The sequence below is a fragment of the Microbulbifer maximicatervae (SeqCode) genome (genome assembly GCF_052467505.1).
This window is the reverse complement of the sequence record NZ_CP174313.1, coordinates 2,341,236-2,398,906: the sequence shown is the minus strand read 5'-3', so window position 1 is coordinate 2,398,906 and position 57,671 is coordinate 2,341,236. Positions and strand designations below refer to the sequence as shown.

Here is a 57,671-nt window from a genome sequence, read left to right as displayed (position 1 = left end):
GGGTGAAAACTGTGAGCGGCCATTTATCGACCCGTGAGCGAAGGTGGTTTTGGCACCCTGATGGCGCAGATCGTCGCGAATTCCAGTTTGTAAATGAGCTGGTGTTGTGGTCTTGGTTGGTGGTGATTAATGGTCGGGATAGGGCTGGGCGCCGGCTCCGTTTGGTGTTGGCCAAGGATATGCTGGCGCCGCAGGATTGGCGCAGGCTACAAGTGGCACTGCGCTATTCCCGCTAGTTAGCTGGGTTGCCGTGGCGGGCCCAGCTGGCTAAAAATTGGTCGGTTAAATAAATTGGCGTTGGCCGGCAAAGTTCTCTGGCACCAAAATCGTGTCCATAGCAAGTTCACGCAGTTGGGGGTAGTCGAGGGAGTAGTGCAGCCCCCGGCTCTCGCGGCGATCCAGGGCCGAACGAATAATCAATTCCGATACCAGGGAGAGATTGCGCAGTTCAACCAGATCGCTGCTGATGCGGTAATTGGCGTAGAACTCGCGAATTTCTTTCTGCAGCAACGTTACTCGGTGCTGCGCGCGCAAGAGTCGCTTGCGGGTGCGCACAATGCCCACGTAGTCCCACATAAACCGGCGCAGCTCATCCCAGTTATGGGAAATCACTACATCTTCATCGGAATCAGTGACGCGCGATGCATCCCAGTCAGGAGATGGGCGGGGCGCCTGTACCATACCCAGGTGCTCATCGATATGCAGGGCTGCTGAGCGAGCGTAAACCAGACACTCTAACAGCGAGTTGCTAGCAAGGCGGTTGGCGCCGTGTAAGCCGGTAAATGTCGTTTCGCCAATGGCGTAGAGCTGGTCCAGATCTGTGCGCCCATGGCGATCGACCATAATGCCTCCACAGGTATAGTGAGCTGCAGGTACCACTGGAATAGGCTCTCGGGTGATATCAATGCCATATCGAAGGCAATTGTTATAAACCGTTGGGAAGTGATCGCGTACAAACTGAGGATCTTTATGGGAAATGTCCAGATAGAGGCAATCTGCCCCCAGCCGCTTCATCTCGTGGTCGATAGCGCGGGCGACGATATCCCGTGGCGCCAACTCTCCTCGCTTGTCGAAGCGGTCCATAAACCGGCTGCCGTCGGGAAGCTTGAGTACAGCGCCTTCACCGCGTAAAGCCTCTGTCACCAGCAGGGCTTTGGCCTTGGGATGATAAAGGCAAGTGGGGTGAAATTGATTGAACTCCATATTGGCCACGCGGCACCCGGCGCGCCAAGCCATTGCGATTCCATCGCCGCTGGCACCGTCCGGGTTACTGGTATAAAGGTAGGCCTTGCTGGCCCCCCCGGTGGCCAGGACGACGGCTTTAGCCTGGATCAGCTCGACCTCATCGTTGCTCTTGTTGAGTACGTAGGCGCCGGCACAGCGAAATCGGCCTTTATCTGGATCCGGCTGGCGAATTAGATCGATGGCAACGTGGTGTTCGAAACAATCGATATTGGGGCTGTTTAGCACCTTGGTGATCAGGGTGCTGTGTACCGCTTGGCCGGTGGCATCAGCGCTATGAATAATGCGCCTGTGACTGTGCCCCCCCTCTTTGGTGAGGTGGTAGCCCTGTTCCTCGCGGGTGAAGTCCACACCTTGATCGATTAACCAGCTGATCGCAGCAGTGCTCTCCTCTACGGTAAAGCGCACTGAAGCGGGGTGGCAGAGTCCTGCACCCGCGTCTAATGTGTCTGCAATATGCGACTCAACCGAATCCATCTCATCCAGCACTGCAGCGATGCCTCCCTGGGCGAACCAGGTAGAGCCATCTTGCAATCTCTGTTTGGAGAGCAGGGCCACGCGATACTGGGAGGCGAGATGCAGGGCCAGTGTAAGGCCTGCTGCACCGCTTCCAATTACGAGAACGTCGTAGTTTGCCTGGGCATTCATAGATTTCAATTATGTTTAAGGGTCGCGTAGTATAGCGCCTCCTGATTATTCGTCGATTTGACGTGGAACTTATGTCCTATTGTCATTGTCATCAACACAGTAAAAGAAACGCCTGCGCCGGTGGCCCCGCAGTTAAATTTTGTGGCGCCCGCAGTGTGGCTGGATATGGGAGTTGGGGATGACAGCGCATCAGGCGTCAACGAGTGACCGTGAGCTGGTAGAACGAGTACAAAAAGGGGACAAACGCGCTTTTGATCTTCTTGTACTCAAGTACCAGCACAAAATTGTTGCTGTAGTGAGTCGGTTCATTAAGGACCACAGTGAAGTACAGGATGTAACCCAAGAAGCTTTTATTAAGGCTTATCGTGCTCTTGCCAATTTTCGTGGCGAGAGCGCTTTTTACACCTGGATGTATCGGATTGCGATCAATACCGCCAAGAATCACCTGGTTTCCCGCAGTCGTCGGCCGCCATCTTCCGATGTTGAACTGGAAGATGCTGAGTTTTACTCGGGCGCTGACCTGCTGCGTGACAACGAGACACCTGAAAGTCAGATGTTTCGCGACCAGCTGGAAGCGGCGGTGCATCGCGCTATTCGCGCACTGCCAGAGGATCTGCGCTCAGCGGTAACGCTGAGAGAGCTTGAGGGACTGAGCTACGAGGAAATCGCCGAGGTTATGGGATGCCCGGTGGGAACTGTGCGCTCTAGAATATTTCGCGCACGGGAGGCGATAGACCGGACAGTCCAGGCCGTGATGGCCGGCGAGCCGGAAACACTGGGTGACAGGGGTTAAAATTGCGGAAAATTTTCCCAGTCGGGGAAACCAACCGCTCAGACTCCGGTCATAACATGTAACCAAATATGGTGCTTGTGGGCACCGAATAAATGATTGCACAAGAGGGTTAACCCCTATGTCCCACGGGAATCATCAGGAACGTCTTAACGAGTCGCTCTCGGCGCTCATGGATGGCGAAGTCAGCGAACTGGAGCTGCAACGGCTTCTGAAGGCCAGCGCGGCCTCTGAAGAGTTCGGTGAGCGCTGGTCGCGTTACCAACTTGCGGCGAGTGTTATGCGCCGCGAACAGGTCGCGCCGGTCGACATCGGCCTTGCAGCGAGTATTTCTGCCGCCATCGATGAGGAAGAGCCTCTGTCGCAAAACGGCAATGGGGGATCTGCGGTTGCTGGCAATTTGGTCAACAATCGCTGGTGGCGTCCGCTGTCCCGTGGTGCTGTTGCTGCGACGGTGGCCTTTGCTGCCATTTTGGGTGTGCAGCAAATGACAGATTCTCCACAGAGCGCTATTCAGGGGGCAAACCAGCCGGTAGCTTCGGTAGAACGGGAGGCTCAGCCGGTCGTTCAGTCTGCACCGCAGCCTTCCGGTTTCTATGTGCCCGCCCCTTCCACGCGCTCAGTGAGCACTGCGGCTCCCCGCTTTGTGCCGGAACAACGCACCGGTGTTGTGGGGCAGGCCGTAATTCAGCAGGCCCCGACTCCCGAGTTGATGCGCCACCTGAATCGCGTAATGATTCAGCACTCAGAACAAGCCGCTCATGTGGGCAGCCAGGGGATGGTTCCCTTTGCTCGCGCCACTTACGGCGAACAGGTTGGAATGTAGTGTGACGAAAGTCGAAACCAGGGGGCGCCGAATTTTCAGCGGGATTCTCAAGGCCAACGGTCTACTGTTGGCCTCCTCGTTGTTGGCACCCATGTCATTTGCCCAGGTTGACACTGGGGTCGAACCCAGTGCCCCCACCACCATCAATCTCGATATGAGTACTGCTCCCGCAGCAGCCCCAGCTGTAGTGGAGGTTGCTATGACAGACGGGGGCTCGGGAGAGGTGGAAAGTCCCGCTGCGGTACCGGCCGTTCCAGCAACTGCAACTCCAGAAAGTGCTGTTGGCGGCATGCCGGCGCAAGAGGCGGTGACATCTGGCGTAGTTAACCTCAACCCTGCAGCGCAGAACGGCATGGTAAGCCCGGGTGTGGTGAGTAATAACGAGGTTGAGCATTGGCTAGCCAAGTTGGCAAAGGCAGTAACTGAGCTTGAATACAGTGGTCTGGTGACCTTTGAGCATGCGGGCCTCCTGGAGACCTTGCAGGTAGTTCACGCGGTTCGAGAAGGTGAGCAGGTAGAGCGCGTGCGCTACCTCAGTGGTGAGCCTAGAGAGTTGATCAGCCACGGCAGTGCCGGAAATTGCGATGTCAGTGCTTCGCCAAGAAATCGTGCTACAGCATGGAACTCGGCGGGCCAACAACAGGCTCAGCGTGCCTACCAATTTATCTTGCGGGGTGAGGAGCGAATCGCGGATCGCGATGCTGTTGTGATTGAGGCGCGACCGAGGGATCGCTATCGCCTGGGCTTGGTAGTGAGTCTCGATAAACAGACTGGGCTGCCGTTGAAGACCATGCTGGTTAGCACCCAGGGCCGCGTACTGGAGCGTTACCAGTTTGTACAACTGGATCTCTCCCCTGTAGAGGATGCCGCACTACAGGCGGTCTCGAATAATGCCCGGCGCATCGACAATCGGAATGAGTGTACGGCTTCACAGAGCCGCTGGCAGGTGGGCTGGTTGCCCGACGGTTTCAGGGTAGTGTCCGTCAAGCCGTTATCTGATGGCGACATGATGGTGTTTAGCGATGGGCTGGGAGTGTTCTCTGTATTTGTCCAACGCCTCGGTCCAGAACTTGAGGGCTTTAAAGGTCGCGCAATCCGCGGAGCTACAACAGCCTATATGGACCGTCTGGAAATTGAAGGCGTTGCTTACACTGTAACAGTGGTGGGTGAAATCCCCGAAACTACAGCGCGCCGTGTCGCCAGCTCAATTACCGCAAAGAGCTAAGTGAGCATATAGGTGCTTCAAGAGCGTGGCCGGGTGGTGGCCATAGAGTCCGATGCTATCTGGGTGGAGACCACCCAGAGTAGCGCCTGTAATGGCTGTTCTACCAAGTCCAGCTGTGGGACTGGATTGCTGGGCGATCTGTTTTCTTCTTCGACCCGCGTTAAAGTAGCTCTCAACGGTTTTTCTGCTGATAAAATCCACCTCGATGATGTGGCAGTAATTGGTATTACCGAGAATGCCCTGACCAGTAGTGCCTTGCTGGTTTACCTCGTCCCCTTGATGTCCCTGGTGCTAGTTGCACTGATTGGGGATTCGCTCTTCGCTGAGCCCGGTGCTGTAATCGGGGCCTTGATCGGTCTGGTCTTCGGTGCTTTGGGCGTTCGCTGGTACAGTAGGTCCCAGTCGCAAAACCCCACCTACACCCCTGTACTTCTGCAGATTGAGCCCTCCCAAAAGAAATAGTCCGCCGCCTCCGCCTTCGCCAGCTAGCCCTCGTCTCCCTGACCTAAACTGAGAGTTCCTTTTATCGCCTGGAGGCTCTGTCAATGAGGGCTCGCTGTTTTGATGAGCGCTGGCCTCTACGCACTGCATTTGTCATCTCTCGTGGCGCGCGCACTGAGGCTCAGGTTGTGGTGGTGGAGCTTAGTGATGGTGAAGTCTCTGGCGTCGGTGAGTGCACGCCTTATGCTCGCTATGGAGAAAGTGCTGCCTCTGTTTTGCACCAGCTGCAGCCAATGCTCAAAGAGGTGAGCGATGGGTTGACCCGAGAGCAGTTACAGCTGCGTATGCCTGCCGGAGCGGCGCGAAATGCATTGGATTGTGCGCTGGCAGATTGGGAGGCTAAAAAAGCGGGGCGTCTACACCCGGCTCCGGATTTTCTCCCTACCGTACAGACATTAGTTGTAGATAGTCCCGAGGCAATGGCAAGTGCTGCGAAAATTGCTGTGACGGCGGGAGCTGATATTCTCAAGTTGAAACTTGATGACCAGCATGTGCAAGAAAGGGTGTCGGCAGTTCGCTCAGCAGCACCAGATACCAGGTTGGTGATTGATGCCAATGAGGCATGGCGAAAAGAGACCTTGTTGCAGAGATGTCATGATTTAAGCAAGCTGGGGGTAGCGATGCTTGAGCAGCCACTTCCAGCGAGTGAAGATGAATTTTTGGAGAGCTTTGAACACCCGCTGACGATTTGTGCGGACGAGAGTTGCCATACTCGGGAGGATCTACCGAAGTTGCTCAAACGCTATGAGATGGTCAATATCAAGTTGGACAAAACTGGCGGGATTACCGAGGCCCTGGCACTGGCAGATGAAGCGACTGATCTCGGCCTGGAAATTATGCTGGGATGTATGCTGTGTACCTCTCGGGCTATCCGCGCAGCCTGGCCCTTGGGAAGTCGAGCTAGCTTTCTGGACCTGGATGGGCCCACCTGGCTGGCCAGCGATGTGGAGCCCCCTCTGCGTTTCGAGGCAGGAAGAGTTTATTGGTCGTAAGTCAGCAGATCGATTAGCGCTTGCAGATAGTCTTCACTTGCCGCATCTGCTGATATTGGGGGGAATTCGAGAGTAATACAGGGCAGTGTTTGTTCTGCGCACCAAGTGCCGAATGATCCTGGGGTCTGGTAACCCACATCCCCAACCAGAGGCAGCTTGAAATCACTGGCAAGCTGCATGCCCAGAGGGCTGTTGCTGGGATCCTCGACACAGGCAAGGGGCTCGTGAATGGAAACGGTCCAGGTCGGTCCCAGCTTTGCAAACAACTGGCAAAGTGCAGAGGTCTCGGGTTCAGAGGCGGCGCTATCACCTGTACTTAACCGAACATCGCGTTTTTCCGCAGCACTGTTCCACCGGTAGACATTGCCACTGCCATCCCAATTTGCAGTGGCAAAGTTGCGGTTAAGATCTACGCCGCGTGCGTTGGCCCTGGTGCCCAGCTGGCAGCCATCCGGATTGACAGCGAGGATTACGTGATGTCTCAATGAATTGGTGGCGAGGGCCCGCAACGCGCAGGATAGAGCGACGACTGCGGCGACTTCATCTCCGTGGGTGCCGGCCATTATGAGGCCGTGGTGGGTGCCGGTTTGTGCGGGAAAATAGAGTAGAGGGGCACCCAAAACACTTTGGCCGTAGAGCTCAGTGGGCAGGTGAAACTGACCGCGTTCTGGGCGCGGGCGCATTTCGGACATCGTTAACTCTTTACACAGTTTTACAGTCTGTTGTAGAACTTTGGTGACTAGATCGCCACTAAGTCGTTACTGAGAGTCCCTAAGGGGCTGGACAAGCCAAGGCTCGCCCTTGAAAGGACTCGAAAATCCAATGGTTTCATATTAGAAGGGATCACTAGGGGTAACAAACCTATGGTTAAACGTTGTACACAATATCTACTGGTTCTGTGTCTGTTGGTTTCCGGGGCTGCCAGTGCCCGCGGACTACCCGAACTTACGGAGTTAATCGAAGATAACTCTCCGGCAGTCGTCAAAATCAACACGGTTGATCGCAACCGCACTAGTCGCAGCAGCCAGCCGCAGCTTCAGCAGGAAATTCCCGATATCTTCCGCCACCTTTTCGAGCCGCGCCAGCGCCAGCAGCGTCCGGTAGCGAGTATGGGTTCCGGCTTTATCATCTCTGAAGACGGTTATATCGTAACCAATAATCACGTGGTCGATGGTGCAGACCAGGTAACCGTTACATTGACTGATCGTCGCGAATACGAGGCGCAGGTTATTGGCAAGGATGTGCGCTCCGACCTGGCCCTGTTAAAGATCGACGCGGAGGACCTGTCGTCAGTACGCTGGGGGGATTCCGAAGAACTGCAGGTGGGAGAATGGGTTGTCGCTATTGGCTCTCCCTTCGGCTTGGACTACTCCGCAAGCGCCGGGATCGTCAGTGCGATGGGGCGCAGTATCCCCAATGAGAGCCGCGAGAATTACGTTCCTTTTATCCAGACAGATGTTGCAATTAACCCCGGAAATTCCGGAGGCCCGCTGTTTAACCTGGATGGCGAAGTAGTGGGTATCAACTCTCAGATCTATACCCGCAGTGGCGGTTCTATCGGGCTCTCCTTCGCTATTCCCGCAAGCCTTGCCCAGGATGTGGTTGCCCAGTTAAAAGAAAAAGGGCGGGTGGATCGCGGATGGCTCGGAGTGGGAATCAGTAATGTCGACCGCAATATGGCGGAAGCCATGGGCCTTGGTAAGCCCGCCGGCGCCCTGATCGATCAGGTGAGCCCTGGGTCGCCTGCAGCTCAAGCGGGAATTATGCCCGGTGATATCATTTTGCGCTTCCATGGTCAGAAGATAGGAGTTTTTGGTGACCTGCCGCACGTTGTAGGCCAGATTCGACCGGGTACACAGGCCCAGGTGGAGTTGATCCGCAATCGTAAACCCGAGCGCCTGAGTGTCACTGTCGGCACCCTGCCGGGTTCTGAAGATGAAGCGAGGCAAGTGGCAGCCAATCCCAGCTCTGGAGTGGGTGGGCGACTGGGTGTCGTGGTTGAGGAAATTCCCGATATCCTGAAGCAGCGCTGGAATGTGGAAACTGGGGTGCTGGTGAAGCAGGTGATTCCAGGCAAGCCCGGTGCCAAAGCAGGTTTGCGCAGTGGTGATATCATCGCGCAACTTGGTTTTGAAGAAGTTGGCGACATTAGTGACTACAAAACTGTCGTCAAGGATCTGCCGGAGGATGAGCTATTGCCGATTCGCTTCTTCCGGGCTGGGCAGTCCACTTTCCGTACAATTAAGATCGAAAGCTAGCCGCTTTCCAGCGATTGGTGGCCCGTTGGGCCACCTAGCTCTCACCTCTGTCCATGAGTTCTGTTAGACTTGCGCCACACAGTTGGCACTATAGCCAGCTAATCATTTGATTTTGCAAGGGTTTTTATTCCGCAGTGGCCACAGATCTCTCTCATATCCGCAATTTCTCCATTATTGCCCATATCGACCACGGGAAATCTACCCTGGCTGACCGCTTTATCCAGGACTGTGGTGGCCTCTCCGATCGGGAGATGGCTGAACAGGTGCTGGACAGCATGGAGCTCGAGCGCGAGCGTGGGATTACCATCAAGGCGCAGAGTGTGACGCTCGACTATGAAGCGCGCGATGGTAAGACCTATCAACTGAACTTTATTGATACCCCCGGACACGTGGATTTCTCCTATGAGGTGTCCCGTTCTCTGGCAGCTTGTGAAGGCGCGCTACTGGTGGTAGATGCCGCCCAGGGCGTTGAGGCCCAATCGGTTGCCAACTGCTATACAGCCATTGAACAGGGGTTGGAAGTTATCCCTGTCTTGAACAAGATGGACTTGCCCCAGGCAGACCCTGAAAAGGTTGCCGAAGAAATTGAAGATATTATCGGTATCGATGCCGCCGAAGCGACTCGTTGCAGTGCTAAGTCTGGCCTCGGTGTTGAGGATGTACTGGAAGATCTGGTGCGTTTGGTACCACCGCCGGAAGGCGATGTCGATGCTCCTCTACAGGCGCTGATTATCGACTCATGGTTTGACAGCTACCTGGGCGTTGTTTCCTTGGTGCGTGTTGTCCAGGGCACCCTGAAAACCAAAGAAAAGATTGTCACCAAATCTATCGGTCGTGCCCATGTTGTGGACAGCGTGGGAATCTTTACACCCAAGCGCCACGAAACCGGTGTACTTCGCGCAGGTGAAGTGGGCTTTGTGGTGGCAGGGATCAAGGATATTCATGGCGCTCCTGTGGGCGATACACTGACCCATGCTAAGGGCGCCGATGATATTGATATGCTGCCGGGCTTCCAGAAGGTTAAGCCCCAGGTTTATGCAGGCTTGTTCCCGGTTAGTTCAGATGATTATGAGGCTTTCCGGGATGCGCTGGAGAAGCTGTCGCTAAACGATGCCTCCCTGTTCTACGAGCCAGAAACATCCGATGCGCTGGGCTTTGGTTTCCGTTGTGGCTTCCTCGGCATGCTGCATATGGAAATTATCCAGGAGCGTCTGGAGCGGGAATACGACCTGGATCTGATTACCACAGCGCCGACCGTGGTTTATGAAGTTGAGCAGTCAGACGGTGAGATAGTGATGGTAGATAATCCATCGCGCTTACCCGATGTAGGCTCCATCGAAGAGATGAGGGAGCCGATTGCCGAGGTAAATATTCTTGTACCACAGGAGTATTTGGGCAACGTCATCACTTTGTGTGTGGAAAAACGCGGTATTCAAAAGGACATGCAATACGTAGGTTCACAAGTGTCCCTGCGCTATGAACTGCCGATGAGCGAAGTGGTTATGGACTTCTTCGACCGTCTCAAATCCGTAAGCCGCGGCTTTGCCTCTTTGGATTACAGCTTTGTCCGTTTTGAAGCGGCCAAGTTGGTGCGACTGGATATCCTGATTAATGGTGACCGAGTGGATGCCTTGGCGCTGATTGTCCACCGCGATAATGCGCAGCAGAAAGGCCGCGCAATGGCGGAAAAGATGAAAGAGCTGATTCCTCGTCAGATGTTTGATGTGGCGATCCAGGCGGCTATTGGTGGTCAGGTAGTTTCGAGAACCACGGTGAAGGCGCTGCGCAAAAACGTGACGGCCAAATGTTACGGTGGTGACGTTACTCGTAAGAAGAAGCTGCTGGAGAAGCAGAAAGCGGGTAAGCGCAGAATGAAGCAGTTGGGCCGTGTTGAAGTGCCGCAGGAGGCATTCCTGGCGGTACTGAAGGTGGATCAGTAGGGCTTCGGCCCTACGCCACGACGAAAAATGAAGGGATAGTAGAGAAAAGTAATGGATATAAATTTACCTCTGATTCTGCTTTGGTTGGTTGTGATTAGTGGCGGAATCTGGTTAGTTGACAGTCTATTTTTCGCCCGTCAACGCAAGAAGAATGTCGGGGACCAGCAAGAAGATCCGATCGTTGTCGAGTACGCGAAGTCTTTCTTCCCGATTCTGGCGATCGTATTTGTTCTGCGCTCTTTTATTGTCGAGCCCTTCCAGATTCCTTCAGGTTCAATGATTCCAACATTGGAAGTCGGGGATTTTATTCTGGTCAACAAGTATGCCTACGGTGTGCGCTTGCCAGTGTCCCGAACCAAGGTAATGGATGTGGGTGAGCCCAAGCGCGGCGATGTCATGGTGTTCTTTCCACCCCACAATAACGATACTTACTACATCAAACGGGTGATTGGGTTACCCGGTGACAAGATAGAGCTGAAGAACAATGTGCTCTATGTCAACGGTGAGATGGCTCGCCAAGAATTGATCCGGGCCATCCCGCCGAGTAACCCGCAAACAGAAGTCATGTGGGAAGATCTCGATGGCTATCGCCACGAGATGCAGAAAAGTGTCCGCCCCCGGCAGTACAGTAACTTTAGTGGTGTAGTGCCGGAAGGGCATTATTTTATGATGGGCGATAACCGCGATAACAGCCTCGATAGCCGGGAGTGGGGCTTTGTCCCAGAGAAGGATATCGTCGGCAAAGCTTTCGCCATTTGGATGCACTGGGACAAGTTGCTCAGTTTGCCCAGCTTTAAGCGTGTAGGCTCAATCCAATAAAGAAACCAGCCGGGCGTTAGCCCGGTTATTTATAAAGGATAGAGGGCATAGTTATGGGTAGTAAACTCAACCTTTCACTGCAGCAGCAGCGCGGTATGAGCTACTGGGGTTGGCTGCTGATTATCGCGATGTTGGGATTTGCTTTGACCTGTGTGTCCAAGATGGCACCGGCCTACGTAGATGCTCGTTACGTTAACGAAGGGCTAAAAACCCTCGGTCAAAACCCAAACCTGGAAGATATGACCACGGGTCAGATTAAAAAAGAGCTGAACCGTTTTTTCCTGGTAAACAATGTGCGCGGAGAGCCTACTAAATCTGTGCAGGTAGTTCGTGGTGCAAAGGGTTCTGTTGTGAGCATCAATTACGAACTGCGCCAGCCGCTGATATACAACGTAGATGTTGTGATGAAGTTTAATAAACAGCTCGACACTGCGAAGCCGGAGCTTTGCTGTGATGCGCTGATCGATCTGGAGCAATTCCGCAAACGTGACTGATCTTTTATTGGAACGCCTTTGCAAGCGCCTCGGCCATGATTTTGATCAGGCCGAGCTGCTTGAGTTGGCTCTTACTCACCGATCCCATGGGAGTCGTAATAATGAGCGCCTGGAGTTTCTCGGCGACTCGATACTCGGGTTCACTATCGGCGCGGCACTTTACGAGCAGTTCCCCAACGGGCGCGAGGGGCAGTTGAGCCGCTTGAGGGCACAATTGGTTAGCGGTGAAACCCTGGCAAAACTTGCGCGGGAGTTGGAAATTGGCGATTGCCTGCGCCTCGGTGAAGGTGAAATGAAAAGTGGCGGCTTTCGTCGGGCATCGATTCTGGCCGATGCCGTAGAGGCTCTTATTGGGGCCATCTATCTGGATGCCGGTTTGGAGGCTGCGCGCGCCCGGGTACTTGAGTGGTTTGCATTGCGCTTGCAGGGCCTATCATTAGAGACCGTGAAGGATCCCAAAACTCGCTTGCAGGAGTGGCTACAGGCTCGAAAAAAACCTCTGCCGGAATATAAAGTCGTAGATGTTTCTGGCGCTGAACACGCACAGCATTTTGTAGTGGAGTGCCGTGTCAGTGGCCTTACGCAGCCTGCAAAAGGCGAAGCCAGCAGTCGCCGTAATGCTGAAAAGACTGCGGCGGTGAAAGCTTATAAGCTCCTCACCGGGCAGGACTAACCTTACAATAGAAACGACGCGCCGGATCCATTTCCCGCATCGTAATGACAGCCCCTTGTATCATTGGGGGCGCTTCTGGCTCCGGGGCTTCCCGGAGACCTCCAACTCTTTCGGAGAAATTTCTTGAGCGAACAACCTTCTCGCTGTGGCTATGTCGCGATTGTCGGCCGCCCCAATGTGGGAAAATCCACACTGTTGAACCACCTGCTGGGGCAGAAACTCGCGATTACTTCGCGCAAGCCGCAGACGACCCGCCACAATATGCTCGGTATTAAAACCGAAGGTCCAAACCAGATCATTTTTGTCGATACTCCGGGTCTGCACTCCGATCAAGAAAAAGCGATTAACCGCTATATGAACCGAGCTGCCGCCAGTGCTGCGCGGGACGTGGATGTAGTGGTGTTTGTTGTAGAGCGCACTCGTTGGAGTGAGGCAGACCAGTTGGTGGCAGATAAGCTGCGTGGTATTAAATGCCCATTAATCATCGCCGTGAACAAGGTGGATCAGCTCGAGGATAAAGCTGATCTACTGCCCCAGCTACAAGCCCTGGCTGAGGAGCATCCAAAAGCTGAAATTGTTCCCATATCAGCCTTGCGCAACGTAAATCTGGATACTTTGGAAGAGGTAATTCTGAAGCACTTGCCCGAGGGGCAGCATTTCTTCCCCGAAGATCAAGTGACTGACCGCAGCTCGCGCTTTCTCGCAGCAGAAATTGTTCGCGAAAAGATTATGCGTCAATTGGGTGCCGAGGTTCCCTACCAAGTTACTGTGGAGGTAGAGGAGTTTGCCCAAGAGGGTAAGGTCTTGCATATCAGCGCTGCTATTTTGGTTGAGCGGGCGGGCCAAAAACGTATCATCATTGGAAATAAGGGCGAGCGAATCAAACAGATTGGCAGCCAGGCTAGAGAAGATATGGAGCGCTTGTTTGATAGCAAGATAATGCTCAATTTGTGGGTGAAGGTGAAATCTGGCTGGTCTGATGATGAGCGGGCTCTGCGCAGTCTCGGTTACAGAGACGAGTAATCATCAGGGCAATTTCCCCTGCACCTATGAAAACGCCTCAACCGCCTCAACCCGCATATATCCTCCATTCGCGGCCCTATAAAGACTCCAGTTTGATCCTGGAGCTTTTCACTCCCGATTACGGCCGGCTGGGCTGTGTCGCCCGTGGGGCCCGCCGTGACAAGCAGCGCCGCCAACAAGCGTTGCAGCCTTTCACCCCGTTGCTTGTCACATTGATGGGAGCGGGTTCACTTAAAACGCTCGGTCCAGTCGAAAATGTTGGTGTACCACTATGGCTCAAGAGCCGAGCGGTTTATGCGGGCCTTTATGCCAATGAACTGATGGTAAGGCTCCTTCCCGAGGGCGAGGCGCATTACACGCTGTTTGCAGCTTATCAGAGCCTGCTGGAATCTCTGTCTCAGCTGGAGGGACTCTCCAACGCTGAACTGGAAGGTCCGCTTCGTCGCTTTGAGTTACAACTGCTCCTGGAGCTCGGTACCTGCCCGTCCCTCAATATTAGCGGCCCGCGAGGAGACCCTGTAAGTGAAGATGGGGTTTATCGCCTGGATGATGAGTGGGGTTTAATTCCTGTTCACCGCTCCAAAGATGAGAGTCTGGGAGAGTGTTTTTTTTCAGGTGCCGAACTATTGGAGATGGACAGCGCTATGAATGGGGGTGGCTGGTCAGGTGACGCTTTAGCACCTGCAAAGCGTCTTACACGTTTATTGTTGAGGAAAGTATTGGGGGATAAGCCTTTGAAGAGCAGAGAGCTTTTTCGACAGGTTTACGGAAAAAAATGATTGTTAGTATTGGCACCGATATTTGTAACTACGACCGTATTGAGGTGGCGTGGCAGCGCTTTGGTGATCGCTTTGTTGAGCGTGTTCTTAGCAGTGCGGAAAGGAAGGACTTTTATGCTATGGCTGAGTCCATCCGCGCTGCATATCTGTGCAAGCGATTTGCGGCGAAGGAGGCTGTAGCCAAGGCCTTGGGCACAGGGATTGGCGAGGGGGTTTCCTGGCAAGACATTGATGTCCGTCGCCGCAAGGGCGCTGCACCGCAGGTGGTACTGGCGGGCGCAGCTGAGGAGAGGGCCGAAAAACTTGGTGTGGACAGAATCCACCTCAGCCTGTCTGATGAAAAAGACTCGGCCCTGGCATTTGTCGTGTTTGAATCCTGCTAGGCAACTACCTCCAGGCCAAAGAGCGCATCCAAGTCTTGTTCAGAAGCCCACTCGCGCAGGGCCCGGATCTCCCTGAGAACAGCATTGAGTTTGCGCTGGTCAAAGGCTAGGGCATCGGAGCCTTGGATAGTGCGCAATGCCTCTTGTAACACGCAAGTTGATTCTCTCAAGCGTGAAACTCCGCAATAGCAGCAGCCACCGTGCATGCGATGAGTGAGTTCGAACATGCCCTTGTAATCCCCAAGGTTGTACAACCTTTCCAGTTCTCTCTCATCTGAACTGAGACCGTCAATCAACATGCGCAGCATGTCCCTGGCCAGCTTGGCATCGCCGTTGGCGAGGGCCAGGCATTCGCCAATGTCTACCAGGCGCATCTCCTCAATCTTCACTTTTTCTGCGGCCTGGGGAGTGATGATCTTAAGCCAGCGCTTGATCATATGGGAGAGCTGGGCCTCGCTAACAGGCTTGCTTAAGTAGTCGTCTAGTCCCGCAGACAGCAGGCGTGCTTTTTCTTCGGCGCCGGCGTGGGCGGTGAGGGCAATGATTGGAGTACGGCGGCCGGTCTCCTGCTCACGAATCAGACGTGTAGCTTCGATACCATCCATCTCGGGCATTTGAATATCCATAAATACCAGGTCGAAAGCTCCCTGCTGCCAGAGCTGTAGAGCTTCTTCGCCGCTTGCTGCAATAACGACTTCTACATCTTGTGCTCGCAGAAGTTCGCCAACCAGTCGGCGGTTTGCCGCGTGGTCATCCACTGCCAACACACGCGGTGGTGCAGGCCACGGTAGCGCCTGTACCCCGCCATTAACCCGCTGTTGCCCCTGCTGTGGTACTGCTCGTTTCAGGGATCGCAGCAAATTGTCTCGGGTGACGGGTTTGCTAAGGAAAGTGAGAGTGCGGGTGCGCAGTTGGTCGTAGCAGCGACGCAATTCAGCGGGTGGGCCCAGAACGATCACGCGGCACTGATAGGTATCAACCAGCGACTGCACTTTGCTACTGAAATTATCAAAATCACCTTTGGCAGTAGCTGTATCGATAATAACCGCATCCGGTAGGGCATCGTGCCGCCACATTTGCTCGATTGCCGGTTGCAGAGTATCGGTATCGCCGAGTTCTATGGGCTCCACTTGCCATTGGCTGAGTAGCTGGGCTACCTGGGTCCGTGTAACTGGGTTGGGGTCTGCAAGTAAAATTCGGCAGCCAGGATATTGAATACGCGGATACATGCCTCGATTACGTTCAGCCTGGAGGGAAATTTGCACCCAACAGGTGTTGCCGTCATTGGCTGTTTCTTCAATACCTGTGCAGCCGCTCATTCTCTCGACTAGGCTGCGGGCTATAGACATCCCTAAACCATTTGCGCTGATTTGTTGGGTGAGCTGTGGGGACTTGCTAGTGAGGATGTTCTCGATTTCACGGCGACCAGCCTCGTCAAGACGGTTACCCAGGCCGGTAACCGAAATACGGAGTACAAGTTCTGAGTTATTAATGCTATGTACTGACAAGCGCACAGGGATATTGCCATTTGCTGAGCTGCGCACCGCGTTACCGATCAAGTTTGTAAGTATTTGCTTAATTCGCAACGGGTCTCCGATTAAAGTGGGAGGGAGTTGAGAATCGATCAAGGGCACCAGTTCCAGATGGTGCTCATAGGCGTTTGGGGCCAGTATTTGCAGGGTCTCTTCAAGTAGTAAGCCAAGGTCCATAGGGATATGGTCAAGGACCAGGTTGCCGGACTCAATGCGGGAAAAGTCCAGGATGTCGTTGATGGTAGTCAACAGGTTTTCCGATGAACGTAAAATGGTTTGCAGGTAATCCTGCTGTAGCTCATCAATTCCAGTTTTTAACAACAGGTTGGTAAAACCGATAATGCCATTTAAAGGTGTGCGAATCTCGTGACTGGTATTGGCTAGGAACGTCGATTTAATCCTGCTTGCTTCCTGCGCCCTTTTACGTGCTAAGTCCAGCTCAATATTTTGTTCTTCCATACTGTCCAGGGATTGGCGCAGGTCATCCATAGACTGGAGCAAGTTGGCTTTGTATTCCTGTTGGTAACTGGACAGGTTTTCAGCCATCTCGTTAATTTGGTTTCCCAGTTGAGCGAGTTCTCGATTCTCCGTTTCATGGGTGCGTCGATCAAACTCACCTCTGCCAATCGCCTCCAGAGTATGCCCCATTCTAATCAGGCTGTGAGCAAAGCGCTCAGACATGATGACCGACCAGGCCAGCGCGGCTAGGGTACAGAGAATCAACCCCACCAAACCTACGAGTAAAACTTGGTAAGTTCCCACCAGGAAATAGGGGCGATGTAGCTCAATACTTATCCAGCAGGTGGTGATATCGCCTTTCAATGGCTGTAAAACCTGAAGGGTCTCATCATCTTCAAAAATAAAGGGTTCGCGCTTGTTAAGGGTGTCCCTACTAATGGGGCTGCGTGGACGCGGCCCGACACTGGCCAGCAAGCTGAGTCCGGTGCTGGGGTTGAGGGCTAGCTTGGGGCTGGGTTCGGTGGAGTAGACATGAACAGATCTGACCATATCTTTTTCCAGCATTAGCGCCAGCAAACTTTTACGCAGCCATTCCATTCTAAGTTCAGCTGGATGGCCCCCGCTCATCTCAATTAGTTCAGCTAGCTGTTCGGCGCTGGCTCGACCGTGGCTTAATAGTAATTGGCGACGATCGTGCATTTGCTGCAGGGTGAAAACGAGAGCGAGGAGCAAGGACAGAATTAGTGCGGGTGCTACAGTAAGGCGAAATACCAGGGTTCGTAAGGATCGAGGTTGCTCTGGTTCCTCGATTGAGAGAATAGGGTTGCCTGGGGCCATGTTAAGAGGGGCCTTGTACGATTATTTTTCCCTCATTTTACCGTTATGTACATCTGAGCGCACTCATTCACTTATCAGAAAACGCTTCTTTTTTGTCACAATATGCGCGTTTTAGAGGCTCAAAGATTCACTTTGCCAAGATTAGATAGCGCGGCATAGCCATCTGAATAATACCGCTTCAGGTATATCTCCCTTAATAACCTGGGTAGGGAGTAGACCAAAGTAGACGGTATTTAGTGCATAGTACCGCTTGCTGTACACTTGGACCCCGCGAGATTTTTCTGGAATTTATTGCATTATGGATTATCCAACAATTGCTGACTGCGTAGGCAATACCCCGCTGATTAAACTACAGCGCCTGCCAGGTGATACCAGTAATACTGTTTTGCTCAAGCTGGAAGGCAATAACCCTGCGGGTTCGGTAAAAGACCGCCCGGCACTTTCAATGATCAACCATGCGGAAGCTGCAGGATATATTTCTCCAGGAGATACCCTGATTGAAGCGACCAGCGGTAATACGGGAATTGCCCTGGCAATGGCTGCAGCGATTAAGGGCTATCAAATGATATTGATTATGCCCGACAGTGCTACCGAGGAGCGCAAGGCTTCAATGACAGCTTATGGCGCTGAGTTGATATTGGTTAGCGCTGAAGAAGGTATGGAGGGTGCGCGGGACTTAGCTTTGCAAATGCAAGAGGATAAAAAAGGATTGGTACTGAACCAGTTTGCCAATAGCGATAATCCCCTGGCTCACTATGAGGGAACCGGTCCGGAGATTTGGCAGCAGACCTCTGGAACGGTGACTCACTTTGTCTCCTCAATGGGTACAACCGGTACCATTATGGGATGCGGGCGTTACTTGAAGGAGCAAAATCCCGATATTCAAATCGTTGGATTGCAGCCAACTGAAGGCTCCAGTATTCCGGGGATTCGCCGTTGGCCGGAGGCATACTTACCTAAGATTTTTGTTCCTGAGCAAGTGGATATGGTCATGGATATGGACCAGCGAGAAGCTGAGGATATGACTCGCAGGCTAGCGAAGGAAGAGGGTATTTTTTGTGGCGTTTCCTCTGGAGGGGCGGTAGCCGGTGCTTTAAGGCTGTCTGCGCAGCTAGAAAATGCGACGATTGTTGCAATTGTCTGTGATCGTGGAGATCGTTATTTATCTTCAGGACTTTTTGCCTCCCCAAAATAGTTCTTACTTTTATTCTCTAATTTATCTTATTTTATTGATCAATGCTGGAAATAAAGTGCTTTAACTCCAGCATTGTGCCTGATATCTACTAGCAAAAACTTTGTGAGATTCGCAGCTTTGTAAAGTGATTCGCCAATCAATCTACAATCATCTCTCTTGCCCCTTTTTTTGGGGGGAGCCTCTAATCCTCCTGCTATATGTGCATTGCCAGTTAAAAAAGCAATAACTAAGCCGGTAAATACAAAAAAACTGATAGTTTGTAAAGTTCGGTAAAGCCTTGTTTTGTGTTCATGTAGAGGTGGAGAAATTCACTTTTAAGTAACAAATGCAACCTGTTCACTTCTCTCGATATTCCCCAATATCACAATTTTAGTTTTCTATAGGCATTGGTTTTGCAGGTTTACTGTTGGTTAAAAGGTCAACAAGCTGGACAAGACTTATACCTTCCCACTCAAATTGGTACGAAAAACTGCTGAATTTCGCGCAGCTTATTGAAATGTATACAGAAAATCATGGACTTTGGTGAGTTCAAACCTATGATAGAGAAGCGCTTAATCCAGCATGAGCACTGAGTAAATGTGCTGCTAAGCCAGGTAACGACAAAATTATGCCAATAACACAAATGACTCTTGTTAAAAGATGGTTCAAGTAAGAAAGCATCATTCCTTTGGTGGAGAAGGTGAACTCGACCTTGAATCCTGGTTGCGCCATGTACAGAAGCTCGCGGGCCTGGATGGTTCTGCGATAGTAACTTTGCGGCGCGCAGCTGAGGTGAGTGCCGAAGCAGAACAGCGCGCAATTGAGGCGGAAAATATCTGGGCTGAGGGCGCTAGCAGTTTTGCCTCAGGCCTTGAGATGGCTGAGATTCTCGCCGACTTACAAATAGACTCAGAAGCACTTGTCGCGGCGGTGCTGTACCGTGCCGTACGTGAAAAACGCCTGCCACTGCAAGCTGTGGAAAAAGAATTTGGTGAGCGAGTTGCCAAGTTGATTCGTGGTGTTTTGCGTATGGCTGCGATTCGCAGTCGCAGCGCAGATACCGGAGAAGAGAGCCCGAGTGGTGCGGTAGAGGAACATTCAGAGAATATCCGGCGTATGCTGGTGGCATTGGTCGACGACGTGCGAGTCGCTTTGATCAAACTCGCTGAGCGCACCTGTGCCATTCGTGCTGCAAAAAACTCAGAGCCGGCTAAACGCCAGAGAGTTGCTCGTGAAGTGGCCGATGTTTATGCACCCCTTGCCCATCGCCTGGGAATTGGTCATATCAAATGGGAATTGGAAGACCTATCATTTCGCTATCTTGAGCCGGAAGATTACAAGCAGATTGCTCGCTTGCTGGATGAGAAAAGACTGGCTCGGCAGCAGTATATTGATGAGGTATTGGAGCTATTGCGCTCTGAACTCGAGCGCGCCCATATTGAAGGTGATGTCTACGGGCGAGCAAAGCATATCTATAGTATCTGGCGGAAAATGCGCCGGAAAAATATCGGCTTCTCCCAGGTTTATGATATTCGCGCAGTGCGTATTCTTGTCCCAACAGTAAGGGATTGCTATGCGGTTCTGGGTATAGTGCACAACCTCTGGCGCAACATACCGAATGAATTCGATGATTATATCGCCTCCCCCAAAGAAAACGGTTATCGCTCTCTGCACACGGCTGTAATTGGCCCCGAGCGAAAGGTGCTTGAGGTTCAGATCCGAACTTTTGCTATGCATGAAGAGGCGGAATACGGTGTTTGTGCTCACTGGCGTTACAAGGGCACTGATCTTAAGAGCGAGAGTAAAGATAGCTACGAGCAAAAAATATCCTGGTTGCGTCAGGTGCTCGACTGGCATGAAGAGGTGGGAGGTAACCCACTACAAGATGATTTACGCTCCAGTGAGGCAGATTCACGTATTTATGTATTTACCCCCGGCGGTCATGTTGTAGACCTGCCTCGGGGTGCAACACCATTAGATTTTGCCTACAAGATCCATACAGAAATTGGTCACCGTTGTCGCGGGGCTAAAGTAGATGGCCGAATCGTGCCGCTCAACCACCGGTTGGAGACAGCCAATCAGGTTGAAATCCTCACAGGAAAACTCGAAGCGCCGAGTCGCGATTGGCTCTCTTCGGGCATGGCCTATATCACTACCTCCCGTGCCCGAGCCAAGATTATTCACTGGTTTAAGCAGCAGGCTCGGGATCAGAATATCGCCGATGGCCGCAGTATTCTCGACCGGGAATTTAAGCAGCTGGCGCTGAGTGATTTCGATTTCGATAAGTTGGCAGCCAAGCTCAACATGCATTCCCTAGAGGACCTCTATGCGGCAGTGGGTGCCGGTGATATAGGCGTGGGTCAGGTTCTCAACGCAGCCCAGCGAATGGTGAAGGTCGACAATGTGCCTCGGGTACCATCGCTGACGGCTCCAGTTGCCCGGGGAGAAGGCAAGGCAGATGTCTATATCGACGGAGTGGGTAATTTGCTCACCCACATTGCCGGCTGTTGTAACCCCGTTCCAGGCGATGAAATTATGGGGTATATCACCCTTGGGCGCGGGGTTTCTATACATCGTAAAGACTGCGCAAATATGCTGCGTATGCAGGTTGAGGAGTCTGAAAGGGTACTCCAGGTAAGTTGGGCGGAAAAACCCCGCGAACTTTACGCCGTTGAAATTATGATCGAAGCCTACGATCGCCAGGGCCTGTTGCGGGATGTCACGGTGATGCTGGACAGTCAGAAAATTAATATTACCGCTATGCAAACCCGCTCTAATAAGAACAAGCATACGGTAGAAATGATCGTGACTGCTGAGATCCACAACTTTGAAGAGTTGAGCCAAGTTTTACATCGGATCAATCAACTGCCCAATGTGGCAGCGGCAAAGCGGCGAATTCTGCGCTGAACGTTGAGTAAGGAATAACGTGGAAAAGAATTACTCTGTGGAGGACCTCCTCCACTTGATGGCTCAGCTTCGCAGCCCTGAGGGCGGTTGCCCTTGGGACCTGAAACAGGACTTTGCCAGTATTGTCCCCTCTACGATTGAAGAGGCCTATGAGGTAGCAGAGGCTATTGAGCAGGAAGACTTTGAGCACCTGCACGAAGAGCTTGGAGATCTGCTCTTCCAAGTCATTTTTTATGCCCAGTTAGGGCGTGAGAAAGACCACTTTGATTTCCCCCAGATTGTTGACACTTTGGTACGCAAACTAGTGCGCAGGCATCCCCATGTCTTTCCAAGTGGAACCCTCTACGGCGACCGCTCTGCCGAAGCTCTTGATGAAGCTGAAGTAAAGAGGAATTGGGAGGCGATTAAAGAGGCCGAACGCACTGCCAAAGGGGATGCAGGAACCCTGGCAGGAGTAGCTGTGGGTCTTCCGGCTTTGACGCGTGCGGCCAAATTACAGAAGCGCGCCTCCCGTGTCGGTTTTGACTGGCCCAATATTGATGGTGTCCTCGATAAGATTGAGGAAGAGGTTGCAGAGTTGCGGGAGGCCGTGACAAATGGGGATACGGAGCATGCAAAGGAGGAGCTGGGGGATCTGCTTTTCTCTTGTGTGAATGCATCCCGCCACCTGAAGGTTGATCCTGAGGCAGCTTTGCGGGGGTGTAGCAGGAAATTTGAGCGGCGTTTTGGTTATGTTGAGTCCAGTTTACACAGTGAAGGTCGGCAAGTATCAGAGGCAACGCTGGAGGAACTGGACAGACTTTGGGACAAGGCCAAAGTTCAGCGGAAGCCCGGTGCTGATAGCTAGGGATCTTAACAGGCTTACATAGAGCGGAGCTTTAAGCCCCTTTTAGTACTCTGTGGTTTGTATGGATTGTGGGGGTATCGGTAGCAATCTTGCCCAATCTGAGGTGTGAGTGTAAGGTAGCGCTCTTTTAGCGCGGCGGCTTTTGGTTCGTCGATAGTATTGGAGGCTTACTGAACATGCGAATTATTCTCTTGGGCGCGCCGGGAGCCGGCAAGGGCACTCAGGCTCAATTCATAACAGAGAAGTTCGGCATTCCGCAGATCTCCACCGGCGATATGCTTCGCGCTGCGGTGAAGGCGGGTACCCCTCTTGGCCTACAGGCCAAGGATGTTATGGACGCGGGAAAATTGGTTTCTGACGACCTGATCATTGCGTTAGTTAAAGAGCGCATTGCCCAGGAAGACTGCGCTAAAGGGTTCCTGTTCGATGGTTTCCCTCGCACCATTCCCCAGGCTGAAGCCCTTCTGGAAGCCGATGTACATATCGATCATGTTCTGGAGATCGCTGTTGACGATGAAGAAATCGTAAAGCGTCTCTCGGGCCGCCGGGTTCATGAAAACTCTGGTCGCGTCTATCACATCGTATACAACCCGCCCAAGGCTGAGGGTGTCGATGATGTGACTGGCGAGGCACTGATCCAGCGTACAGATGATACTGAAGAAACTGTTCGCAACCGTTTGGCGGTTTATCACGAGCAGACGGCACCGCTGGTAGGCTTCTATCGCGAGCTGGAAGCACGCTCTCCTGAAGCGGCTCCCAAGTACAGCAAGGTAATGGGTGTTGGCGGTATGGATGAGATTCGCGAGAAAGTGTTGGAAGCTCTCAGCTGAGATCATCGCTAACATTTTTTAAAAGCCCCCACTTGGGGGCTTTTTTGTATCTCCAGAAGTGATATAGAGCGAGTTGATCACGGCGGTATTGGCCTGGCAGTATGCGCTCTTCCCTGCCCGATAACTGGCAGGATTTCTTGAAAGGATAAGATTTCTAACGGGGCGGTTTATGTCTACGGCAATAATTTTGATGAATTTAGGTACTCCAGCTGAGCCCACACCTACAGGAGTAAGAAGTTTTTTGCGGGAATTCCTTTCAGATCCGAGGGTTGTCGAGATACCGCGGCCAATCTGGCTGACCATATTGAACTGCTTGGTACTGCCTTTTCGTCCACAACGTATTGCCCCTGCCTATGCGGAAATATGGAATAGCAGTGCAGATGAAACAAAAGTGGAAGGATCGCCGCTTCTCTACTATACGCAGAAGCAAGCAGAGCTGTTGCAGCAGCGTTTAAAAGTAAAAGGTTGCGATGTCGCTGTTGAATATGCCATGACTTATGGTGAGCCCCGCCTCGACAACACCATAGAAACTCTGCGCAAGAAAGGTTTTGAGTCTTTTATAGTGCTTCCCCTATATCCCCAATATTCGGCTACCACAACTGCAGCAATTTATGATCAGGTGGCGCAAATTTTTCGCAATAGTCGCGATATTCCGGATATTTCTCTGATTCGAGATTATTACCAAAATCCCCTCTACATAAAATCCCTGGCCAATTCAGTAAAAGAACACTGGGAAAAAGCAGGGCCAGCGGAAAAATTGTTACTTTCATTTCACGGTATCCCAAAAGCCAATGTTGATAAGGGGGACCCCTATTATCGCCATTGCATGGAAACCGCACGGTTATTAGCGGATGAACTAGAAATCAGTGAGGATAAGTGGCAAGTCACATTTCAATCGCGCTTTGGTAAGGCAGAGTGGTTGCAGCCATACACCGATAAGACCCTTATTGAATGGGGTAAAACAGGAGTTAGTAGTGTCGATGTAATTTGCCCGGCTTTTTCTGCGGATTGCCTGGAAACATTGGAAGAAATTTCGGTAGAGAATCGCGCTAATTTTATTGATGCTGGGGGCAGTGACTACCGATATATTCCTGCATTAAATTTGCGTGAGGATCATATAGAGGCGCTTGCGGGAATTGTGCAAACTAAGCTCAATGGGACAAAATAATTTCTACCAAAGTGCTAAAACGGGACCCAAAAGTGAAAATTGATAAGAAAAATATACTTTTTTTATAAAAAGTTTCTCATTTTTCGCTTTTTTACTTGCAATGCCGGGTATTTTTATTAACTTTGATAAAGTTGTATCGAAATAGGCGGTGCGGCGCTCTGCATAAGTAATAAAAACGGCCGATTCCAGTTTTTATTCGATAGCTAAAAGGCAATGCTGCCGGCACACTTTTGGATGTACTTCTTCTTTCAGTGAGGAGACAAGGGATGGCAAGAGTAGTAAAAAAAGGTACACGCGCGAAACGAGCAACTAGTGCGACCGCAGCGTCGCCAGCGGTCGTGAAAGCGCAGAAGGCGGTAGATTCAGCGACCAAATCGCTGGATGCGCAAATGGACCGTGTTGCTAAGGCTAAGGCTCGAGCGCAGAAAAGTAATGCGGCAACAGCGAAAACTTCGCTGGCCAGTGCCAATAGTAAGGCAAAGGATTTACGCGCCAAGCTGGCAGCGGCAAAGATGGATCTTGCCAAAGCTAAGGCTATGGATGCCGTACATATGGCTGAAGCTGCTGCAAAAGAAAAGGTGGAAAGTCTCTCTAAGAGCCTCTCCAGCAAAGCAGATAAAGAGTTAGCTGCCGCACTCAAGGCATTTGAAACACGCTGGGTAAAAACCAAAGAAAAGGCTCATGCCAAGAAATTGAAGGCTGCTGAGAAGAAGGCTGAAGCTAAGGTTAAAGCAGCTGCAAAGAAAGCTGCCGCTAAAGTTAAAGAGTTAGAGAAGAAGGCTAAAGCCAAATTAAAAGCCGAAACTCAAAAGGCCAAGAAGAAACCTGCAGCCAAGGCCACAGCAGCGAAAAAGCCCGGACGCCCCAAGAAGGCCGCTACAGCGACGGCGAAAAAAGCCGGCCGTCCAAAGAAGGCAACTTCAGCGGCTAAGCCAGCAAAAAGAGTCGGACGACCCAAGAAAGCGACTGCGACAGCAGCTGCTAAGAAGGCTCCAGCCCGTCGCGGCCGTCCACCGAAGGCTGGTGCTGCCCGTCGAGGTCGGCCACCGAAAAAGGCCGCCTAGGGTCATATATATGGGCTCAACGATGTGAACTTTGGCAGGCTCCTCATAAACCCCGGTTAGTCCGGGGTTTTTTAGTTGCGGATTGCGATATTGGGCATGACTCCCCTCCGCTCCCGTGCCACAATTCCCTCCCTTTTTTATGACCAGGATTAAGAACGCTGTGAAAATACTTGCCCTGGATACAACGTCGGGCGCCTGTTCTGTTGCTCTCATATCTGATGGCCAGCTGATTGAGCGTTTTGTACAGGCAGAGCGCGATCACACTCGTCGCCTTTTGCCAATGGTGGATGACGTTCTCGCAGAAGCCGGCATAAAGCTGGCAGGCCTGGATGCTCTTGCTGTCAGCCGCGGGCCGGGGTCATTTACTGGTCTCCGTATAGCAATTAGTAGTGTGCAGGGGTTGGCTTATGCTGCAGATCTACCAGTGGTTCCGGTTTCCAGCCTCGCAGCCCTAGCACTTGGAGCTCGGCGATCGCACCCGGACTGGGGACAGTCACCGGTCGTGGCAATGCTGGATGCTCGTATGCAACAAGTATATTGGGGGGTTTACTCCAGTGACTCTCCCTGCGATAGCTTGATCCCGGAGGCGGTACAGAACCCGGAGGAGGTTCTGCTGTCTTTAGAGAAATCGGAGATTTGTACTCCGATCTATGGGGCGGGCCCGGGATTACATTATGAGGCTTTTGAAGGGGCGTTATTGGCTGCCGTTGATCAAGCCAGTCTCATTCACGCTCGGGATATAGCGCAGCTGGCAGTACCACTATGGGAGCAGGGTCATACAGTGACCGCTGAAGAGCTTGAGCCTGTTTATTTGCGCAATGAAGTGACTTGGAAGAAAAGACAAAAAATCCGATCTTAATAACACATGGAAACATTTCAGATTGTAATTTTGGCCCTGATACAGGGGCTGACAGAGTTTCTGCCCATCTCCAGTTCCGCGCACTTGATCTTACCTTCTGAGGTATTGGGTTGGCAGGACCAGGGGCTGGCCTTCGATGTTGCTGTTCATTTTGGCTCTTTACTGGCAGTAGTTTTCTATTTCCGCAAAGATATTTGGGTGCTGATTAGGGATGGTCTAGGAGGATTTACGGATAAACAATTTACCGATGAGGGGCGGCTGGCCTGGTTAATTGTTCTCGCCACTATACCTGTGGGACTGATAGGCCTGGTATTCAAAGGGTTCATAGAAACTCACCTGCGTTCAGCCGGTGTTATCGCTGCTACGACTATTGGCTTTGGTATTTTACTCTGGTGGGCTGATGCAAAGGGGCGCAGGGTCGAATCTCTAGCCCAGTTAAATTGGAAAAAAGCACTTCTGATTGGCTTATCACAGGTGTTGGCCCTAATCCCTGGCACCTCCCGCTCTGGTATCACAATGACTGCTGGTTTGATGCTTGGCATGAAGAGAGAGGCTGCAGCGCGCTTTTCGTTCCTGATGTCTATTCCTGTTATTGCCCTCAGCGCTATTTTGTTAACGATTGAATTACTTGCGCTGGAAAGTGTTCCATGGAATGACTTGCTGCTTGGTACCGTTTTATCTTGTATTAGTGCTTATTTGTGTATTCATTTTTTCCTTCAATTTATTAGCCGCATTGGGATGGCTCCATTCGCGATTTATCGCTTGGTTCTCGGTGTAATACTTATTTGGATGGTATGGGGGTAGAGGAAATGGCAACAGTTGCATTTATTGGCTTGGGGGTGATGGGATATCCCATGGCGGGGCATCTTTCTAATGCTGGCCACATGGTGCGAATTTACAATCGCACTGTTAGCCGTGCGGATCAATGGCTACAAGAATATGATGGAGAGAGCTTTGCAACGCCCGCTGAAGCCGCAAAGGGCGCGGAGGTTGTTTTTGCCTGTGTAGGCAATGACAACGATCTCCGCCAGGTGGTGACAGGAGAGCAGGGGGCATTCACGAGTATGGGTGACGGGGCTTTGTTTGTAGATCATACAACAGCCTCTGCCAATGTTGCTCGGGAATTGGCAGTTGCAGCCAGCGAAAAGGGAATCGGTTTTCTGGATGCACCTGTCTCTGGAGGCCAGGCCGGCGCTGAGAATGGTGCTTTAACGGTTATGTTTGGGGGAGATAAGGCAGACTTTGATAAAGTGCAACCTCTTATCGACTGTTATGCGCGGGCAAGCAACCTGATGGGGCCAGTAGGTAGCGGCCAGCTGTGTAAAATGGTCAATCAAATTTGTATCGCGGGTGTCGTTCAGGGGCTTGCTGAAGGTTTACATTTTGCCAAGGCAGCTGGCCTCGATGGAGAGCAGGTTGTCAATGTGATATCCAAGGGGGCGGCACAGAGCTGGCAAATGGAAAACCGCTCAAAAACTATGTTAGCTGGCGAGTATGACCACGGTTTTGCTGTGGACTGGATGCGTAAGGATTTGGCTATAGTCCTTCAAGAGGCACAACATAACGGAGCTTTACTGCCCGTAACTGCCCTGGTAGATCAGTTTTATAGTGAGGTACAAGCTATTGGTGGTGCTCGTTGGGATACTTCCAGCTTGTTTGCACGATTAATGAATGTGCGCTCTTTCGATTAATCCCTCCAATCAATAGTTACCGGGGTTAAGTTTGATCCCGGTGCCGCTTCTTCTTGTTACTATTTAATGAAAGTTTTATTACTCTCCGCTTATGATGCGGACAGTCACAAGCGTTGGCGTAAAGGGCTGGTAGCGGCATTTTCTGATTGGCAATGGACCGTACTAACCTTACCACCGCGATACTTTAGCTGGCGAATTCGCGGTAATAGCCTTTCCTGGGGCCGAGGGGAAACTGCGCAAATATTGAAGCAGCGTTGGGACCTTATTGTTACAACCTCAATGACCGATCTAAGTGCCTTGCGCGGTTTAGTTCCCGAAATCGTTGGGGTGCCTACAGTTGTATATTTTCATGAGAATCAATTTGCTTACCCAGTGAGCTCTGATGCGTTTCGATCGGTAGAACCCCAGTTGTTGAATATTTACACGGCCTTGTCCAGTGATCTGGTCTTGTTCAACTCTGAATACAACCGCAGTACCTTGTTAGGAGGAGTAAAGAAATTACTCAAGCGCTTTCCTGATTGTGTTCCTCCCGGAATTTGTGAGGAGATTGAGGAAAAGTCGCGACTTCTTCCTGTGCCAATAGAAGACATCGTTTTTGATAGTGCGAAAACTGAAGAGGCCTTTTCCTGGAGCTCCTGCGCAGAGAGCATTTATGGGGGCGGGATAGGTCAAGATACTTTGATTATCAGTTGGGCGGCCCGTTGGGAATATGACAAAGGCGCGGACCGATTGCTGGATATCCTTCGGGGCTTGAAAGCCAGAAATGTTAAGTTTCTTGTTAATCTAATGGGGCAGTCATTTCGTAATAGCCCTGCTGAGTTTGCTCAAATACAAGAAGAGTTTGCCGACCATTTATTGGTACTCGGGTATCTCGAAAGCGCTGAAGACTATCGTCAAGTACTGCGACATAGCCATATATTCCTTTCTACGGCTTACCATGAATTCCAGGGGCTGGCGGTGATGGAAGCAGCTATTCTTGGTGCGACTCCACTGGTGCCAGATGAACAGTGCTACCCAGAGTTCTATTCCGAAAACTTCTGTTATTCAGACTGTAATGATGCAGTAAAAAAGCTGGAATCAATGTTTTTGTCAATTCTATCGGGTTCAAAATTAAAAAAAGTTGATTTAAGTAATTTCTCAGGGAAAGTGATTTGGGCAGAATATAGGAAGCAGTTCTTAAATCTGGTTCAGAGTTAGACCGGCTACTATAGAAGGCGGGTTTATAAAGGCTCCCAAAGTTATTGGTGAGTAAAAGCAGCGCCCTGAAAATTTCTAATCAGGGCCTGTTAAGCGAAATCCTAGCTAATTGGATACATGATCTATTGCTTTCAATAGCCCTTTATCTGGGATGTTACTGGGAAGAATACAAGAAGGAATATCTGAATGGCCAAGATTTTTACCATAAAGTAAGTTGCAAGCCATAATCTTGTGGCCCTCAGTTGTAGGGTGTACCGGGTCTCCAGTTGGGACAATATTTCCTTGGTCTGCTAAGAAAATATTTTTGGTATTGGAGGCCTCTGATAGTGACTTCCTGATTTTTTGATTATAAAAGTCCGTGCAGTAATTTTTCGGATCTTGTCCGTCTAAATCACTTCGACGAGGGATAGTTGAAATTACGAATGCAATTTTCTCAGTTGGAATATCTATGCTCTCAAAGTAATTTTGTATTCTATCTATTATTGATATGCCTTGAATATTATTGGGTGATGATATTATCTTACTAACGACCATATTTAGCTTCTGGGCGGATTCACTATTTTCTTGTATGGGAAGGCTACAATCAATCGCATTATTCATGCTAAGGAAGGTGATGTCGTTAGTGCCGAGCTGTATAGGTATGACAACGCTATCCTCAGAGGTTATATCCCGCATTAAATTGCAGGCTTGATTAGTGAGCCAGCCTGTACTAGTTTCGCTCTCCCTGCACATTTCGATGAGAAATTGATTGAAGTTCTTGATGGAATTGAGGCAGTTGGTGAAATTGTAGCCAGGGGTGATTTGATGGCCTATCGGATCAAGATAGCAAAGTAAATCGCTGGTTGTAGCTCCAGGTATCCCAGAGTGCCAGTAATTCTTGGTCTGTTGAGACATATCATCAGGGCCTGTTGGTCCAGTGATAGTGCCAATCGTTTCTAGTTGTTTTCCATTGTATTTTAGAATTAGCTGCTCACTGGTAGATTCTTGATCTATAGGAAAGATTGAGTTGCCATCGGCTGCTTTGGCAAGATAGCCCCAGATCTGGCTACGAAATCCGTTTGAATTATAAGGGAGTGTTGTCATGCCGTAAGTAATCGAATCACCAATAAACCATAGCTTAATACTGCTATTATCTGAATGTTCATTGGGCTGATTGGGGGGCTGACTAGGTTGTGAAGGTTCAGTTGTGAGTGTACCCGTGCAGTTGCCAATTATAATTGGTGGGATGTTTTCTCCAGAGTAATCTGCATTAAACCCAAAAGCCTGGGCCTCTCCTGCCGGAATAGATGATTCACTAGTAACAGTTATTGTCCCGTTACTTTCTGCGATTTGTGCATTCCAGAAGTGTGTGATTGATTGGTTACCTTGCCAGTTCCACTGTAGCTGCCATTTATCAAGAGAAGTCTTTCCTTTATTATAAATAACCACATTTGCCATAAAACCATTCCCCCAATCGTTTTGAACTGTATATTCCACATTACACTGGCCTGAAGGTTCACCGGGTTCTTCCGGTACAGTAGGGGGAGTGTCAGGTTTGGGCTGTTGTGGTGGGGTTTTCGATGATTCAAACCATTTTAAGGCATAGGTTCGAAATTCACTTTCTGACGGAAGGGAGGAGTTTTCCATATAATAGTTATCTAAGAATGCTCTCGCGTCCTTATAGTACTCTTGGTGAGTCTTATAAATCTCCTTTTTATTACCATCCTTGTCAATCAGCCAGTAGCCAGCGAATTCATTGATCCAGCTATCATACTCATTGTCATACATTTGCCAGTACAAAATAAATGGAGCACCCCATTGGAGAGCCGTTTTTATTACATTGCGTGATAGCATATCCTGGGCTTCGCCAGAGCGGGCTCCCCAATCCTTAAACCAGGACTCTCCGTAACCATATTCGCCAATGAAAACCCGCTTTTCAAATGGCAGCCCAGATTTTTTGGGAAGATTTGAGTTGATAAATTCCAGAGCTGAGGTCAACTCACTATGTAGAGTGGCAAAATCTGAATGCTTTTCTTTGGTAGTGAGATCGTAAGCTGAATAAGACACCAAATCTACATTAGTATGGGGAAGTACGGCATTGGTTATTCGTTCTTTGCCCTGCATTGCAGATTCAACCCTATTGACCTCAATATAGTGATATAAGTTAACGTCAGAGTGGGTGATATTTGCCTTGGCATCGTCAATGGCTTCTTGTCGAATATTGATCCAGTCAATTAGACCCTGTAAACGCTTAGGAGGGATAGTTTCCTGACTGTCATCTCTAGTACCATCAGTTTTTTGAACTAGGTTCCAATCGCCTTCCCAATGCCCGATCATGAATGTCTTACCGGAGCCGTTATATTCAGTTAGTAAATATTCAGCCAACGAATAAATTTTGTCATATTGCCAGTTTAGCTCTTCTTCACTCATTCCTTTGTTATCCATCCAGGAACCGGAGTCCTCGACCCAAAACATGTAGATGGAGAAATCCATTTCCAAGACTTGCTGAAATTCTGGTATTTCTTTCAGTATCCGCTTGAATTGATAGTCGAGTCCAGAGTTACTTAGCTCGTTATATAGGCTCGGAGAAAGGGCAATCTTGAGTAAGTTAGAGCCCATTGAATAAATGGCTTCAGCACTTTCAACAAGTGATCCCTTATCTGTAAATGTATACCTAGGGTTTATCGTTTGAGTGCCTAAAATTAAATTGTATTGTGAAAGGGGGTCTAACAGGTCTCGTGAAGGTGGGGTCGGATCTGGTTTATTGATAGTGTTGTTGCAACTAGCGTTAATATGAGCAGGCTTCTGTTTACCACCCGAGTAGCGAATATTAAAACCAAAAGATTGGGCTTGGCCAATGGGTACTCCTATAAAGCCTTGTTTTCCAACTACAGAGATCAGATTTTCATCCTGCGCTGAAGTAGCATTCCATATATGTGTGACTTCTTGGTCTGAGGGCCATTGCCATGAAAGTTCCCAATCACTTATTGGCTCGGTACCTGTATTACGTACAACCACTGAAGCCATATATCCGCCTTCCCATTCGCTCTGTATCGTCATTTGTACATCGCACTTTTGACCGGCCAGGGATGGTAGGGATAAGAAGGTCAATATGGAAAAAACTGAGAGGGTGAGAAGTTTAGCGTGCATTATTTATGTATCTATATGGAGTACTGCAGAGTAGTCAGATATTGATAGCTACATAAAGTTCACATATTTATAGTCAGGGGCGTCAAATGCTAAAAGGGCCGATTATTAATGATATTCAACTTCCACCTTATTTCCTGTCAAGACAACTTTGAATGTTAAGTACAGGTGTTTGCCTAATTAATTGCTAATTTAATTGTTTTTGTGAACAAGAGGTCAATCGATGGAATATAATTGGAAACTGATTGAGTGCTAATTTTGAATGGCGAAAGTTTTTTACATTTCCTCTCTAAACGTAATTCAAATCTCCTAATCTATCCTTTCTTTACACTCATTTTTAGATTGTACTTGCTTGAATTGTAAATATTTAGGTTTGCCGTAGTTCAGAAAATCTTCGCATATTTAAAATTATTTTGCTTTCGACTCTAAATTAATGGATTTATGGCGGGCAATTACTCTGCGGGTGCTACCAAATACAGCCAGTTAGGGTATTCTGAACATGCGTACTAGAGCTGTACTCTCAGTTCCAGTGTGCTGACAGCAGGGAGGTTATGGCTACTATGTGTATTTTTGAAATAATAAAGCCGCTTTTCAGGATGAGATAATAAAAGTCAAGATTACATTGGCTAACTATCTAGAGAGCCGCGTTCGAGTCGATCGGAAGTGGCTTATTCAGATATCAACTTTCAACGAAAAGGATGCGCGTTCACTTCTGTGAACTGGCGAATGTACTCCTGCGTGTATAGATTCTGGAGAAAAAATGAAAATAATTAATGGTTACGTCATTGCTTTAATAGTATTTATTGGAGCTTCTTCTACTGTTATAGCATCTGACTGGCGTGTTGGTGTTGGTAAGTATGATATAACTGGCCCAGCAGCAGATGTTGGAATGGTAGGATATGGAGAAACGGGGCAGACAACCAAGGGAATTCATACCCGTTTATGGTCCCGCGCATTCATAATTTCTGATAGCTCTGAAAATGAGCGTTTGGTATTCGTATCAGCAGATCTGCAAGGTATTCCGCAGGGCGTGAAGCAGGGTGTCGTTGATAAATTAAAAAATCTCTATGGTAATAGTAAGTACACCGAAAAGAATGTGATGCTGACTGCTACACATACCCATGTAGGTCCTGGCGGGTATGATCATTATGTCATGTTGAATATGAGTGCTCTCGGTTATGCGGAAGATAACTATGACGCTATTGTTGATGGTATTTTTCAGTCAATCGTTGAAGCAGATAGTGGACTAACTCCAGGTGATATCTTTATTGAGCAGGGGATACTACTCGATACCAGTATCAATCGAAACCCATACCCTTATTCAGAAAATACTGATGCAAGCGACTATCAATACGATACCAATAAAACCATGACCCAACTCAAGTTGGTTGATGCCAACAACAAAGCACTGGGAGTTATTAATTGGTTTGCAGTACACAATGTCTCTTTAGGGACAGGGCAGCGGCAACTTAGCGGGGATAATAAGGGGGCGGCGAGTCAGTTGCTGGAGTCTTGGGCTGCCGAGCAGGGTGCTGCAAGTCAATTTACTGCGGCATTTGCCAATAGTAATTTAGGTGATGCGTCTCCGAATATTTGTGGCCCTAGGGATGGATGCGGAAATTCTGAGTATGAAAGTTTACTTTTATCTGCTGAAAAGCAAGTTGCAAAAGCTCAGTTTCTTTACCAATCAGCTACTGTGAAACTTGAAGGTGGATTAGATTATCGACATCAACATATCTATTTCCCTGGCTATACTGTAGCAGGTGAATTTACCGGTGAGGGGCAAATAGATATTTGTGAAGGTGCTGTTGGCTGGTCATTTACTGCAGGATCAAGTTGGGACGGTCCCAGCAATATTGATGGTATTTTTGAGGGAATGTCTGTTGAAAATGAGGGGGTGGATTGGGATAGAGATGTGGGACTATTTGAATCAGCGATTAATGGTTATCCACTTTTTGGCCTGATGAGTGCATTTTCTGCAGCCGCTGTATATGAGGATACTCAGGATGACCCCTGCCAGTACCCCAAACCTACATTTGTACAGCGTGAGGTAATAGGCCAAGCACTTTATACCCCTTACCTACCTTTCCAAATGTTTCGCATAGGCTCACTTGCTTTGGTCGCCGCGCCGGGTGAAATGACGACTATGGCAGGCCGACGTCTTGAAGCAGAAGTCTTGTCAGCTTTTGAAGGAAGCGGTGTAAACACTGTGGTGATTGCCGGTTTGGCAAATGCCTATTCCGGTTACATAACTACCCCTGAAGAGTTTGATAGGCAGCACTATGAGGGAGCACATACCATATACGGCCCCAATACCCTTGCAGCCTACAGACAGATTTATACCGAAATGACACATGCTATGGTCAATGGCGTAGATATTGCTGCAGGGCCTACTCCGAAAGATCTGTCTGATGACCAAATCATTAATGTAATTGGGGTTGTTTATGATGATAAACGCCTGTGGGAGTCTTTTGGTCAAGTCTGGGATGATGTAGGTACCAGCTACAGTGCTGGCGATACTGTATCTGTCACTTTCCGTTCTGGCCATCCCCGTAATGACCCGAAGACTGAGAGTACGTTCATTGAAGTGCAGCGTAAAGTTAACGGTAGTTGGGAAACTTATCTTACCGATGATGATTTGGATACACGCTTTATTTGGACACGAGATACGGCTATTGATTGTATGGCCTGTTCATTTGCTGAAGGACAGTGGATCATCGGAGAGGATACGCCATCAGGCACTTACCGAATAAAGCACTTTGGTAACTGGAAGAGTGGTTGGACTGGGAAGATCTCCAGCTATTCAGGTAAGTCGAGTAGTTTTACTGTTAGCAATTAGTGCTCATTACAGATCGGCTGGACAATCTAGCCGATTTGTATGTCGATACTTGTAATAGACGTGATATGTTCTACCGCTGAATCATTATTAGGTGTTTATTATACATTTGAGCGAATACTATAAATTACGGCAAAAATTTAATAGAGTTCAAGTGTTCTCTTTGAGATTAGTTTATCACCCATAACTTCAAGCTATATTTAATGTCGCTAAATGGTACTTTTTTGTCAGAATATGCTGCTATATATCGCTTGTCTGTGATTTTCTTTCTTTGATCCTAGTCAAATTTACTTGCACTATATGCAGTGTACTCTCCTGTAATCGTTTTCTCCTATCTCAACAATACAAATTAAGTTAGCTTTCACCTAATTTCTAGCCACTCCGAAAGATGGTGGTATGTTAGGTATCTTGGAGGATTGGCCTAGTAGCTATTAGATAGGGATTATATCTATTTCGTTTAGATCATTTGAAAAGTCTTTAAATGTGGATGAATTATGGCTTTCCTATTGGTATAGCTTTTGATGTTGCTATTTTGACTTTTAACATTTTGCTTGTGATATTGAAGACTTGAATGTGAATCGAGAGCTTATTGCTCCCGGCGTTGAAACACGCACTACTAAAATTCACACTCATTGTCAAAATTTTGGACACAGAAACTGTTCTTGGTTCAGGCGATTTTTTAATACCGATGTAAGAAGGCTGAAATGTATTTCTTCGTCTTTTGAAAGAAAAATCGTTCAAGTAGAAATGATTATGTAGAAGATGGGCACCTGGTTTAGGTGCCTCGAATGGATTCGTTTTTTGATGACCGTAGAATTGTCGGTCAGCGGTTGACAGGATTTAACTTTTGATACAGCTCTATATCGAAAACTCTCAGGGCTCTCGTTATGCGGTGAGGCCTGGATGGATATGCCAAACAGGTCCCTCTAGAAAGATTGATGCTGCTGAATTATTGAGGATGTTCGATACTAACACTCTTCAGTTAGTATATGACCAGTACCTTGGCTTATACACAACCTTTGCGCCAGATATAGACCCTGAGCAAGAGCGTCCCCCATCTCAATCGCGATTAAGTAATGCGCCTGGCTATCTTAATGAGCGGGATAAAGCCATTTATCTGGCATTGACTCAGGATCAACTGATTATTGAAGAGGCACCACTGCCATATTCGGCATTGGGGGATCTACAAACAGAGTTGGTTGCTAAGATTCGTATGGGCTTGCAGCAAATTATTACGCAGGAAGTTGCAGATAAGGCTTTTATTAGCCAGCAAACTGATTGGAGTTGGGTGAAGCGTGTAACAACTGTAAAAAAGAAAGTAAAAGAAACTGACAGTTCTGTGTGGCGCTTATCGATTTGGTCAAAGAGTGCTGTTGATGTTGAGAAAATAGTAAGTCCAGCACGTCAATCATTTGAGTTTAGCTCTGCAGCAATCAATTATGTCTTATATGAAGAAACTCCAGAAGAAGAAGCTGATGAATGTGTAACCTCCCTGTATCGAGGTGTGATTGATGTACTAGGCTTTAATCCCAGTTCTGTTTCAAAAAAGCAGCTCCGCTTGAGTTTCAACATAGCTGAAGTTATTTATAGTGACCCAACTCTTCGGGGAGCAGTTTTTCATTTTGCCCAGGACTACATCAAAACACAACATAGCTTGCAGCACACAAACTTAACTGCAAGTGGTACTTTTGAGATCATTTTGACTATAGCACTTGCGGCATTGACTGAGGGAGATGTAGCTATAACATCCTTAACTAAGAATAAGCGCTTAGTGAATGCTTTCCGTAATATTGGCGATTTAATGTTTGATTTTGCCAGGACAAAAAAGCAAAGGAAAATACTTGCTAAAAATTCAGGATATCCGACAGTAGGCAAAAGCACTGCTGTATCCGGAAAGAAAACCCCCAAAATAGCTGCACCCCGAAAAAATAGTCGAAATTTAGTGCAAGTCAAAGTGGGTAACGAGCTGCGAGAAAATAAAAGGGGTAGAGAACAAGCTTTCACAGTGCCCCATGATGTAAAGTCTGAATTTTATAAGATAAATTGTGTCAGGGATTATTCATATGATACTGATAACTACATTAGCGAAGTAGGTGAAAATTATAACTCCGATATATGTCAGAGCGATAATGTTACTGGTGAAGTAACTAGGTCTGTAAATCTAAAAACTGGAGAGGTTCAGTTTACTTTAGAAGATTTGGTATTGGAGGGGGCACTACCCTTATCGGTAACTCGTACCTATCGCAGTAGTAATTCAAGAAATTTCGGATTGGGTTGTGGCTGGACTCATACATTTAGCGAGCGCTTGGTTTGGCGTCCAGGCAAGCCCATACTCTTCTTTGATTCTGAAGGTAGAATAATTAGCTTGCCAGCTCCCGGAAATAGCTCGCGCAGTCATAATATTTATGAGAGATTAACTCTCACGCGAGTAAACGATGAGCATTGGATCATTACGACATATGGAATTTCCAATGGAGCACAAAGACATTTTAAAGCTACTGGTGAAACTGGTGCGTTAAAGCTCGCTGAGATTCGGGATGATAACGATAACTTTTATTTATTCAACTACTCAGGGGAGTATTTAAGATCGGTCGAGAGTAGTTCCGGTGAAATTTTATACATTAGCTCGCTTGATGAATCTCCTGAAAGTCACCTTATAAATACTTTGACAAAAGAAAATAATTCGGGAAGTTCTGAAGTAGTAGCTCAATATGTCTTTGATAGTGAAAATAATCTGACTGAAGCTGTAGACAGTGTTGGCAATAATGAAAAGTATGTTTATCACAAAGGCCTTATTAAACAAAGAACTTTAAAAACTGGTTATAGTTTCTATTTTCAGTGGGATGCTGAGGGTAGTTCAGCGCATTGTATACGGCAGTGGGGGGACCCTATTGGCGAAAAAGCTGCTTACAGTTATCAATTTATCTGGGAGGAAAGTGGTCACGGAGCAACGATGTGTGACACGAGAGGGGGACGGCAACGTTTTCACTTCAATAATCGCGGATTACTCACATTCCATCAAGATGCTGAAGGTGGAGAAACGTGGTATGAATACAGCGATCTAGGTCACGTTACAAAAGTACGGCTACCCAGTACTGATGGGACTATACGTGAGGAGTTATTCCGATATGACAATCAGGGTCGCTTGACCGAGAAGATAGATGTGGCCGGTAATAATTATCAAATTGAATATAACAATGAAGGTCTCGCCACAAAGTATACTGATCCATCAGATAGCAGTTGGCAGTATAGTTACAACAAAAAAAGACAGCTGGTGCTAGCTGAAGACCCGCTCGGCAACCAAGTGAAATATGACTATACCTCTGCTGGCATGATTAATTCTATTAGTGACTCATTAGGTAATGTTACGAGTTATCTGTGGGGAAGCAGCAATAAGCTATTAAGAATAAGTTGCCCCTTCGGACGATCTATTGATTGTAGATATGATGTTGATATTCGCACGGAATTGTTAACGCCTGCTGAGACGAAAGAGGCTTCTTGCAAGAATGAGGATCAGGGTCGGATCAATGTTAAGGTTGCTCAAAAAGATACAGATATTCAGTGCAGATTTAACCAGCATGGATTAGTTTCAGAAATATTAGATAAGGATGGGAATTATACGCGTTATTCTTATAACGCACTCCATCAAATAAAGAGCAAGACTAGTTCCAGTGGCAGTCAATTAGAATATCATTATGATGGAGAGGGCAATTTAATTTGCCTTATAAATGAAAAGGGTGAGTGTTATCGGCTGAAATATGATCTCAATAATCGATTAATAGAAGAGGAGGATTTCTATGGTCGTGTTACCCACTATGCATATAATGTCGCTGGCCACTTAGTAAATTCTACGGAAGTAATTGCTTCTCAATCAGGCATTGGTACCGATATCTACTTTGAACGTGATTTGCTGGGCCAGTTAATAAAAGAAACTACGCTAGAGGGCGTTAATAGCTTTAGATATAATTGCCTAGGGCAACTGATCGAAGCTAAAAATAATTACTGTAGTCTGAAGTGGGAATATGATGCTAGTGGTCGTATTGTAGCGGAATGGCAAGATGATAGTAAGCTCAGTTATAAGTATGATATTTTAGGTAATCTTACGGCAACTTCACTATCCAGAAAAGAAGATGTTAAATTTATCTTTGATCATTCTGTGGAATCTGAGAATTCACCCTTCTCCTCAGTAAATGGAAATTTCAATTCTTTGTTGATAAAAACAACCGAAGGGTTGAAACCTCTGGACAATTATGATCCTCAGGTTTATGTGCAAGGCTTTATTGTCAGTAAGTTTGAAAGGCCAATTGATACAGTTACAAATATTTTGAATTTATTGCCGAATAGTAGCTGTTCACTTGCCAGAGTTAATCATTCCGGCAAGGTTAATAAAAATATCTTTAATGTTCATAACTTTTGTAAGAGTGATTCAGATCAGCTTCTTGCCTTCTTAATTTATGACCCCGCTGATAGTCTCCTAGGTAAGCTTAACTCGACGAGTAAGGTTGATAGTCAGATTCCTGGCAAAGAAGTTATTGAGAATAGAATCGTTGATAATGGCAATATATCCCGTGGTTATACCTCTTCTACAGGTCGTGTTGAAGAAGTTGGAGGGGAGGGGGCACAGAGGATTCGATACCATTATAATTGTCAGCAAAAGTTGATAAAAATAGAAAATCTAAAAGTAGAAAAAGGTGTAGAGAAATTTCAGGATGTGATTCGGTATCAATACGACCCCTTGGGGCGATGTGTAAGAAAGGAAAATTATGATGGTTGTGTCAGATTCTTTTGGTCTGGTGATACGCTTATTCAACAGCTTAAGAATGACGATCAAAGTAAATGAAGTATTATTTCGTAAAGGCTTATAAGTTGTCTGTGATATAGGGGGTTAACTCGAAAGCCTGAATACGTCAATTTGCGTAAGTTTTTACAGCAGTATTGCATTTTGAGATAAATCATATTCAGTGCTTCTTTACATGAAGACAAGTTGCTATCCTTTTTAGCTTATATAAGTCTATGCGGGTTAAATTGCTAGATAGGGCTTTCGGCAACATAAAGGGCAATAGCTTTAGTGTGTTATTTTCCATAAATAATGAAAACTCACTTTCTGAAGTCTTGGCTATCCTGCCAAGGTTGTCGGTAGTCTTTGCTTATCCGCCCTGGAAATAGCAGATTACCATGCGTAGTCTGAAGCCTATCTATATTTAATAACCCTCGAAAGTCCCAGCTATGGGGCTCAGCACCCAACCGACTGTAACAATATGTTAGAGAGCTTACTAAGCCTGAGGTTATTTGAGTCGATAAATTATTTAAATTTCTATGAGATCATCAATATTTTGATGCTCATATGAGCGAATAAGTAAGTGGTACGGCGGTGCACTTCTTGCGGGCTTTTAGGTCGTTATACGATAGAGCGAAGGCTTTAGGCGATAAATGTGAGTTTCTTTTGTTTCTTGCCTTGAATCAATTCATATTATCTGAGATGAATAGGACTTTAGATATTTACAGCTCCTTTTATTAGGAATGATTATCTTTTTCCTTTAATGGCGTTAGGTCTTTGAAGCGGCTCTTCTGTTGATGTGGCTGGGTAGTGTTTCTTTGTTGTAATTATTGGCTGCAATCAAAGTTTATTTGGCAGGATGCAGGGCTGTTTCATATACGACTATATATTCCGAAAAAAAATATCGTTATTACTTTACAGAATAGAAAAAGCTGGTACCTTAGGGTCAGGATTGCTTAATTATACAGGATTAACAGTTTGTGATATTGGTTCTGAAGGTGCCTTATTAAATAGCATTTTTATGTATATGGATGATGAGAGTATGGCTGATGGATAGTGTGTTTGCCTGTAGTCTCTAATTGGGGTAAGAATCATCGTGTGATCAATTCTCACTATTGGGTAGTAGCCACCTGGTATATTACTCAGATCAAGTGAAGAATTAACTTATTAGTAGTGTTTCCAGTTAATCTGGATTTTATTTAGGTTTTATTCAGCTTCCGCTATGGCGTTTTTTCACCTTCCTCTGAGGTGGTTGGGCTACCCAAGATAGTATTCCTGAAGTTTCTTTTAATAAGTTAGTAATCCGCACAGTGATTTTTGAGTTTGGTATATAGTTTTACGCTTATTCTGCAATTTAAAATGAACTGTAAAAAGAAAGTATCTATCGTATTTTACCCTGGGGCACACTCATTAGATGTAATGGGGCCCGCAGAAGTGTTTTCGCTGGCAAATCAGCAGCTAAAGGATAGGGGCTTTAGTTGTGATGATCAGTATGAGGTTGAATTCTTAGCCGAAGATGGAGATACCAAGGAAATCTCATCAGGTTTAAGGATATGCTCAGATAGATGTTTTACTGATTCAAGAGGAATTCATACTCTCCTTGTGAGCGGTAATCTTAATGCTGCTGATGATTTGAATATCAGTGAATGTTTGAGTAGATGGCTTTCTCTTCAGTCTGGTTTAGTTAAGCGTATAGGCTCTATTGGCAATGGAGCTCTGATTCTCGCAAAAGTAGGTTTGCTAAATGGTCGGCGTGCCACTACCCATTGGAGATATATTGATCAGCTGAAGAGATTCCCAGAAGTGGATGTCGATTCAGAATCTGTATTTGTCAAAGATGATCATATATATACTTCTGCAGGTGTTAGTGCGGGGGTTGATATGGCTTTGGCAATGGTAGAGGATGATTTTGGTCGGGGTATTGCTTTAGCTGTTGCTCAATTAATGGTCTTATATCTCAAGAGAGATGGAGATCATAAACAGAGTAGCACTTATCTTATGAGCCAGTTAAAGAGTGATCGTTTTTTAGAGCTGGTGCAATGGATTCATAGTAATTTGGATAAAACTTTATGCGTTAATAGTCTCGCGGAAAAGACATCTATGAGCCCGAGAAACTTTGCTCGCTGCTTTACTCGGGATATGGGAGTAACTCCAGGTCGATTCGTTGAGAAAATTCGCATTGAAAAGGTTTGCCAGCTTTTAGCAACTCAAGCGTTAACACAGGAGCGTATTGCTACTATCTGTGGTTTTAAGTCTCAAGAGCAGCTTAGAAGGGCATTTCGCCGAAATAAGGGTATGTTGCCGAGGGAATACCGTCGAAAGTTGTCGTGAGATAATTTATGGGACAGTCTATTCGGTGGGGCTGTCTCATTTTCAGAAAAGATATTTTTATCCTTAGTTACAAGATATAGATAACATTTTTATTAGAAACTTCTGTTCTTCTTGCCTTGCCTTGCCTTGCCTTGCCTTGCCTTGCCTTGCCTTGCTTTGTGCTGGTGCCTCCACTAGATTTGCATCTGAGTAAAAAATTTTTAGCTGGCTTTTATTCTTATATGATAATTTACACAGCTTGGTTCTCTCCATTATATATCCTTACTAGGGCTGACCGAGTCGGTCCCATGAATAGGAATTAAATTTTTGTGTTAACTAGAAGCTCTAATCTTCGCGGGTAGAGTTTGAGCTTCTCGATCTCTATTAGGACCAGGCCGGTAGCAATTGGTAAGTGATATAGCCATAAAATTATATCCCGATATCTATATAGGTGTGACGAAAAAATAGTGATAGATTTGTGGCTAAATAAAATTAGACTCATGAAAAGGAGTCCTTTAGTGGTGTAGATATTCTGGGAGTCCAATATTGTTGGTGCGCTGTGGACTTGCCACGATACCCTTTGTAGTATTAAATTTCTGAAAAATGTTTAATACCCCCTTAATTATGGTGGACTTATTGTGATAATTAGGTGTATTAGAAATGGGTAAAGTAAGTGCCGCAGTGAGAAGTATGGTCAGAATACAATCTAAGATTTTCTAGTCTGATAATTTTCGATATCTATTCTCCAATATTAATTGACATATAACTAAGTACTCAATCTAAATTTTTTTGTGAAAGATTGCATGGGTAAATTTTTTGAACATCAAAAACAATCTTTCAGGGTGCGTAGTGGCGATTTTCATTAAGTATGTCTTTCAGCTTGCAGATATAGTTACTTTACCTATTAATGGATATGCTTTTAAGGAATACAAATTATTAGCTCTAGCCTTATTAGTTGCACTCGCTTATGAACCAAACCTCCTCTTGGGCATTTCTGCACTTGGAATAGCCTATGTCAATAAAACTGATAGATCTGATTATCCTGGACTACCGGAAGTTGATATATAGTGGCCTAAATAGCTTAAGACCGTCCATATAGAGTGGCGGTTCGATGTATAGGATGGAGAGGTAAGGTGGACTATCAATCTTCTAAAAGCCCGGTACTTAATCTTTGGGGGCGATTTGGCAGCTCGGCATTGGGCCGCTGGCTGGTATCTAAATTAGTGGCACTTAAGGCACCGTATTTTCGTTCAATCAAGCCACGTTTCTTGGAATTATCACCGGGTAAAGTGGAGGTTTTACTGAATAAGCGTTGGAGCGTGACAAATCACATCGGTACTGTACACGCTATCGCTATGTGTAACGCCGCTGAATTGGCTGGCGGTGTTTGTTTGGATGTGTCTTTGGATCGACGCTTTCGCTGGATACCAGTAGGGATGGAAGTCAAGTACTTAAAGATGGCGAAGACTAATCTGCGAGCCGTTTGTGAGTATCCAGGGTATAAAACCATCGAGGCTGGCGATGTTGTTATGCCTGTGAGCGTTATTGATACTAATGGAGAGGAAGTATTTCATGCCGATATTACCATGCGTGTATCAGAGCGCCCCAGCGCGAAGTAGTAGAGCTGTCATTTGAGGTCAATTCTTGGTGTGTTTACAAGGGGAATTGCCTTACTTTGAGCTTGAATATGGAGAAGAGTATGCCGGCTGGGAGACGATGAAGTGTGCTCTACTCATAAATCTCGTAGAATATTTCTCTGTTCAGTCTTGATGTATTTGGAGGGTTTATGAGATTGGCTTGGCAGATAGAAAAGTCGACATGCCTCTTTGGTGGTGAAAATAAAGCTGCTACGGAGCATGAGTTACACCGATCGGAAAGTACTGCCTTGGCGACTGATGACATTTATCAGGACCTTTCCGAAGTATTACAGCTCGCAATTTCCAAGCTTGATGAAAATGTAAGTGATACTTCTCTGTACTTCCTGATTAGTTGGGAGTCTGTATCTGCTTCTATGACGGTATCTGTAGTTGATGATAGTCGGAGCAATGACTCTAAAGTAGTTGTGCACTGTCACTTTGCTGGACTGGCTTCCCAATATGATGCTGAGCCGAAGAGGCAGGAAGCCTTGGTTAAATGGTCGGATGAACTTAGGTTTTGGTGTAAAGAGTATTTATCTACTGATCAAGGTTTTTCACAGTTTTCTCTGGTTGCATTGTTCGCGGCAGGCTCCAGAGATACTGCTGTGATTCTTTAAAATGTAGCTGAAAACGATGCTTATATAGTGTGAACAACTAGGGCGGGGAGGCGAGGCTTAAAATGCCCTCCCTGTACAAATAACATAGGAAATGGAGATTTCTATGAATGTTTACTATTTGTGTATTGGGCTCTTAGCGGCATTATCCCTTCTGCTCGGCGCCTTGGTTACTGTTGGGCGAGGTTTTAGTTGGGCATTCTTTCGACCCCGATAATACTCTGCACAAATGGGTAAGGGCCCATGCAAATACAGCAGAATATGCTCCCCTTTTGATGGTACTTATTTACTTAGTGAGCTTAGGGCAGTCTTCTACCTGGGTTTGGTGGTTTGTTATTCTGCTGACCGCTTGTCGATTTCTTTTTGTTGCAGGCATCTTATTTCCCTCCACTATGGCAAAGCCTAACCCAATGCGCTTCTTGGGTGCCGTAGGCACTTATATCTTTGGATTGGGGCTTTGCTTGGCGCTGGTGCAGCAAGCCCTGAGGCTTTGAGTTGGTTGCAAGCGCTTTCAAACCTTATATTGGTTGGTGCTTAAACTGATCAAAATCGATTGGTCTATCGATAGCTTTTAACTTTTTGCCAGCCGGCAAGAACTGTTTACGATCCTGGCTGTATAAAAAACAACCTAACAAGTTTCCCTGCAGGGTGGTTGACCGAATGCGACACTTGTCGCACACTAGCCCTGACTGTCACACGGGAAGATAAAATGAAAAAGGTAAAACCGTCCCCATCAGAACTTGCGCTGTTGAAAGCCCTTTGGAGGCGAGAACCGCTGAGTGCCAGAGAGTTACATGATCGGGTGGGACCTGAATTGGGTTGGTCATACTCCTCTACTCGAAAGACACTAGATCGGATGCGGGATAAGTCGTTTGTGGCTCAATCTGAGATCCATGGAATCCATGTTTATAGGCCTGCGATTGAGAAGGTGGAAACTTTGGCGTCATATGCAAAAGATTTCGCTGAAAGAGTATTAGAGCTTGATGGTCCCCTTCCTGTGTCGATGTTTGCTGGCAGTAAGTTAATGAGTGATAAGGATATCGAGGAGCTTCAGACAGTGCTCGATTCCTGGCCAGACTCTGAGCCGGTCAACAAGGATGGTGAATAGGCTATGGCCGAGATAGTCTCTACAGTTCTACCATTTGCACTGGATTTTCTAGCTACTTCTTTCTTCTCAATATTGTGGGCGGGGTTGGTTTTTATTGTTATTTGGCTGGCAACAGCTAGAAATAAAGGCAGCTTTAATGCGATATACCATTGGCGAAGTTTCTGGCTGTGTGCAATGGTTGCTGCCGGTTCCCCATTTTTTCTTGCGCAATTGAGCGACCAGTTAACGTTGGGTATTGCTCCGGATCTGAATTTTGAATTACCGCCAGCTTATGAGGCTACCTCTATACCACCAATTAACATAGTTCTGCATGAGTATGTATCGACCTCTTTGAGTTCTGTTGAATTACTGGCTTTTCTTTGGTTGCTTATATATCTGTCCGGGGTGTTTTTTACCTTATCTAAAGTGGTAGTGAGTCAGTTTTTCTATGGCAAGAAATTGCGTTTAATAGCAAATAATAAGCTTTCTGTTGTTAAATTTGACCAGTTTTTTACTTCATCTCAAAGTGATTTTCTAATCGGAAGTAAGACTCAGGTGTTTATAACACACTCAACGATTACACCATTTGTGATGCAGCTATTCAATCGTAAATTGGTGCTTCCCTCCTATATTTTATCAATGAATGAAACGGAGCGTCATCTAATCATTGAGCATGAAATTAGGCACTTGAAAAGGCTTGACCCCTTGTTGATTCTGATTGTGCATATATTTACTTGCATCCTATGGTTCAATCCCTTCTTAGGTTGGATGAAGTCTCGATTCAGCTGGGCGATAGAGTTGGGGTGCGATCGCGAAGTTCTAAAGTCATGTAAGCGAGAATTGCACCGTGTTTATGCACAAGCAATGATTGACACTCTTCGACGGAACTCTTCACAAAGAACAAGTGACTGGGTTGTAGCTTTCTCTTTCTCTGGTGGTACGAGTCAGGCTCCTTTTTTCCGACGCAGACTTTTGAATATTATGGAAGCCTCAAGGGCGGGGTCTAATAATGGCGAATTAGGTGTCTATTTACGCGCCATGTTGTTCTGCAGTTTTTCAACCATTTTAATACTCGGAGGGCTACTGTTAAAACCGGGATTAACAATGGCTTCAGTGGAGATTACCAAATTGACAGTCCCGGTTGAGAGTGCCCGTATTAGTAGCCCTTTTGGTGATTTCAGTAAAATTCGCAAAAAACCCCATGAAGGTACTGACTTTGCGGCACCGATTGGTACTCCGGTGGTTTCAGCTGAAAGTGGTGTTGTAATAGTCTCTACTGATGATTATAGGCATAAAAATTATGGGAAAATCATAATTATTGATCATGGTAATAATACGAAAACCCTGTACTCCCATTTAAATCAGCGGGAGGTTGAGGCAGGGCAGTCAGTACGTGCCGGCCAGGCGATAGGAACTGTGGGTATATCAGGGCGTGTAACAGGGCCACACCTTCACTTTGAACTTATCAAAGAAGGCAAGCGAATCAACCCAGACACTTTGCTTGCGAAGTAAGGGGGGAGTGTGATTTATTACTTAAGAAAAGTAGGGTTACCTGTGAGGCGATTAACTATTTTCTTTCTGATCGATATCTGGAGGATGGCTTTGTTGCTGGTTCTTTTATCGATTCAATCACTGGCGATAGCAGGGCCGTTATTGGAAAACCATTCCAATGTTAAATCGGTACAATATGATTTATCTTTTACATTGCCCCTACTCAATGATCTATCCTTGGTACATCAAGATGAAGGGATGCAGCGTAGGGAGGTGGCCCCTCCATATAGAGTTAAGGAAGAATATCTAGAGCGCACAAAAAAGTTCAACTAGCTAAAAACCAAGGGGTTTTATCACTATTGGTGGATAGTGGAGTCGATCGTGCAGAAGCGTATAAAATAATTCAGGCTTTGTCGGAACATGTCAATGTCAGTATCCTACCAGTTGGTAAGGAATTTAACTTAACAATAGATACCACTGGAAAGCTTAATAAGCTTACCTTGGTTGTTGGCTTTGCAGAGAGTTTGGAGTTGGTTAGACATGGAGACAATTATAGAGCTAATCAATTTGAATCTCCTGTCGATGCCAGGAAATACTACGTTAAAGGTGGAATTTCGGGCAGTTTATACCAAAGTGGAAAAGAGTCTGGCCTATCTAATTCTGTGCTCACAAAACTAAATGAAATATTTAGTTATTCCGTAGATTTTCAACGGCAGATTCGAGCAGGTGATCAATTCTCTGTTTTCTATGATACCTTGTTCAATAGCCAAACTGGAAAGGAAAAACTAAATAGAATTTTATTTGCTGAGCTTATTCTTAGTGGAGAAAAAATAAGTTTATATCGGTTTTCTACTGAGGGGCCTCAGGGGGTGGATTATTATTACCCTGATGGCCAAGGCTCTAGAGGGTTTCTAATGCGTACTCCGTTAGAGAATGCAAGGTTGTCATCTTATTTTGGGCGCCGCAAGCACCCAGTCCTAGAGTATACTCGAGTACATAAAGGTTTGGACTTTGGAGCCCCTTTAGGCACGCCGATATTGGCTGCAGGTGATGGTATTATTGAGCGAGCTTCTTATTTTGGTAGTTTCGGCAACTATATTCGTATTCGCCATGGCTCTGGGATAAAGACTATTTATGCGCACCTTAAGGGGTACGCGAAAGGAATTAGTAAAGGGGGAAGAGTAAAACAAGGGCAGGTAATCGGTTACCTTGGCGCTACAGGTCGTGTGCAGGGGCGTCACTTGCACTATGAGATTCATAAAAATGGTACGGCTGTTGATCCATTAAGGCTTGACCTCCCTATTAGTAAGGGGCTGGTAGGAGATTCTTTAAATCAATTTTCTCAACAGGTTCAAAAGATTCAAGATGAATTGATAAAGTACGCTCAACAAAATCAGTTTGATTCATAATTAAGCTTTTTTATTTCTCTCTCACCTTATTATATTCAGGGTTTAACTGACTTACATTTTTGTTGGTAGCGAATTTTTTCTTAAAGCAATATTGAGTATAAAATTAAACTAGGTTAAATATGATTAGAGCTATTCTGCTGATAGCCATTCTGGTGCTGTCTAATTCACTAATTGCAAAGCCCCTCATTACCAAGGTTTCTGAATCTTTTGAGTTAAGTGGATCTAAAATATATACAGTTGACTCTGATATTCTCAAACGCAAATACGACTTGTACGTGAAGTTACCATCAGGTTACTCGAACGATGACAATAAAAATAAGACCTACCCGATAATTTACCTTAATGATGGGCCTCATACATTTAAGGTTGCCTCGGGTGTTACACACTTTAAGGATATGGATAAAGCCATCGTAGTTGCTATTTCATTCGCTCACGGAGAAAACGGACAGTATAGTCGAGTTCGAGATCTCACGCCCGTAGTCGATAGTGGGTGGAAGCGTTTTACAACTGGTGGAGCCAGTAAGTACTTACAGTTTATTGAAAAAGAAGTAATGCCCTTTATTGAGGGGAGCTTTAGGGGGGATCCCACACGTAGGATTCTTTCAGGTCATTCACTGGGTGGATCTTTTGGTGCTTGGGTATTACTTACCAATCCACAGTTGTTTTCCACTTATATCCTGACAAGTCCTTCTCTTTGGTTTAAGGATGAAATGATCTTTGATTTGGAGGATAAATATGCAAGCCATAACAACACACTGCCTGTAAACGTCTATATTGCCACTGGCGCTTTGGAGACAATACAAAAGAGCCACATGCGTAATGATATGGTAGATGGGCATAAGAGATTTCTTGCTAAGTTACAGTCGCGTAATTATCGTGGATTAAAGCTTAGTGGAGAGGTGGTGAGCGGTACGGACCACTATTCCACTTTCCCGGTGGGGTTGGCAAAAGGTTTAAGGTGGGTATATCAGGATTTGTGGGCAATATAATAATTCTCGCGGTAAAAGATGAGCTATAGCTGCCCGCGACAAATGGTAGATCTGTTATGCTATTGGAATTATGCGCATTTGCCACTTTGTCCGGTCATTACTGCCGCGCCAATCATATGAGCTAAACGTAGAGCTTCAGGGACATACCCAGTGTCAGTGGTTTGCTCTAACACCTGGGCGGCAATCTCCGGTTCACATCCCTGCACTTGAAAATGGAAGTTATTGTAGTTATGGATACTCCCAGCTTTCATCAAGGTTTCTTTACGCAGTTGATAGTCAGGAAAATTTTGCAGCGCTTTATCAATGGCTTGAATGTCTGGTGGTTTTCGCATTAACGCGATACAAGGGCGCTGTAAGATATCGGCCAGCTTGGGTAGATCAATAATATTGAAACCACCCACTGCTACTCCATCGGTCAATACGACATTTACCTGGCTGTAGAATTTACTTTCTTTCAGCAGTGTGGCAAGTGTTTCTGTAGCTTCCATCCCATCTTTGCTTACCTGCCCCCAAAGCATTCCCTCAAAGCGAGTTTTGGTGCAGACAATACCGCTTACTTTTACCGGCGCGCCCCTTCGTTTTTCAAAAGGGGCGTCATCAAAACCGATAACTCGGATCTGCTTCCTTAATCGTAATAATTCTGCCAGAGACTTCATTATTTCTTGTTGCCCTGAAGAAATAAGTAGGGAAATAACTTTAGTTTTTCCTCATGGCTTAATGATTCCATACGACGGATATTATTTTCTGGAATACTCTCTGGATCTGGATATAGATCAATCATTTTTTCCAGGTTTTCTTCTCTCAGCAGGTGTAAGATAGGATAGGGTGCGCGATTAGTTAGGTTTTCCGCATCGGCGGCTGCAGTGCCAGAAAATTGATAATCTGGGTGGAAGCTGGCTAATTGATAGGTGCCTACATAGTCGTTGCGTTCCAGTAACCACTCTGCTAAATCCAGGAACTGGTTGTAGTCGCTGAATTTCCCTAGGTGATTAGGGATAATCAATAAGGTGGTAAGCAATTCAGATTCCGAAGTGGTATCGAGCCGACGTAATTCCGACAATAGATCACTGAGTAGCGCCTCGTCTCCTGTGGCAGGACTCACCTTGAGTCGAATTTGCCCTGCACGCAGAGGTTTGCGTGCGAAAGGGCAGAGGTTGAGACCGACAACCACATCAGTAAGCCATTGTTCTACCGCCTGAGTAACAGCTTTTTCCATTTGACTGCTTACCACATAAGATCATCGGGGATCTGAAAGTCTGCATAGGGATCATCTTCATCTACCACTGCTGAACTTTCAGCAGGCCTGATTACGATATCGCTATTGCGCTCCGCAATTTTCTCGGCAATAACCCGTGGAACCAACTCAAATTGTTCTCCCTGGACAACAATCATCAGGCGCCCCGCAATCAAGTGATCCCTTAATTCTTCGCTGACATAGATGGTTTTGATTTTTTTGTCGAAAGTGAAGTTATAAGTAATTTCACCAGAATAAGGTTGGCGATTTTTTTCCACCAATTGCTTGATTTGCGCGGCAATAGCTTTCTGCTGTGCAGCCGCATCGCGCTCAGCATTGAGGGCGCGATCACGAGCGGCTTTCTCTGCTTGAGCCTTTTGTGCTGCTAGCTTTGTTTCATCAATCTGGGGTTGTGAAGACTTCTTCGCAACTTTCTGTTGCTTCCGTTTATCTTTGCTGATTTGTTTGGCTTTCTTTTTATCGACAAGTCCTGCTTGGAGTAGTTGGTCTTGCAATGAGGCCATAGTCTCTTCCCCGTGAAAGTCTAAAGTTTCGGCAGCCTTTACAGGTATGCCTGATCAAATTTTCACCAACCATATGGGTTGATAGTTTGTGAGGGTATTTTACCTGAAGATGGTCCAACTACCGCTAAAGATTTTTATGGTGTCCAAGGCTTACCGGAGGTAGCAGTTGCGATGATTTCATCGGGTTCCTTGCCGTCACTCAGCATTTGAGCGCCCCCTGGAATTACCAGGGCTGAGCCAGTAGCAATAGCCACCCGCTTGCCACTGGGAGTATCAATGTTGCAAGAGGATACTCTCAGCTGCCGGCCGCGGTGGAGTACCTGCGCCTCCAGAATCAAGTCGCCACTGTTGAGCTTGGCTGGGCGAGCAAAGCGGATATGCATGTCCAGAGTAGCGAATATAGATCCTGCAGGCAGTGTGGAGTAGACCGCGCCTCCCATGGTGAAATCTGCGGCCCATGCCAAAAGTCCACCATATATAGAAAGGGTCCCATTGGAGAACCAGGGAGAGGAGGGCATAGTCGAGATACAGCGACCATTTTCAACCTCTATTGCGCGGTAACCTGTGAGCATCCAGATAGGGTGAGTTCGCCCCTCACTAATCGTGGTTCTCTGCAGTTCGATAGGGACTTGCTCCGGTAAGTGTGCCATGTCGCAAAAGAACGTTTTTGGAGGAGGGCGAAGATAAGGGTCAGGTGTATCTGTTGGTCCTAGGTCGGGAATTGGAAGCTCCTGATCTGGGTTGACTGGAAAGTCGGCAATAAGGCAGCGAGTGCTACCGAAAGCGAGGGTTCTCCCCTCCTGATCGTTAATCTGAATACTTGAGAGCCCCACCTGGTTGCCTGAATGAACGGTCGTAGCTCTACCAACAATATTTTGTGTACTGCTAGTGATGGGTCGAATAAAGCACATATTTAATTCTGATGTGCTCAAGACTTTACCAGCTGGCAAGGTTGTCCATATTGCGGAGGCCAAGGGGGCGTCTGCAAACATCGCATAGATACCCCCCCAATAGATCCCGGTCCCATCAGCTAGCCACGGCGTAATAGGCATAGAATAGGTGGCCTTACCAAGGCCGGCCTCGGTGGGAGTCATACCCGTTAGTCGCCAAAAAGGGGGCCCGGGTAAGCTGCCGCGAATGTAACGTTTAAAGGTGTCGAGACCAGGTTGCTGCAACGCCCTGAGGTCACAGATGGCACCACGATGGACTTCGTCGGTGATATTGGTCATCCCCCAGCCTCCAGTTGCTTGTAGGACAAGGGTAATGTGAGGGTTTGTTGGATGCGAGAAAGGGAGAAAGCTGCGGAAGAGTCTTTTACCCTAACAGCGCAGCTATCGATCGGCGGATACTGGTTATGGAGCTAAGTTGGGTAGTTTGGCTACGATATGGGTATTCGGGATAGGCTGCCCCTCCATAAATAGATTTATCGCATCCTGGACTTCAGGAGAAGCCATTAATAAATTATGCCCTGCATTTTCGACTGTTACTTTAGTGGCGTTTTTGAACCCTGAAATGGCTTCATATTGACCTTCCAGATAAGTTCTTCCGTCCAAGGTCCCGCTAAATAGTAATACCGGAATATTGCTGACTGGCTTTTCTCGAAATTTATCCCCAAGGTCTAACTCTGGCGCCAAATTATCGTAGTGCAGAGAGAAATTTAGGTAGTCTTTCAGTAGAGATTTTTGTGCCTGCTCAACAACCTGTGCTTTACGCTTCATATCAATTCCAGAGGCTATATCCATCGCCGTAGGCATCGGGCGCAGGGATATGGGTATGCCTGGTTGCAGAAATTCATCGGGGAAGTAACGTCTGGGCACCTTGTCGAAACTTAATGTAGCTCCTTGGTCCAAATCGCGATAAAACCTGAGTAGATGGCTGACACTTTTAGGGTCCGCAATGAATGCCGAGGCTAGTTGTTGCATATCCCTACGCTGTAGGAGGGATTCGACTTCCCTGCCATCCCGTTGAGGGATTTTAATTTTCAATGGTTGTGACTCAAGTTTTTTATGGACTCGGCTTATAAGTGCTTTAATATCTGGATAGGCTTTTTTTGCTGCGGGTTGCTGATTGACTGCCTGTTGTAGACGGTTTAGATAGTAATCTGTTCGGGCGGGCAGCTTGATGGTTTGGTCCAAACCCTCTGCACTGGATAAAATTAGCTTATCAATAGAACCTTCGATCTCCTTTACCGCTGCCAAAGAGAGATGGCTTCCATAAGATGTTCCCCACAATACTATTTTCTCTGCACCCAAATGGCTCCGTATGGCATCAAGATCTCGGGCATTTTCGAGAGTATTATAGGCATTTAGGTTTACACCAGTAAGCTCCCAAAAGTGTAAGCACTCTTTTAGGGCTTTGCGGTGGTAGTTGATATACTGGGTATCGGTGATTGGTTCAAGGGAAGGTACAATTTGCTTGGATTCACAATTGGGAAGGTCATTGGAATGGCCGCTACCACGTTGATCTAATGCGATAACATCACCAAATTGTCGCAACGCCATAAACATATCAAAGCGATAGTTAACGGCCGTAATTCCTGAGCCACCAGGGCCGCCTGCCAGGTAGATTATTGGTGGACCCACTTTCTTTCCTGTTGCAGGAAACCTTACATATTGGAGGGTGATATTACGGCTATCTTTCTTAGTGCGATCTTCTGGAACCTCAATAAAGCCTTGATAGCCCTCTGCAGTTTGTTTGCTCCATGTAGTAAGGGTGTGCGGTTTTTCATTGTTAATGGACTTTGCTGATCCGCTGACAGGGCTCAGTGATAGCATTATTATTAGCGGAGCTAAAAGATGTGCTTTTTTGGCGTTATTTTTCATTGTTTCGATACTTCCTTATTGTCGAACTTAGGCGAATGTTATTGTTTTAGATTGGGCTCTTATTTTCAAGTGGATAAAAAGTTTATTCGAGAGCCCATGGGGCTTTTCTCGATATAGATACCTCGTGAATATCGGTAATATAAGCTATTAACCTCTCACTAGGGATTTCGGTTTAATTGGGCTGTCAGACAGAAGTCCGAAAAATAGACGGTGGATGTTTAAACCCCAGTGCTAATGGGTTTATGGGGTCCGTGCAAGGTTATAATCATTGATAGGCAACATTGCTACTCCATGAAAGCTAGCTTGCCTTAAATTCACTACGCGGAAATTAAGCTCTTGCTCTAAAATAACTAGAAAATGGTTCTACGCCTGGGCTGGCAAGTGTTCAGGTATTATGGGTTGTTATAAAAATCATTATGCTCAGATTCATGGGTTGCCTCTGGTGTAGATATTTTACCTGAAGTAGGGTATCTGAGGGAGAATCGTATGGCGATTTGAAGTTTATCATCCCTAGATAATAGCTTTGGTAAAGTGAGGCTATAGTGTCAATGAAAAAATGCCAGCTATAACAATAAGGATAGCCTTTTTATCTTTGGTTTGTTGATCACACCTATGAAATTTTTATAAATTTTAGTGGTTGCATCCGTTGATATAAAAGACCTTTGTATTAATGAAACTGTCATCTATTAGTTTACGTTACTGTTGCTCTTGCATGATTGTTTTGTATAGGCAGCCCAAGTCCTGAATGGCAGTAGTTGGAAATGAAGTGCCATGATTTGCTTCTGGAATAATGAACAGTCGGGAGCTTACCTCTAGCCTTCTTCAATGATTAATTTTCTTTAGGGCTGCCTCGCTCCCCTTAACATGTCGTTGCGAGTTTGGCTTTTTTCTGGAGTTTCTATAGCACCAACTTCAATAAACACCTTTCGGTGATTAGAGCTGGGAGTAGCTTTCACATTAAGGATTCTTGCACGATCGTGCCACATCGATAGACTGCTGAGGATATAGTTATCAAAGCCGCTTGGCCTGGTAAGCAACATATATGTGCCAAATAGCTCGCCTAGAGAGTGCCCTATAAACGTGTGTCCACTGTCAAATAGGCGATATGATCTTGCTAGGAGGGGCAAAATGACGTCATGAATAAAAGTGGCATGCTCATAGGCCTTGCAGTTAAATATTTCCAGTTTTTATCGATGATGGGGGTAAAGTCCCGAATACGGCTGGCATGATTTTTGACCCTTTTGAGTAAGATAGTCCAACTAAAATGACTTCCTGCAGTTTGCCTAAATCCATCGCCACTTGAGTTGTACCTGAAGTGGCCTGAAAGGCTGAGTCTGCATCTGTCATAAGCACTAAAGGATATCGTTAGTCGAGGGTACTTTCGTAACTCTTAGGTAACTTAACGTAAAGTGAATAGGACCTAGTACTGATAGGATCTTTAACTCCAGGCTGCTGCTTCGAGGAATTTGGAACGGTGAGATGTCTGCGTTCACTGAAAGTGGAGGGGCTGAACAAAGGCTGAGGGTGCAAAACAAGGTTGCTTAGGACCCTATCAGGGCTTTAGCACGGATAAAACGCTTGTACTTTTTGTATAGTGGCTTGACAGGCTCTATAAACGAAAGTGTCATTTTCTTTCCCAGTTGCGACTATGCCGGCGTGAACAAAAAGTCAGGAAAGTACTCTAGCATATAGAAATGATTCATCTTGAAAACTGTTCGCATAAGATTTATTCAAAAGATAGCAATTTTTTTTGTAATAAGATAAAGAGTATGAAGCTCTCAATGTTTCTGTGGAAGTGTAAAAATCTACTTTACTACTACAAAAACGGAAGAAGTAAGTAATTCTATTTTTATATTTCGTAATGTAACTTTTTCATATCTACAATTATCCAAGTACTTGTTCCATTTTCCCCTCTTTTATTTTCCCTCCTTTTGAAGGTTAATAGTCTACGATTTGATTAGCCTTTAGGCGCTGAAGTTCATAGTAATACCTCTCTATGCTTGTAATTTAGGCGTTACTTTTTTCCAACCGCTGGAGGTGGTCGTTTATCGTATGTTTTTTGTCTACTCCCTGTGTTTTTAGGGGAAGTTAACTTTAGTAAAACTAAAGACTTATATCGGTTTAGCTAGTTGATACTCGATTTTGAAAAAAAGGCTGGTTTTGTACTACAAAAATAATTTGACCAAAAAATAATTGATCGATGGTTTGTTTTGTTCATTGTCTCTAGAGAGCCTCTGTAAGTTGTACTAAGTATTGCAAAATTTTCCAGAAGCTCAGGGAAACCGGTCGGTCACACGAGATGGTTCACTAGAAAAATGGAAAACTTTTATCAGGATGATGTGACGCAGTGGGTTGGTGAGTATGGATTGGATTTGAAACGTTACTTTTCTTCCCGAGTTAATCTATCTGATGTTGATGATCTAGTCCAGGAGGTTTTTATTCAGTTATATATTCGTATCAAAAAGTATGGAGGGCAAATCGAAAACCCAAGAATTTACATCTATGCCATGGCAAGAAATCTTTTGATTAGTCATGGTAGGCGTCAAAAGTCTAGGTGTGGAGGGTTACATGACTCTATTGATCACAAAGTCGACATCCCTTACATGATTAGTCCGGAACGGACGGTGATGGGAATACAGGCTTATACCCGAGTGCAGGAAGCTATTTTAGGATTGCCGCCAAGAGCTGGTACAGCTTTTCGCTATCATCGCTTTGAGGGAATGACTTATCAAGCAATTGCGGAGCAAATGGGAATCTCTAAGGATTCGGTTAAAGAATTAATACAACGTGCTTTGACCAAGGTTAGGCAGGTGGCAGAGGAAGCTCCTTGATGGCGCAAAATATTTTATATTGTACTGTAGGTTGTAACCTTTTTTCGAGTAGATGTCTAACGGGACAATAAGCTCAACTAGAAATTTTTTGGTGAGTGATTCTGATAGCGCTACGCCAGAGGTTTGGCTTTTTTAGTTCTAACTGCTGTAGCCTTCGAAATATTTAGTTAATAATTCTGTTTTGACTTCCAGAAAATCAAGTTTATTTTTTATCCCCCCTTTCTTTTAGCTCTCGCGTCTTAAGTATTGTTAAACCTGAAATAGGTTTATATCAGGTCAATAACCCAATAATACCGACAATAAAGAGAGACGTAGTGTGATGATGAAACCTGTCAAAAAGAAAACATTGATTGCACAAGCGATTTATCAATCTGGACATTCATGCCAAATTACTCCCTGGTACAGCTCCATTGTTGCCTCTTTGGCAATTGCAGTTGTTCCTACCATTTCCAGCGCCCAGGAGAGTGAAGAAAGCAAACACCCAAGACAGGCGATTGAGGAGATCACGGTTACTGCGCAGAAGATTGAAGAGAGTATTCAAGATGTGCCCATTGCAGTATCTGCACTCAGTGGCGACAGTATGGATGACCTTAAGATTGAGCGGGGGGAGGAGTTACTACGAGCTGTCCCAAATACCAATTTTTCCAAATCCAACTTCAGCACCTATAACTTCTCTATTCGCGGTATAGGCACTAAAGCTGTTTCTGCTGCTTCAGACCCGGCGGTTGCTGTGAGCTTTAACAATGCTCCTTTAATTCGCAATCGATTATTTGAGCAAGAATTCTTTGATGTGCAACGGGTTGAAGTCTTGCGTGGCCCCCAAGGT

48 protein-coding genes (2 of these 48 cut by a window edge) are annotated in these 57,671 nt (G+C 46.8%); 37 read left to right on the top strand and 11 right to left on the bottom strand.

Translation table 11 applies throughout. The features are described 5' to 3' along the window. A protein-coding gene (locus ACJJIN_RS10495) for a protein YgfX (protein ID WP_444898009.1) crosses the window boundary here: on the top strand, positions 1 to 236 show its 3' portion. It extends 217 nt beyond the left edge of the window; only the last 236 of its 453 coding nucleotides appear in the window; its start codon lies off the left edge, out of view; it ends in the stop codon at positions 234 to 236. 46 nt (positions 237 to 282) lie between these two features. Here ACJJIN_RS10495 and nadB read toward each other — a convergent pair whose 3' ends face one another. Beyond that, on the bottom strand, positions 283 to 1,890 hold the full coding sequence (gene nadB, locus ACJJIN_RS10490) for an L-aspartate oxidase (RefSeq protein ID WP_413662753.1): 1,608 nt from the start codon (positions 1,888 to 1,890) through the stop codon (positions 283 to 285). A 178-nt stretch (positions 1,891 to 2,068) separates the two neighbouring features. On the opposite strand from nadB, the gene rpoE reads away from it, so the two are divergent. From rpoE to ycjG, 5 genes are all read left to right on the top strand, one after another. Then, entirely contained in the window at positions 2,069 to 2,683 is a 615-nt protein-coding gene (gene rpoE / locus ACJJIN_RS10485) for an RNA polymerase sigma factor RpoE (protein ID WP_282931954.1), read from the top strand. Between the two features lie 118 nt (positions 2,684 to 2,801). Continuing rightward, complete coding sequence (locus tag ACJJIN_RS10480; protein WP_444898008.1) at positions 2,802 to 3,506, top strand: sigma-E factor negative regulatory protein; 705 nt, start codon at positions 2,802 to 2,804, stop codon at positions 3,504 to 3,506. Position 3,507: 1 nt separating this feature from the next. Continuing rightward, entirely contained in the window at positions 3,508 to 4,731 is a 1,224-nt protein-coding gene (locus tag ACJJIN_RS10475; RefSeq protein ID WP_444898007.1) for a MucB/RseB family sigma factor regulatory protein, read from the top strand. Between the two features lie 12 nt (positions 4,732 to 4,743). Next, positions 4,744 to 5,193, top strand: coding sequence for a SoxR reducing system RseC family protein (locus ACJJIN_RS10470; protein WP_282931957.1), 450 nt, complete (start codon positions 4,744 to 4,746; stop codon positions 5,191 to 5,193). Positions 5,194 to 5,276: 83 nt separating this feature from the next. After that, positions 5,277 to 6,224 (top strand): L-Ala-D/L-Glu epimerase, encoded by a 948-nt coding sequence (gene ycjG, locus ACJJIN_RS10465; protein WP_444898006.1) that lies wholly within the window; start codon positions 5,277 to 5,279, stop codon positions 6,222 to 6,224. Here ycjG and mpaA read toward each other — a convergent pair. Next, a complete protein-coding gene (mpaA, locus tag ACJJIN_RS10460) occupies positions 6,212 to 6,916 on the bottom strand; it encodes a murein tripeptide amidase MpaA (RefSeq protein ID WP_413662748.1) in 705 nt (234 codons plus the stop codon). The two genes, ycjG and mpaA, sit on opposite strands and share 13 nt — an antisense overlap. A gap of 171 nt (positions 6,917 to 7,087) precedes the next feature. Here mpaA and ACJJIN_RS10455 point away from each other — a divergent pair, with 171 nt between their 5' ends. From ACJJIN_RS10455 to acpS, 8 genes are all read left to right on the top strand, one after another. Then, positions 7,088 to 8,482 (top strand): Do family serine endopeptidase, encoded by a 1,395-nt coding sequence (locus ACJJIN_RS10455; RefSeq protein ID WP_413662747.1) that lies wholly within the window; start codon positions 7,088 to 7,090, stop codon positions 8,480 to 8,482. Positions 8,483 to 8,616: 134 nt separating this feature from the next. Next, positions 8,617 to 10,422 carry a translation elongation factor 4 gene (gene lepA, locus ACJJIN_RS10450; RefSeq protein WP_413662746.1) on the top strand — a complete coding sequence of 602 codons (1,806 nt, stop codon included), beginning with the start codon at positions 8,617 to 8,619 and terminating at the stop codon, positions 10,420 to 10,422. 51 nt (positions 10,423 to 10,473) lie between these two features. Beyond that, the gene (lepB, locus tag ACJJIN_RS10445) at positions 10,474 to 11,241 is read left to right on the top strand and encodes a signal peptidase I (RefSeq protein WP_413662745.1); all 768 of its coding nucleotides are present in this window, start codon (positions 10,474 to 10,476) and stop codon (positions 11,239 to 11,241) included. A gap of 53 nt (positions 11,242 to 11,294) precedes the next feature. Beyond that, positions 11,295 to 11,735 (top strand): DUF4845 domain-containing protein, encoded by a 441-nt coding sequence (locus ACJJIN_RS10440; RefSeq protein WP_413662744.1) that lies wholly within the window; start codon positions 11,295 to 11,297, stop codon positions 11,733 to 11,735. Beyond that, entirely contained in the window at positions 11,728 to 12,408 is a 681-nt protein-coding gene (rnc, locus tag ACJJIN_RS10435) for a ribonuclease III (protein WP_444898005.1), read from the top strand. The genes ACJJIN_RS10440 and rnc overlap by 8 nt, the downstream gene beginning before the upstream one ends. A 123-nt stretch (positions 12,409 to 12,531) precedes the next feature. Next, positions 12,532 to 13,431: a GTPase Era gene (gene era, locus ACJJIN_RS10430; RefSeq protein ID WP_282931965.1), complete on the top strand. Its 900-nt coding sequence runs from the start codon at positions 12,532 to 12,534 to the stop codon at positions 13,429 to 13,431. 92 nt (positions 13,432 to 13,523) lie between these two features. Further along, a complete protein-coding gene (recO, locus tag ACJJIN_RS10425; RefSeq protein ID WP_444898004.1) occupies positions 13,524 to 14,210 on the top strand; it encodes a DNA repair protein RecO in 687 nt (228 codons plus the stop codon). Then, complete coding sequence (acpS, locus tag ACJJIN_RS10420; RefSeq protein ID WP_444898003.1) at positions 14,207 to 14,593, top strand: holo-ACP synthase; 387 nt, start codon at positions 14,207 to 14,209, stop codon at positions 14,591 to 14,593. The genes recO and acpS overlap by 4 nt, the downstream gene beginning before the upstream one ends. On the opposite strand, the gene ACJJIN_RS10415 is transcribed toward acpS, so the two are convergent. Next, a complete protein-coding gene (locus ACJJIN_RS10415) occupies positions 14,590 to 17,421 on the bottom strand; it encodes a response regulator (RefSeq protein WP_444898002.1) in 2,832 nt (943 codons plus the stop codon). The two genes, acpS and ACJJIN_RS10415, sit on opposite strands and share 4 nt — an antisense overlap. A gap of 298 nt (positions 17,422 to 17,719) precedes the next feature. Here ACJJIN_RS10415 and cysM point away from each other — a divergent pair, with 298 nt between their 5' ends. The 10 genes from cysM (at position 17,720) to ACJJIN_RS10365 (ending at position 29,158) form a co-directional block, all read left to right on the top strand. After that, positions 17,720 to 18,616, top strand: a complete 897-nt coding sequence (gene cysM / locus ACJJIN_RS10410) for a cysteine synthase CysM (RefSeq protein ID WP_444898001.1) — start codon at positions 17,720 to 17,722, stop codon at positions 18,614 to 18,616. 639 nt (positions 18,617 to 19,255) lie between these two features. Beyond that, positions 19,256 to 21,502, top strand: coding sequence for a GTP diphosphokinase (relA, locus tag ACJJIN_RS10405; protein WP_444898000.1), 2,247 nt, complete (start codon positions 19,256 to 19,258; stop codon positions 21,500 to 21,502). A 19-nt stretch (positions 21,503 to 21,521) separates the two neighbouring features. Next, on the top strand, positions 21,522 to 22,349 hold the full coding sequence (mazG, locus tag ACJJIN_RS10400; protein ID WP_444897999.1) for a nucleoside triphosphate pyrophosphohydrolase: 828 nt from the start codon (positions 21,522 to 21,524) through the stop codon (positions 22,347 to 22,349). Between the two features lie 176 nt (positions 22,350 to 22,525). After that, positions 22,526 to 23,179: an adenylate kinase gene (gene adk / locus ACJJIN_RS10395; RefSeq protein ID WP_282931972.1), complete on the top strand. Its 654-nt coding sequence runs from the start codon at positions 22,526 to 22,528 to the stop codon at positions 23,177 to 23,179. A 169-nt stretch (positions 23,180 to 23,348) separates the two neighbouring features. After that, a complete protein-coding gene (hemH, locus tag ACJJIN_RS10390; RefSeq protein WP_444897998.1) occupies positions 23,349 to 24,347 on the top strand; it encodes a ferrochelatase in 999 nt (332 codons plus the stop codon). Between the two features lie 266 nt (positions 24,348 to 24,613). Beyond that, positions 24,614 to 25,411 (top strand): hypothetical protein, encoded by a 798-nt coding sequence (locus tag ACJJIN_RS10385; RefSeq protein WP_444897997.1) that lies wholly within the window; start codon positions 24,614 to 24,616, stop codon positions 25,409 to 25,411. A 160-nt stretch (positions 25,412 to 25,571) separates the two neighbouring features. Beyond that, positions 25,572 to 26,270 carry a tRNA (adenosine(37)-N6)-threonylcarbamoyltransferase complex dimerization subunit type 1 TsaB gene (tsaB, locus tag ACJJIN_RS10380; RefSeq protein ID WP_444897996.1) on the top strand — a complete coding sequence of 233 codons (699 nt, stop codon included), beginning with the start codon at positions 25,572 to 25,574 and terminating at the stop codon, positions 26,268 to 26,270. Positions 26,271 to 26,276: 6 nt separating this feature from the next. After that, on the top strand, positions 26,277 to 27,074 hold the full coding sequence (locus ACJJIN_RS10375) for an undecaprenyl-diphosphate phosphatase (RefSeq protein ID WP_282931976.1): 798 nt from the start codon (positions 26,277 to 26,279) through the stop codon (positions 27,072 to 27,074). Positions 27,075 to 27,079: 5 nt separating this feature from the next. Next, on the top strand, positions 27,080 to 27,961 hold the full coding sequence (locus ACJJIN_RS10370) for an NAD(P)-dependent oxidoreductase (RefSeq protein ID WP_444897995.1): 882 nt from the start codon (positions 27,080 to 27,082) through the stop codon (positions 27,959 to 27,961). A 66-nt stretch (positions 27,962 to 28,027) separates the two neighbouring features. Further along, on the top strand, positions 28,028 to 29,158 hold the full coding sequence (locus ACJJIN_RS10365; protein ID WP_444897994.1) for a tRNA-queuosine alpha-mannosyltransferase domain-containing protein: 1,131 nt from the start codon (positions 28,028 to 28,030) through the stop codon (positions 29,156 to 29,158). Positions 29,159 to 29,263: 105 nt separating this feature from the next. Here ACJJIN_RS10365 and ACJJIN_RS10360 read toward each other — a convergent pair whose 3' ends face one another. Continuing rightward, a complete protein-coding gene (locus ACJJIN_RS10360; protein WP_444897993.1) occupies positions 29,264 to 32,287 on the bottom strand; it encodes a cellulose binding domain-containing protein in 3,024 nt (1,007 codons plus the stop codon). A 757-nt stretch (positions 32,288 to 33,044) separates the two neighbouring features. Between ACJJIN_RS10360 and ACJJIN_RS10355 the strand changes: the two genes are divergently transcribed. From ACJJIN_RS10355 to ACJJIN_RS10305, 11 genes are all read left to right on the top strand, one after another. After that, positions 33,045 to 35,123 carry a neutral/alkaline ceramidase gene (locus ACJJIN_RS10355; protein ID WP_444897992.1) on the top strand — a complete coding sequence of 693 codons (2,079 nt, stop codon included), beginning with the start codon at positions 33,045 to 33,047 and terminating at the stop codon, positions 35,121 to 35,123. 844 nt (positions 35,124 to 35,967) lie between these two features. Then, positions 35,968 to 39,960 carry a DUF6531 domain-containing protein gene (locus ACJJIN_RS10350; protein ID WP_444897991.1) on the top strand — a complete coding sequence of 1,331 codons (3,993 nt, stop codon included), beginning with the start codon at positions 35,968 to 35,970 and terminating at the stop codon, positions 39,958 to 39,960. A 1,296-nt stretch (positions 39,961 to 41,256) separates the two neighbouring features. After that, on the top strand, positions 41,257 to 42,228 hold the full coding sequence (locus tag ACJJIN_RS10345) for a GlxA family transcriptional regulator (RefSeq protein ID WP_413662727.1): 972 nt from the start codon (positions 41,257 to 41,259) through the stop codon (positions 42,226 to 42,228). A 795-nt stretch (positions 42,229 to 43,023) separates the two neighbouring features. Then, the gene (locus ACJJIN_RS10340; RefSeq protein WP_444897990.1) at positions 43,024 to 43,275 is read left to right on the top strand and encodes a hypothetical protein; all 252 of its coding nucleotides are present in this window, start codon (positions 43,024 to 43,026) and stop codon (positions 43,273 to 43,275) included. A gap of 65 nt (positions 43,276 to 43,340) precedes the next feature. Continuing rightward, entirely contained in the window at positions 43,341 to 43,826 is a 486-nt protein-coding gene (locus tag ACJJIN_RS10335) for a hotdog fold domain-containing protein (protein ID WP_444897989.1), read from the top strand. A 167-nt stretch (positions 43,827 to 43,993) separates the two neighbouring features. After that, entirely contained in the window at positions 43,994 to 44,461 is a 468-nt protein-coding gene (locus tag ACJJIN_RS10330; RefSeq protein ID WP_444897988.1) for a hypothetical protein, read from the top strand. Positions 44,462 to 44,634: 173 nt separating this feature from the next. Then, on the top strand, positions 44,635 to 44,952 hold the full coding sequence (locus ACJJIN_RS10325) for an MAPEG family protein (RefSeq protein WP_444897987.1): 318 nt from the start codon (positions 44,635 to 44,637) through the stop codon (positions 44,950 to 44,952). Positions 44,953 to 45,167: 215 nt separating this feature from the next. Next, complete coding sequence (locus ACJJIN_RS10320; RefSeq protein ID WP_444897986.1) at positions 45,168 to 45,566, top strand: BlaI/MecI/CopY family transcriptional regulator; 399 nt, start codon at positions 45,168 to 45,170, stop codon at positions 45,564 to 45,566. A gap of 3 nt (positions 45,567 to 45,569) precedes the next feature. Then, the gene (locus ACJJIN_RS10315; RefSeq protein ID WP_444897985.1) at positions 45,570 to 47,057 is read left to right on the top strand and encodes a M56 family metallopeptidase; all 1,488 of its coding nucleotides are present in this window, start codon (positions 45,570 to 45,572) and stop codon (positions 47,055 to 47,057) included. A 341-nt stretch (positions 47,058 to 47,398) separates the two neighbouring features. Continuing rightward, entirely contained in the window at positions 47,399 to 48,445 is a 1,047-nt protein-coding gene (locus tag ACJJIN_RS10310; protein WP_444897984.1) for a M23 family metallopeptidase, read from the top strand. Positions 48,446 to 48,564: 119 nt separating this feature from the next. After that, positions 48,565 to 49,434, top strand: a complete 870-nt coding sequence (locus ACJJIN_RS10305; protein ID WP_444897983.1) for an alpha/beta hydrolase — start codon at positions 48,565 to 48,567, stop codon at positions 49,432 to 49,434. A 68-nt stretch (positions 49,435 to 49,502) separates the two neighbouring features. Here the strand turns inward: ACJJIN_RS10305 and ACJJIN_RS10300 are convergent, their stop codons facing one another. The 7 genes from ACJJIN_RS10300 to ACJJIN_RS10270 all read right to left on the bottom strand — a co-directional run bounded on the left by ACJJIN_RS10300 (position 49,503) and on the right by ACJJIN_RS10270 (position 55,361). After that, positions 49,503 to 50,090, bottom strand: coding sequence for an endonuclease dU (locus ACJJIN_RS10300; protein WP_444897982.1), 588 nt, complete (start codon positions 50,088 to 50,090; stop codon positions 49,503 to 49,505). Then, a complete protein-coding gene (locus tag ACJJIN_RS10295) occupies positions 50,090 to 50,650 on the bottom strand; it encodes a DUF1415 domain-containing protein (RefSeq protein WP_444897981.1) in 561 nt (186 codons plus the stop codon). The genes ACJJIN_RS10300 and ACJJIN_RS10295 overlap by 1 nt, the downstream gene beginning before the upstream one ends. Before the next feature lie 8 nt (positions 50,651 to 50,658). Next, positions 50,659 to 51,192, bottom strand: a complete 534-nt coding sequence (locus tag ACJJIN_RS10290) for a DUF2058 domain-containing protein (protein ID WP_413662717.1) — start codon at positions 51,190 to 51,192, stop codon at positions 50,659 to 50,661. A 134-nt stretch (positions 51,193 to 51,326) separates the two neighbouring features. Next, entirely contained in the window at positions 51,327 to 52,421 is a 1,095-nt protein-coding gene (locus tag ACJJIN_RS10285; RefSeq protein ID WP_413662716.1) for a PaaI family thioesterase, read from the bottom strand. 123 nt (positions 52,422 to 52,544) lie between these two features. Further along, a complete protein-coding gene (locus ACJJIN_RS10280) occupies positions 52,545 to 54,014 on the bottom strand; it encodes an alpha/beta fold hydrolase (RefSeq protein ID WP_444897980.1) in 1,470 nt (489 codons plus the stop codon). 839 nt (positions 54,015 to 54,853) lie between these two features. Then, entirely contained in the window at positions 54,854 to 55,192 is a 339-nt protein-coding gene (locus ACJJIN_RS10275; protein WP_444898244.1) for an alpha/beta hydrolase-fold protein, read from the bottom strand. Next, positions 55,185 to 55,361 carry a hypothetical protein gene (locus tag ACJJIN_RS10270; protein WP_444897979.1) on the bottom strand — a complete coding sequence of 59 codons (177 nt, stop codon included), beginning with the start codon at positions 55,359 to 55,361 and terminating at the stop codon, positions 55,185 to 55,187. Before ACJJIN_RS10270 ends, ACJJIN_RS10275 begins: the two co-directional genes overlap by 8 nt. 968 nt (positions 55,362 to 56,329) lie before the next feature. Here ACJJIN_RS10270 and ACJJIN_RS10265 point away from each other — a divergent pair. Continuing rightward, positions 56,330 to 56,845 carry an RNA polymerase sigma factor gene (locus ACJJIN_RS10265; protein ID WP_444897978.1) on the top strand — a complete coding sequence of 172 codons (516 nt, stop codon included), beginning with the start codon at positions 56,330 to 56,332 and terminating at the stop codon, positions 56,843 to 56,845. A gap of 319 nt (positions 56,846 to 57,164) precedes the next feature. Then, positions 57,165 to 57,671, top strand: partial view of a TonB-dependent receptor gene (locus ACJJIN_RS10260; protein WP_444897977.1) — the start only. The gene runs 2,487 nt beyond the window's last position; only the first 507 of its 2,994 coding nucleotides appear in the window; its start codon is at positions 57,165 to 57,167; its stop codon lies beyond the right edge, outside the window.

Excerpts from the sequence above, each read along its gene's own strand:
- ycjG (WP_444898006.1), top strand. The coding sequence starts at position 5,277 with ATGAGGGCTCGCTGTTTTGATGAGCGCTGGCCTCTACGCACTGCATTT.
- ACJJIN_RS10305 (WP_444897983.1), top strand. The coding sequence starts at position 48,565 with ATGATTAGAGCTATTCTGCTGATAGCCATTCTGGTGCTGTCTAATTCA.
- acpS (WP_444898003.1), top strand. The coding sequence starts at position 14,207 with ATGATTGTTAGTATTGGCACCGATATTTGTAACTACGACCGTATTGAG.
- ACJJIN_RS10290 (WP_413662717.1), bottom strand. The coding sequence starts at position 51,192 with ATGGCCTCATTGCAAGACCAACTACTCCAAGCAGGACTTGTCGATAAA.
- ACJJIN_RS10455 (WP_413662747.1), top strand. The coding sequence starts at position 7,088 with ATGGTTAAACGTTGTACACAATATCTACTGGTTCTGTGTCTGTTGGTT.
- ACJJIN_RS10300 (WP_444897982.1), bottom strand. The coding sequence starts at position 50,090 with ATGAAGTCTCTGGCAGAATTATTACGATTAAGGAAGCAGATCCGAGTT.
- ACJJIN_RS10385 (WP_444897997.1), top strand. The coding sequence starts at position 24,614 with ATGGCAAGAGTAGTAAAAAAAGGTACACGCGCGAAACGAGCAACTAGT.
- ACJJIN_RS10295 (WP_444897981.1), bottom strand. The coding sequence starts at position 50,650 with ATGGAAAAAGCTGTTACTCAGGCGGTAGAACAATGGCTTACTGATGTG.
- nadB (WP_413662753.1), bottom strand. The coding sequence starts at position 1,890 with ATGAATGCCCAGGCAAACTACGACGTTCTCGTAATTGGAAGCGGTGCA.
- ACJJIN_RS10365 (WP_444897994.1), top strand. The coding sequence starts at position 28,028 with ATGAAAGTTTTATTACTCTCCGCTTATGATGCGGACAGTCACAAGCGT.
- ACJJIN_RS10355 (WP_444897992.1), top strand. The coding sequence starts at position 33,045 with ATGAAAATAATTAATGGTTACGTCATTGCTTTAATAGTATTTATTGGA.
- ACJJIN_RS10320 (WP_444897986.1), top strand. The coding sequence starts at position 45,168 with ATGAAAAAGGTAAAACCGTCCCCATCAGAACTTGCGCTGTTGAAAGCC.
- ACJJIN_RS10370 (WP_444897995.1), top strand. The coding sequence starts at position 27,080 with ATGGCAACAGTTGCATTTATTGGCTTGGGGGTGATGGGATATCCCATG.
- ACJJIN_RS10315 (WP_444897985.1), top strand. The coding sequence starts at position 45,570 with ATGGCCGAGATAGTCTCTACAGTTCTACCATTTGCACTGGATTTTCTA.
- cysM (WP_444898001.1), top strand. The coding sequence starts at position 17,720 with ATGGATTATCCAACAATTGCTGACTGCGTAGGCAATACCCCGCTGATT.
- ACJJIN_RS10480 (WP_444898008.1), top strand. The coding sequence starts at position 2,802 with ATGTCCCACGGGAATCATCAGGAACGTCTTAACGAGTCGCTCTCGGCG.
- ACJJIN_RS10330 (WP_444897988.1), top strand. The coding sequence starts at position 43,994 with ATGAGATTGGCTTGGCAGATAGAAAAGTCGACATGCCTCTTTGGTGGT.
- ACJJIN_RS10360 (WP_444897993.1), bottom strand. The coding sequence starts at position 32,287 with ATGCACGCTAAACTTCTCACCCTCTCAGTTTTTTCCATATTGACCTTC.
- mpaA (WP_413662748.1), bottom strand. The coding sequence starts at position 6,916 with ATGTCCGAAATGCGCCCGCGCCCAGAACGCGGTCAGTTTCACCTGCCC.
- ACJJIN_RS10440 (WP_413662744.1), top strand. The coding sequence starts at position 11,295 with ATGGGTAGTAAACTCAACCTTTCACTGCAGCAGCAGCGCGGTATGAGC.
- ACJJIN_RS10345 (WP_413662727.1), top strand. The coding sequence starts at position 41,257 with ATGAACTGTAAAAAGAAAGTATCTATCGTATTTTACCCTGGGGCACAC.
- adk (WP_282931972.1), top strand. The coding sequence starts at position 22,526 with ATGCGAATTATTCTCTTGGGCGCGCCGGGAGCCGGCAAGGGCACTCAG.
- ACJJIN_RS10285 (WP_413662716.1), bottom strand. The coding sequence starts at position 52,421 with ATGACCAATATCACCGACGAAGTCCATCGTGGTGCCATCTGTGACCTC.
- lepB (WP_413662745.1), top strand. The coding sequence starts at position 10,474 with ATGGATATAAATTTACCTCTGATTCTGCTTTGGTTGGTTGTGATTAGT.
- ACJJIN_RS10280 (WP_444897980.1), bottom strand. The coding sequence starts at position 54,014 with ATGAAAAATAACGCCAAAAAAGCACATCTTTTAGCTCCGCTAATAATA.
- relA (WP_444898000.1), top strand. The coding sequence starts at position 19,256 with ATGGTTCAAGTAAGAAAGCATCATTCCTTTGGTGGAGAAGGTGAACTC.
- hemH (WP_444897998.1), top strand. The coding sequence starts at position 23,349 with ATGTCTACGGCAATAATTTTGATGAATTTAGGTACTCCAGCTGAGCCC.
- rpoE (WP_282931954.1), top strand. The coding sequence starts at position 2,069 with ATGACAGCGCATCAGGCGTCAACGAGTGACCGTGAGCTGGTAGAACGA.
- ACJJIN_RS10375 (WP_282931976.1), top strand. The coding sequence starts at position 26,277 with ATGGAAACATTTCAGATTGTAATTTTGGCCCTGATACAGGGGCTGACA.
- ACJJIN_RS10270 (WP_444897979.1), bottom strand. The coding sequence starts at position 55,361 with ATGACAGATGCAGACTCAGCCTTTCAGGCCACTTCAGGTACAACTCAA.
- ACJJIN_RS10265 (WP_444897978.1), top strand. The coding sequence starts at position 56,330 with ATGGAAAACTTTTATCAGGATGATGTGACGCAGTGGGTTGGTGAGTAT.
- ACJJIN_RS10415 (WP_444898002.1), bottom strand. The coding sequence starts at position 17,421 with ATGGCCCCAGGCAACCCTATTCTCTCAATCGAGGAACCAGAGCAACCT.